Source organism: Yoonia sp. JB2-21 (assembly GCF_055693545.1).
In genome coordinates, this window is the sequence record NZ_JBVFUC010000001.1 from 2,916,114 (window position 1) to 2,972,134 (window position 56,021).

Below are 56,021 nucleotides of genomic sequence, written 5' to 3' on the forward strand. Positions count from 1 at the left end.
CAAGATCGAAGCAATGTCCAAAGCAAAATCAGAGCCTGCTGACTATGCAAAAGCAATGACAGATTTCGCATCTGCCTCTGCTGAAAGCGCTGCAGAGCATATGTCTGCTTTCGCTGAAATCGCGAAAAAAGTTCAGACACAGACTATGGAACTTGTTCTGGCCGCTGGCAAAGACATGTCCGAGGACATGACTGCTGCTGCCAAGAAAGCACAGACAGAGCTGACAGCTGCTGCGAAAAAAGCAACTGCTGCAAAGTAAATGAAATCACCCTTGCCTCTCCCTGAGGGCATGATTTTTGAAAGACGGTGCGCGAAAGCGGGCCGTCTTTTGTTTTTGCGGCATTTGGATGCATGATGGCGCATGATCGACTTGCACTATACAGACCCAGATCTTGTTGCGCTTTATGATGTCTTCAATGGCTGGAGCCGCGACCGGGAGTTTTATGCGTCCTTAGCCGGCTTGGAACCAATCCGTGTCCTGGACGTAGGATGTGGAACCGGGATGATTGCACGCAAGATTGCGGGTCAGGGGCACGATGTTATCGGGCTGGATCCTGCACCGCAGATGCTGGACTTTGCTGCAAGCGCCCCAGGTGGCGATAAGGTACGATGGGACTGTGGTCGTCTGGCGGACCATCAGACCGACCCTTTTGACTTGATTTACATGATCGGTCACGCGTTTCAGTGCATGTTGAGCGATGCTGAGATCAGTGCGTTTTTCTCGGCGGTACGTCAGCGCCTAAGCCCCGGTGGCCGGTTGGTCTTTGAGACACGGAACCCGACGGTGCGGGCTTGGGAAAACTGGATGCAGGACCATACGACGGTAACCCGTCAACTCCCCGATGGGCGGCAGGTAACAGAATGGCACGAGCTGGATACCGTAAATGACGAAACCGTTGCGTTCCGATCCATCTACGTCTTCCCGGATAAGCGTTTGGTTTCACATAGTCTGCTGCGGTTTGCGAATGCGGATGACCTTAGGCGGTTGTCGGTTGGCGCGGGGCTGCAGGTGCACGCGATCTACGGCGACTGGGACCAAAGCCCCTTGGCCAGCGACAGTCCTGAAATCATTATGACCTTAGGTATCGCGTAAATATCTTTCTTTTTGCGCAGACGCGGCATAGGCTTCTCTGCACCGCAACATGCCTGTGGAGGGACGCCCGTGGCCACAACTGACAAACCACTGCTCATCAAGCGGTACGCGAGCCGTCGCCTGTATAACACCGAGACCAGCGATTACGTTACTCTCGAAGATATCGCCGTCTTTATCCGTGAAGGCCGTGAGGTGCAGATTGTTGACCTCAAATCCGGCGATGACCTGACCCGCCAATACCTGTTGCAAATTATCGCAGAACACGAAAGCCGTGGCGAAAGTGTGTTGCCTGTTGATGTGCTGACAGATCTGGTGCGCAGCTATACAAGCCAAGCCGCGTCCGTTGTGCCCCAGTTCTTGCAGGCGAGTTTCGACATGCTGCGCGAGGGGCAATCCAAGGCGATGGAGAATATGGGTAAGGCGAACCCGATGGCGAATATGCCGGGCTTTGAAGCAATGCGCGCGCAGCAAGAAGCGTTCTTCAAGGCCATGACGGGCGGCATGATACCTGGCACGGGCACGTCTGATTCCGACGCGGAAAAGGACGAGGGCGATCTGGGTGAGATCAAAAGCCAGTTGGCTGCATTGCAAGAAAAACTCTCGAAGATGAGTAAGTAACAACATATTTCCAGTAAGGTGTTGTTTTACCAAATTTCCAGAAATTTGGTTACTCAACAGATAATCTCGGTTGGCCCATCGTGACAGATGACGACGAAGTGGTGATCGGTCCGCACCAACCGAAATCGCCTGCGTCTGACCTCGGCTACGAACGCGCTGATACCAACCGCGTGGTCAACATCGGTGACTTGTTTTCGGATCACACCGCCATTGCGTGCCGCCTGACACTGGAAAACTTGCGCTAACTAATCGAAACCGACTGGTCTGAATGAATGTATGTTTTGCATAGACAAGACAGTCGACGAATAAGGTTAACGCAGACCTAACCTGAGGTGACAATCCGTTCCTTGAAAAACTGGGCGATTTGACCAGCGACGCGAGCGTTGTCGATTGGGCGCGACAGATTCTCACGCACCTCGGCCAACTGCGTGTCTGGCACCAGGCCGGGGCCTCGATGGGTGGCGAGCCCTTCGACAAATGTCGCGTCAAACTCTGGATGTGGCTGCACGGTGAACGCGCGCCTGCCGTAGATCAGCGCTGCGTTTTCGCAAAAGTCATTGCCGGCAATCACGGTCGCATCGGCTGGGCGTTGCGTCACCTGATCCTGATGCCACGCATTGAGTGCGACGGATGCGCCTTGCCAGTCATATTCGCGGCGGCCCACAGCCCAACCTTTCGCGAATTTCTCGACCTTGCCACCCAGCGCCTGCGCGATGATCTGGTGCCCAAAACAGATCCCAACCATCGGTATATCAGCGGCATAGACCCCCCGGATCAGCGCCTCTAGCGGCGGAATGAAAGGGTGGTCCTCATAGGCCCCATGCTTGGACCCGGTCACAAGCCAGCCATCGCAATCGGTGATCGCATCAGGAAACTGCATATCAACCACATTGTAAGTGACGAACTGAAAGCCGTGGCCGTCCAGCAAGCGCTGGAAATGGGCGTCAAAGTCGCCGCGGTCCGCAATGATTTCATCGGGCGCGTGGCCGGTCTGCAGGATGCCGATTTTCATGTAAGTCTCATTTTGGATATTATGATCAACTTACACCAGATCGAGATAGTGGTCGATCTGTTCTTCTGGCGTCATTTCCGCGAAATGCGCCATCTCTTGTCGTTTCGTGCGGATCAGATTGTCGACGAGTTGTGGATCGAAGATCCGTTTTGCCAACGCGCTGGTCTCAAACGCGTTGATTGCATCCTCCCACGTGCCGGGCACTTGCGGCAGCTTTTGGTCATAGGCGTTGCCGGTAATGGGGGCGGGGGGTGTCATGGCATCTTCAATCCCGACCAGAGCGGATCCGAGTACAGCGGCAAGAAACAGGTATGGGTTCACGTCACCACCGGCCAGCCGATGTTCAATGCGGCGCGCGGCATAACTCCCACCGGGAACGCGCACCGAAGCCGTTCGGTTGTCATAGGCCCAGCAGATGCTGGTGGGCGCATGGGCCCCCGGCACCAGCCGTTCATAGCTGTTGCCGTGGGGAGCAAAGATCAGAGCAAGCTCGGGGATACCTGCAAGACATCCGGCAATCGCGTTTTGTAGCAGCGGCGTGCCTTCGTGCGTGCCATTGGCAAATGCGTTGTTGCCGTCCTTGTCGATCACCGAAAAATGCGTGTGCAGCCCGTTGCCAGCATAGTCTTCATAAGGTTTGGCCATAAAGCTTGCCGCCATGCCGTGGTTGCGCGCCAGACCCCGCACCAGCATCTTGAAAAGCCAGGCGTCATCTGCGGCTTTCAGCGCATCGGGAACATGCTCTAGGTTAACCTCAAACTGACCAACACCCCCTCTGAGATCGCGGCCTCAGCGGGGATATTCATCGCATCACACGCCTCATAAAGTTCATTGAAAAACCCATCAAACGCATCAAGCGCCCGCAGTGACAGGATTTCGGCGCCTGCCCGGCGTTTGCCTGACCGCGGGGATTTAGGTTGCCGGATTTCTTTCCCGCTGTCGTCGACCAGATAGAACTCCATCTCGGTCGCGGCCACCGGGGTCAGACCACGGTCGTAATACCGGTCAAGAACGCGCGCCAACGCGTGGCGTGGGTCGCCGGTGAACGGTGTGCCATCGTCGTAGAAAGCCCAAAGCGGCAAAATGGCAGAGGGTGCTGCCAGCCATGGCATCGGCACATAGCCACGCTCGGTCGGTAGCAACAAACCATCTGCGTCGCCGGTCTCAAACACCAGGGGGCTATCGTCGATATCTTCGCCCCAGATATCAAGGTTCAGAACGGAAAGTGGAAACCGTGTGCCATCCTTCTCGAGCTTCTCTGCGAACCGGCGCGGCACGCGTTTACCGCGCGCTTGTCCGTTCAAATCGGCAGCACCGCAACGTAAATTTCGGATTTCGGGATGATCGTCGAGCCAACTCATCTGATAATCTGTGGTTTGAGTTTCATGGGTTTGCGCCGCTCCTGCGGAAGATGACGGTTCAGACGGTTGTTCACCAGCCCAAAGATACCAATTACGATCAATGTTAGGATGATGAAATATCCTGCGAGGATCGGATAGGGCACGAAAGGGTTAAACGTCTTATCTGCAAAGTAGTTTGCATAATAAAGCGCATCGCCCCGTTGTTGCGTGGCGGGGAAGCCGGAAAAGAACACCAAGGTCGTTGCGTGAAACAGAAAGATCGCCTCATTCGTATAGGCGGGCCATGCCAACCGCAGCATTGTAGGCCATATTACCCGTCGAAAGCGCGACCATCCCGACAGACCGTAAGCGTCTGCCGCCTCTGTATCGCCCTTGGGGATAGATTGCAGCGCGCCGTAGAAAATCTCGCCCGAATAGGCGGCGGTGTTCAGGAACAGGACAACCAAGGCGCCGAGCCATGCCGATGTCAGCGGGCTGAAGAACGGGTAGACGCCTTTGAGGCTGAGGAACAGGAAATAGGCAAAGAAGAACTGAATAAACAGTGGTGAGCCGCGGAAGACGAAGATAAACCATTCAGCAGGCTTGCGAAACAGCGGGTTCTGCGCGGCCTTGCCCATCGCAACAGCTGTGGCGAGAAAGAAACCAGAACAAAGTGCGACAACGCCAAAGTAGATATTCCAGATCATGCCAGAGCCGATCAGGACGAACTGCTGGCACAGCGTAAAATCAGTACGCGGTAACAGGCGCTCACCAATACCTTGGCTGCGCAACGCATAGTCTGCGATGGTTTCCCAGCAACTCATGCTGCCGCCTTTCGCTGCCGCTCGCCTGCGGCAGTCGCTTGGCCATGGGTCAGTTTGGCCATGATCCGGTCCAAGACGACCTCTGATACTTTGGTGAAACACAGATAAAACACCAGCAAGGCTGCGAAATACCACATCCGCCAATCAGGGTGCGGGTAGTCGGTGAATTGCGGCTGCTTCGCGCCGCCCAATTCGCGGGCCCAATAGACGATATCCTCGACCCCCAGAAGAAACAGCAATGGTGTGGCCTTGATTAGTACCATCCAAAGGTTCGAAAGGCCGGGCAAGGCGTAGACCCACATTTGCGGGACCAGCACGCGCCAGAATGTCTGGCGGCGGCTCATCCCATAGGCCTCTGCTGTTTCTAATTGGCCTCTTGGTACAGCGCGCATCGCACCAAAAAGGACATTGGCCGCAAATGCGCCAAAGACGATCGCAAAGGTCAGGACAGCAAGCATGAAGCCGTAGGTTTCATGGACCCATTGTGGGGCGTTCCCCAAAGGCAGTTTTGCCGCCGCGCAGACGATAAAGTCATTGCCTTGGCGGACAGGCTCTTCCCAGTCCGGGCATTTGACCCGGTGGCGCAGATACTCAAACGCTTGATCAAGCGCGATGACGAAGAACAAAAAGAAAGCGATGTCAGGGATCCCGCGGACCACTGCAATGTAGGTTTTCCCGATCCAGCGCAGCGGTGCGAACGCGCTGCGCGCAGCCGAAGCACCCGCAAAACCAAAGGCAAGTGATGTCGGGGCGGTGATCGCCAACAGCAACAAGACCGTGCCGACGGCATAGTACATCGACATATGTTTGATGGTGGTCAGATAGCAGCTAAGCCATGTAAGGCCTTCAAGGCTAGCCGGGTCTGTGCAGTAACTGAACATCAATCGCCTTCAACGCTTCGCCATTTATCCGTCCATGAATCTCCCTTGTCTGTCAACGCATTGTCGCCAATATTGCATAGTCGTTTTCAACTGAGGACCTTTTACGCATGCCGCAATCTATTGTGATCGTCGGTGCCGGGATGATCGGGGCGGCGACAGCGCTGCAACTGGCCAAAACCGGACAGGATGTGCGTGTCGTCTGCGCAGGCGGCGGCGATGCGACAGCGGCATCATTTGGTTGGATCAATGCCAGCTTTTTCATCGATGCCGATCACCATCGGTTGCGGGCCGAAGGGATCGCCGCATGGCGCAGACTGTTGCAGAACGAACCCCTAAGCGTGACTTGGCAGGGGTGTCTGTGCTGGGACATGGATGGGCCTGACATGGACCGGACGTCGGCCGAGTTGCAGGGCTTTGGATATCCCGTCGAAACACTCAACCAAGTGCAGATCGCGGCACGCGAACCCAGCCTGAAAGCCGTTCCAGACAAAGCGTTGTTCTTTCCAAGCGAGGGGGCGGCGCACTCTGCCGATATTGCCGGGCAACTGCTTTGGGCGGCGCAAAAATACGGGGCCCGTGTGATCCGCAACGTCAGTGTGACGGGCATTGCGATGCAGGGCGACCGCACCATTGGCGTTCAAACAACGCAAGGGTTGATCGCCACTGATCAAGTGATTGTTGCTGCGGGGATCGGCACACAGGCCTTGGCGCAAACCGCAGGGCATCACGTCCGGTTGGTGCCGCGCCCCGCCTACGTTATGCGCACAACACCGCAGCCGCCCATGCTTGCCCATATTCTGGCCACGCCAATTGGCGAAATCAGGCAAGAGCCCAACGGGCAAATATTGATGCCGATCGTTGCGGGGCATCAGGGCGATCAAACGACACGTCTGACACAAACGCCCGATGCTGCGGCAGAGGACGCTATGGCGCGCTTGCGTGGGCTATGCAGTGGGTTGGACGACGCACAATGGAGCGACATCGTGCGGGCCGAAAGGCCGATGCCCGCTGATAATCTGCCTATCGTCGGCGCGCTGAACGATGGGCTCTACGTGGCGGTGATGCATTCCGGGATCACGCTGGGTCCGGTGATGGCAGAACTGATCGCGAAGGACCTTGATGCTGCGATAGACAATGCAAGTACCGCGATGTTGGCCCCTTACCGCCCACAACGCTTTGCCAAAACGTAAAAGGGCCGCCAAAAAAAGCGACCCTTTCATCGGTTCCGAAGGCAGGCTTTAGAATGGTGCGCCAACGCCCCATTTTTCGATCAACGCATTCAGCGAACCGTCTTCCTTCATGGATACGATCGCAGCAGACAGCTTGTCGCGCAGTTCACCGTCGCTTTCGCGCACACCAAGACCAACACCGCCGCCGATCAGTTCTTCCTGCTCCAGCAGCATGACGTCGCCATCAGCATCTGCGATGGGCTGAAGGAATGATTTGTCAGCAAGAACCGCATCAGCTTCGCCTGACTTTACAGCTGCAACCGTTTCGTCAGGCGTTGCGAATTCCAGCAATGTGGCACCCGTGTTGGCCACGAAAGCAGCCTGAATTGTGCCGGTTTGCGCAGCAATGACGCCACCTTCCAGATCAACGTCGGCAGACATTGCAAGATATGCGGACGGATCAGGCTGTGTGTACGCCTCTGAGAAGTCGATGACTTCGTCACGCTCATCCGTGATGGACATGCCGGCGATGATCACATCGTAGTTGCCAGACACGAGGTTGGGGATAATGCTGTCCCACTCGTTGGTGACCCACTCGCAGGTCAGTTCAGCGCGGGCGCAAAGCTCATCACCCACTTCACGTTCAAAGCCGTCGACTTCGCCGTCGTCATTAAGAAAGTTGTACGGAGGATAGGCGCCTTCGGTGCCAAGACGGACGACAGCGTGGCCATCGGCGAATGTCATGGAACCTGCGACGGCTAGTGCAGCCGTTGAAAGGATAAGGTTTTTCATCAGTTTTCTCCCGATTGATGAGTATTATGAGACAGTTGCAGAGAGGAATCCCCGCAACCGTTCGGTTTTTGGTTGACCAAAGAGCGTGGCCGGTGGGCCCTCTTCTTCGATCTTTCCTTGGTGCAGGAAGACAACGTGATCGCTGACATCGGCGGCCAGACGCATATCGTGCGTGACGATAATCATCGTGCGTCCCTCGGCCGCGAGGTCTTTGATCACCTTCACAACTTCCTGTTCCAGTTCTGGGTCCAAGGCGCTGGTTGGTTCATCAAACAGCAGCGCTTTGGGCTCCATGCACAGGGCACGCGCAATGGCAGCCCGTTGTTGTTGCCCGCCCGAGAGCTGGGCGGGATAAGCATCGCATTTGTCGCCGATTCCGACTTTGGCAAGATATTTACGGGCCGCGGCCTCAACCTCTGTCTGATCGCGTCTCAAGACAGTTACGGGCGCTTCCATCACGTTTTGCAGAATGGTCATATGCGCCCAAAGGTTGAACTGCTGAAAGACCATCGACAGGTTGGTACGGATACGGATCATCTGATCATGATCCCCCGGATGGCGGGTCCCTCCGGCACCTTTCCAGGTGACAGGTTCACCACAGAATACCACATCGCCCTGCTGGCTGTCTTCAAGCAGGTTCGCGCAGCGTAGCAGCGTGGATTTGCCAGATCCGGACGACCCGATCAGGGACACCACATGGCCCGCAGGGGCGACAACATCGACACCTTTGAGGACCTCAAGATCGCCATAGGCTTTGTGAAGATTGCGAATTTCGATGACGGGGGCAGCGTTTGTCACGTTGGTGCAGCTTTTCGTAATTTCAGCGGGCAGTAGTGCCGATTTTGCAGGCTTTTGCAACGGTCTGCAGCAGGTTGACCCAGCGTCAGACGGGAATTGCCGCGTGCGTTGGCGGAAATGGCAGATCATAGGCACATGGCGGAAGTGCAATGATACCCTTGAGCCCGAGAGTCGCAGAATCGTGCGGCGACAGCCGTGTGATCGCATCCGCGATAGCCGCAAAATACAGTACCGGGTTCTGCCCTTTGCGCGTGACAAAGCTCTGCCCCGGGGATTGATCCGTTTGCCCAATGATCTTGAGTTGATCCGCGAGCGGATGTTCCGCCGCTTCAATCCACCAGGTCTGTGCGTCAATGGCCGCAATGTCGGCGGCTCCCTCTGCGATTGCGGCAATGCTGGCGTGGTGACTGCCGGTTTCGGCAAGCGTCTTGAACTGGAATCCGCGTGCCGCCGCCCAAAGTTGGGGCGCGCCGTAGCCTGATTGGGATAGCAGATCGTTACAGACAAACCTTGCTTGTGCCAGATCTTCGGGTGCCTGCGCTGCACTGTCGGCGCATGCAACAAACAGACTGCGATAATATCCGGGCTGGCACTCTGCCAACCCATAGTCGGCAGCACCGATCAGCGTCACATGATCCTTGAATTTTGCGCGGTATGGCAGATTGCAAATCTGGCTCAGGACAAGGTCCTTGCGCGCCCAGCCCTCCATATGATCGGTTTCATGATCCAGCGCATCGGGCGCGTTGAGTCCACGATCGCGCAAACTATCCCTGATCAACGCCCACAGCGCATCGTGCGCCGCCCGGTTGGACGCGCGCGCATACATCGGCAGGCTGGCAATCATCCAGCGCTGACTTTGAGACGGGCCCGGTGACTGTCCTGATCGGATACGCCCAATAAAGACGCGGTCATCCGCATCATGCTGTCTTCTTCGTCGTCACGAACGCCATCGGCCATCACAACCGACCAGAGCGCTTCGATCACACCGACGCGGTTCTCATAAGACACGGTGTCCTTGATCGCGCGGGTAAAGCGCACCGTATCTGGTGCTTCTGCTTCCAACGCTTCACATTCCGCGCGCAGTGCAGCCGCCTCCGGCTGCGACAGGTCGTAGCGTTTCATCAGCGTCTGATCGATTTGTACGATCTCGGACGCGGCATAGTCGCCATCTGTCCGGGCGATGCGCACGAGTAAGGCACCAAGGGCCAAACGACAGTCAACATCAGGCAAGGCTTTTGGGTCGGGGGCGGTCAGACGCCGAAGAAGATCAGTGAACATACCGTCTACATAAGGCGACCAAGCCGATCTTGAAAGAGGGCAGTCAGACACGCGGCCTCTTGCGCCAACCCGTAAGGGGGGTTCACGACAAATAATCCTGATCCCACCATACGGTGACCGGGCCGGGCTGGCGGAAACCTGACCTCATGGGTCAACGCCTCTGGCAGAGTGTTTTTCAAAGCTTTGATCATGGGTTGATGGGGGCCGTCGGTCAAAAGCGGATACCAGAGGATGATGACCCCAACGCCCCATTTGCGATGCAGCTTCGCAATTGTCTGGGGGATTGTCTGATAATCCGTTTTAACCTCAAAAGAAGGGTCAATCAGCAACAAACCGCGACGCGGGTCTGGTGGACACAAAGACATGGCCATATCCCACCCGTCCTTCTGCCGGAAAATGCCGCCATAGGGGGCCATATTGTCTTTGAGGGCGGCAAATTCCTGCGGGTGCAGCTCTGACAGGTGGATCGTATCAATCTGGCGCAGGCTTTCAGCCGCAATCAGCGGAGAACCGGGGTAGGCGTCCGGTCCGTGTTTGGCCCGAATACGCGCCAAAACCTTGGCATAGGGATGATCGGCAGCGAACCAGCCCTGCGCCACCGCAATCCCCTTCGCCGCTTCACCGGTCTTGCGCGCCGCCGCGTCCTGCAAATCGTAAAGCCCACGCCCGGCATGAGTTTCAAGGTAGGACAGCGGTTTGTCCTTGCGGGTCATATACGACAAAACCCATGCCAGCATGCTGTGCTTGTGCACGTCGGCAAGATTACCGGCGTGATAGATGTGTTGATATGAAAGCATAAGGCCGCCCCTGATGTCGCTGTTGGCTTAACGCAGTGAAGAAAGAGTGTCTATGTGCCGAAAATCGCCCAACTTTCCCCTGTTGCTTGCGTGATGATGGGCGCTACTTGTAGGATGAAGACGGAAGGCACTCATATGCACGAAAAATTTATTCTGGCCGTTATGCTGATCAGCGCACCGCTCGCCGCGGTTTCGCTAGAGCAGGCCAATGGGATTGAGTTCCGGTTTGGACTGGGGCCATCGCTCAGTCCCGGCTATTTTGGGGATGACGATCTCGATCCCGGCGTGAGCCCCAAGTTCCAGCTTGAGCGCCTGAGATTTGGCAGTCGCAGCTTTGGCGAAGAAGAGAATTATGGCCTTGGATTTGGTGGATCGTTCCGCTTTGTCGGTGCGCGGACGGCCGATGAATTCGAAGAACTGGAAGGTTTGGACGATATCGATCCTACGCTCGAGCTTGGTGGCGGGCTGGAATTTACAGCACCTGACTATGAAGTCTTTGCCAAATTGCGGTACGGGTTCATAGGCCATGAGTCGGTCGTCGCTGAATTAGGTAGTGATCTCTACTATCGCCCTACCGATCAGCTGACGTTCAAGGCTGGACCGCGCATTCTTTTGGGCGACGATGACTATGCGCAAACCTATTTTGGGGTCAGTGCGGCCGAAAGTGCGGTCAGCAGCTTTGATGCCTTTGACGCGCGCGGCGGTGTCATCAGTGCCGGTGCGCGGGCTGAGGCCACTTATGCGCTGAACGATGATTGGGAAGTGGTGGGTACGCTGAAGTACGAACAACTACGCGATGATGCGGCCGACAGTCCGATCACGCAATCAGAGGATCAGCTAAGCGGCAGTCTTGTTTTGACACGCCGTATTACGTTCGGATTCTAAAGGCTGGCTCTTACCCGCGGGCGGGCAAGACTTGTTTCTGACATTGTCCGTCTAGACCAGCCGTGACGTCTCAACCGCTGCCCGCACAAAATCGGCAAACAGCGGATGTGGTGCAAATGGTTTCGACTTTAGTTCCGGGTGAAACTGCACACCGATAAACCAAGGGTGATCTTTCCATTCCACGATCTCGGGTAGTTTGCCGTCGGGTGACATGCCAGAGAATTGCAGCCCAGCTTTTTCAAGTGTTTCGCGGTACTTCACATCCACCTCATAGCGGTGTCGGTGCCGTTCTTCGATGGCGGTGCCGCCATAAACCTCGGCCACTTTCGACCCTTCGGTGAGGGTGGCATTATAGGCGCCCAGACGCATGGTGCCGCCTTTATCGTCGTCGGCTTTGCGGGCCACCTTATGATTACCCTGCACCCATTCCTTCAGGTGATAGACAACCGGTTCAAAGCGCTTCTTACCGGCTTCATGGTCAAACTCTTCTGATCCGGCTTTGGCCATGCCAGCCACGTTGCGGGCGGCCTCGATCACGGCCATTTGCATGCCAAGACAGATGCCCAGATAGGGGATCTTTTTTTCACGGGCGAATTGTGCGGCCTTGATTTTGCCTTCGGTGCCGCGTTCGCCAAACCCGCCGGGAACAAGGATCGCATGGAACCCCTCCAAGAAAGGGGTCGCATCCTCATTATCGAATAATTCTGCGTCAACCCATTCGATCTTAACCTTGACGCGGTTGTGCATGCCGCCATGCGTCAGAGCCTCCGCGATGGATTTATAGGCGTCCTCAAGCTGGGTGTATTTGCCGACAATAGCGATTTTCACTTTGCCTTCGGGGTTGTGAATGCGGTCATAGACATCGTGCCAGACGTCCAGTTTCGGCTGTGGTGCAGGAGAGATATCAAACGCATCCAGCACCGCCTGATCCAGCCCCTGTTTGTGATAAGCCAGCGGTGCCTCATAAATGGATTTCAGGTCATAAGCGGCAACGACACATTGTTTGCGTACATTGCAGAACAGCGCGATTTTCTCGCGCTCTTTTTCCGGGATCGGGTGCTCTGAGCGGCATACCAGAATATCGGGGGCGATCCCGATGGATTGCAATTCTTTGACCGAGTGCTGGGTCGGCTTTGTCTTCAATTCCCCGGATGCTGCCAGATAGGGCAGCAAGGTCAGGTGCATGAAAATGCACTGACCGCGCGGCTTGTCGTGGGCAAATTGGCGGATGGCCTCAAAAAAGGGCAGCCCTTCGATGTCACCTACCGTGCCGCCGATTTCGCAGAGCATGAAATCAACTTCATCTTCGCCAATCGACAGGAAATCTTTGATCTCGTTCGTGACATGCGGGACCACCTGAATGGTCTTGCCCAGATAATCGCCCCGGCGTTCCTTTTCCAAAACGGTCGAATAGATGCGTCCGGAACTGACCGAGTCGGTGTTGCGTGCGGGGACCCCAGTGAACCGCTCGTAATGACCAAGATCAAGGTCGGTTTCCGCACCATCATCGGTGACAAAAACCTCGCCATGTTCAAATGGCGACATCGTACCCGGGTCAACATTCAGATAGGGATCAAGCTTGCGCAACCGCACAGAATAGCCGCGGGCCTGCAAAAGTGCGCCAAGAGCCGCAGAGGCGAGCCCTTTTCCAAGAGAAGACACCACACCGCCGGTAATAAAAATAAAGCGCGCCATCGGCAGGGGACCCCCGTGAAAAATTCCAAAAACTGTGGGAAAGCGCACCCGAAAATACGCATCATCACGGGGTTTGAGATGTAGCGGATTCGGTCACGATTGGCAACCACTGACGCAACATCATGTTGCCCCGCGCAGTGGCAGGGCAACTGCTAGTGGTTATTCGCCGGCTGGCACCAGAGGGTCATCATCGCCCAATGACGGTGGCAAAAGGCTGTCGCCAAGATCGGGCACTTCCACGCCATTTGCATTTGGATCAATGCCCAGGCGGTCGGTCACGGACGAACCTGCTGTATTGCTTGCCGAAATCAGCGTCAGCGCAATTGAGGTGCAGATAAATGCCACGGCAAGTGCCCATGTGAATTTGCTCATCGCTGTTGGGGCAGGGCGGGAACCGGTCGCACCGCCGCCGCCGCCCATGCCAAGACCACCACCCTCAGAGCGCTGCAAAAGCACAGTACCGATCAGACTGAGCGCAAGGATCAGGTGAATGATGAGGACGACGTTTTCCATGTCTTGCCTTTCAGGGCGTTCGCGAACACGCGGTATCTAAAAGCTGTAAGGCTTTCCCGCAACCCCTGAACAGCGCTTATTCGTCGACATCATCCATGTCCGCCTGTCCGGTCAGGCGACGGCGTACGATGGACCATGACAGTCCGATGGCCAAAACGATGGAAAGCGCAAATATCCCGATCCATGCATTCAGCGATGGATTGTCCAGACTGATCACCCCTTGGTCGAACAGAACCCAAAGCAAGGTACCCACCACTGCCAGGATCAAGATCATCCCGAAAATGCCGATAGAGCGGAGCGTGGCACGCAGATAGATGATGTAACCCACAAACAGCACGAGCCCAAAAAGCACAGTCATTGGAAGATTCTGTATCCACATTTTCCATAGCCCAGCGGACATAGTTCCACTGAGTGGGATTATATGTCGCCGCCAGCAACACAAATGCAAAGATCCAGCGGATGATGAAACCCATGTTATGCCTCACTTCTTTCGTCTTTGCGCAAACATGCCGTTTGGGTCGTGATGTGTCCAGCCACTACCATTGCGCGGCATATCTTATCGCTGCGGTTCAAAGTCCTTTGTGGCCAAAAGGGCCGCTGCCGCGATCATCAGGCTGCCACAGATTTTGTTGATCCGCCCAAATGAGCGATCTTTCAGTGCTGATGCGGCGCGCACGCTGACCCAGCCCCATAGCAATAGCGTCGCGCCATCCACCACCAGATAAGTAGCGCCCAAGATCAGTAACTGCGGGAGAATTGGCAGCGCCGGATCAATGAACTGCGGAAACAGCGCGCCGAAGAATACCACTGCAAACGGGTTTGCCATCGACGTCACAAACCCTTGGCGAAACAGACGCAAGGATTGATTGGGTGCAGGCGCGCGGATGTCTTTTTTCGGCTCTTTGGTCCGGATAAGCTGGACACCGATCCAAACCAGATAGGCCACACCCAGCCATTTGATCCAGACAAATGCGCTCGCAGATGTCGCGATGATTGCCGCCAGTCCAAAGGCCGCTGCCGTCATTTGGATGCAATTGGCCGAGAGATCATCCGCAATCGTATATGCGCTACGGCGCAGGCCATGCCGCATACTGTTGGAAATGATCAAAAGCTGGCTGGTGTCAGGTGGTGTTGCAAAGAAGACCGCCACGGCCGCAAGATAAAGAAGATAGGTTTCAATGGCCATTGGCGTGCTCTCTTTTGGTTTCTGCCTGTAAGGTAGTTTGCAACAGGGCAGCCGGTCAAACGCGGCTTCTGGATAGGGTTGCCGGGGCCGGAGTGAATTTCCGCCTTTCCCAACACACTGCACGCCGATATAGGGGGCGTCGGTTCAGCAAAGGAAGACAAACCTATGGCAAATGTTGTGGTCGTCGGTGCCCAATGGGGCGATGAAGGCAAAGGCAAGATCGTTGACTGGCTCTCGGAACGGGCTGATGTGATCGCGCGCTTTCAGGGCGGGCACAATGCAGGCCACACGCTGGTTATTGACGGTGAGGTCTTTAAGCTGCATGCGCTGCCATCCGGTGTTGTGCGTGGCGGAAAGCTGTCTGTCATTGGCAATGGCGTGGTGCTTGATCCGTGGCATCTGCTGGGCGAGATTGAAACCCTGCGTACCCAAGGTGTGTCAATCACGCCCGAGACATTGATGATCGCCGAAAACACGCCGCTGATCCTGCCCTTCCACGGTGAACTGGACCGCGCCCGCGAGAACCAGAATTCTGTTGCCAAAATCGGCACCACCGGGCGCGGCATCGGGCCATGCTACGAAGACAAGGTCGGGCGCCGTGTAATCCGCGTGGCTGATCTGGCTGATGATGCCACGCTGGAACTGCGCCTTGATCGCGCTTTGGTCCACCATGATGCCTTGCGCCGCGGTCTCGGCCTTGACCCGATTGATCGCGATGCGGTGCTGGCGAAGCTGCGCGAGGTCGCACCCGGTATTTTGGAATATGCCGCCCCGGTCTGGAAAGTGCTGAATGAAAAGCGCAAGGCGGGCAAACGTATCTTGTTCGAAGGGGCGCAAGGGGCGCTGTTGGATATCGACTTTGGCACCTATCCTTTCGTGACGTCCTCAAACGTGATTGCCGGGCAGGCTGCCACCGGTGTGGGTGTGGGCCCCGGCGCGATTGATTTCGTGCTGGGTATCGTCAAAGCCTACACAACCCGCGTGGGCGAAGGTCCGTTCCCGACCGAGTTGGAGGACCAAGACGGCCAGCGTTTGGGCGAACGCGGCCATGAATTTGGCACGACCACCGGGCGCAAGCGTCGCTGTGGTTGGTTCGACGCGTGCCTCGTGCGCCAAACCTGTGCGACATCAGGTGTGTCCGGTATCTCGCTGACAAAGCTTGATGTTTTGGATGGTTTTGAAACGCTCAAGATTTGCGTGGGCTACGAATTGGATGGTAAGGCATTGGATTATCTGCCAACAGCAGCCGACCAGCAGGCCCGATGCACACCAGTCTATGAAGAAATCGCGGGCTGGTCTGAATCCACCGAAGGTGCGCGCTCTTGGGCCGACCTACCTGCACAAGCCATCAAATATGTGCGTCGCATCGAAGAGTTGATCGACTGCCCCGTCGCCCTAGTTTCCACCTCACCAGAAAGAGATGACACCATTCTGGTGACAGACCCTTTCGCGGATTGAGGTGAGATGACGTACAAAGGACGCAAGCGGCTATCGATTTTTGTACTGGTGGTGGGGCTGCCGGTCTACATCATCCTTGCGGTGACCATCATGAGCGGGATGATGACGCAAGAGGTGCGGTTCCCCTGGGTGGTCGAGTTATTGGTCTACGTTGCACTCGGGATCGGCTGGGCGTTTCCGCTGAAATGGGTCTTCAAAGGGATCGGGCAGCCTGACCCGGACCAGAACCAAAACTAGCGACCAAAAAAGGCGGGGACATGCCCCGCCTTTCGCAGAATATCACATTAACCCTCAGCCCTGCGCGGCTTGGTCCCCGTCAGGGCGATATTGCGTGTTGTCCGCAACCTGAAAACGACCGTTGGCCAGCTTGACCAGACGTGATTGGCGCAGCAAGCGGCCAAAGCAGCGCAGGCCGTCTTCGCGTGTGATCTCTTCGCTGGAAGCAGATTGCACAACTTTCATGACCTGCGGGCGTGAAAAGTCGGGCGCGCCTTCAACAAAACAGATATAGGCACCAGCCGCTTCCAGTTGATCGACAAGTTCTGTGGCCCCATGTGCTGCGGCAAATTCTGCAAAACCGGCGGATTCCGTCGCGGTGTCAGCTTCTTTCAGGGCTGCGATCTGGCGCAGACGTTCTGAATTGGCGTCAAGTGGCTTGGATGCGTCGCTTGTTTCTTCGGCCTCAGGTGTCGGATCCGTGACGGGTTCAATAAACCGTGTTTTTGCGGGCTCTGGCTTTTGGGCGGCTTCCGCATCGGCATCATCTTCTGGTTCAACCTTCTGAGACGGCACCAGTTGCAGCGGTGCAGATGCAATCGCCTGGCTTTTGATCTTTTCCTCGGCGTCGTGGGCACCAAGATCATCTTTGAACGCCTCATCCGGATCAGGCTTGTTCGCGCCCGCATCGCCAAGCTGGCGTGCTGCTTCAGTTGCGGCAACGGCGGCCTTGAGCTGTGCAAAGGCGTCGCGATGGCGGCGGCTTTCGGGCTGGTTTAGGTGTTGATCGGTCTGCGACATGATGCGGCTCATCGCATCTTCGACACTGCGGGGCAGACCATGACGGGCAACGCCGCCTTCCTGACGCGCGGCGATTTCTGCTTCGACCTTTGCGACTTCCTTTTCCAAATCAAAGTCATCGTCGTCGTCAGATGCGCTTGCGGCATCGGCATCTTCGTCGGACAGTGGTGCAACGTCGTCGGCCGTCAGCACAAGCGGCTCTGTCTTTTGCCTGCCACTCTTGGCCTCTGCCGGCTCAGCTTCATCTGCGGTGACGGCATCGTCTGTTTCATCTTCCGCGGCTTCATCGTTGCCTGCGTCGACATCCTGATCTGCATCAGTTGCAGCAAGGTCATCCTCAGCCTCCGCGTCGGGCAGGCTGTCGTCCTCGTGGTCGTCTGCGGCAACGTCGTCGGTATGGTCGGATGTATCTGCTTCGGCGGCTTCTGCGTCATCGTCACTATCCGGCGCGTCGAATTCATCATCGTCGAACGCGTTGACGTCGTCGTCCAGCGCCTCTTCTTCGTTGGCGGTTTCATCGAACACGTCACGCAGATTGTCTGCCGCGTCACCGTCCTCTTGCGCAATTTCGGCGCTGTGTTGCGCCAAATCAGCCAGGCGCTGACTCAATGGGTTGGTTGATGTCGCAGCTTCTGCAGCATCGTCGCTCAGGTCCTCGGCAAACTCTTCGGTCTCGGTCTCCGGGCTGCCGTCCACTACCTCGCGAATGCGCTGCAGCTTGTCTGCGACACTGGCCTCGATATCAAAGTGATCAACTGCCGCGTCTACGTCAGCTTCGTCCGCCATCGCATCGCCTGCGTCATCTGTCTCGGGCACCTCGTCCAGTTCATCTTCAAGTGCGGCGACCTCATCCATCAGATCGCTGTCGTCATCATCTTTCAGGGCGCGCAAGCTGACGCTGTTGGCCTCGCCTTGGATCTCAACAGACTGGCCAGATTGTTCTTCTGTCAGGCGGGCCAGCGTATCCATGTCCGGGGCCAGCGGTGGCACATCCATAAACCGTTCATGACCCGCAAGATCGTGAAAGAACGCCACAACGGTTTTCATTGTCTCGACCGAATCTTCGAACCCTTCAAGACGGCAGGAAAAATTGCCGTAGGTCACATCAAGAATTTGGTTGTTCTCGTCCATGAGTTCACGCTTTCTTTTGGTTTTCAGCGGCGGCCCGCTGGACAGATACTGGTTCTTACTCGACAACAGACACACCTGACATTCGGGCTCATTTTGTGGCCCTTTTGGGGAATGTTTGTGAATAGAGGTGCAATCTTTGCCGTTAGAAACAATTGTTTCAAGTTCTAAACTAGTCTGTCTGGTAGGGGGAGCCCCAATCGCACGTGACGCAATTTCGGCGGTTTTTAAGGATGTTTCGACCTTTATTGGCGTTGATGGCGGCGCAAATCATCTTTTGGATGCGGCGGTAACGCCAGCTGCTGTCATTGGTGACCTGGATAGTCTGTCAGCGCGGGCACGTGCCACATTTGCGGATCAATTGTGTCATGTGCCAGAGCAGTCCTCGACCGACTTTGAAAAGGCGCTGGCGCGGGTCGCGGCACCGATCATTCTGGGGTTGGGGTTCACGGGTGGTCGCATAGACCACACGCTTTCGGTCTTGAATGTCATGGCACGCTTTGCGGATCGGGCTGTTGTTCTGGCGGACGCAGATGACATTTGTTTTGTCGCAAGACAGGGCGTGACCTCATTTGACGCGCCTGCGGGGACCCGCGTGTCAATCATGGCATTGGGCGATGCGACCGTGACGGTCGCCGGTGTGGTCTGGCCTTTTGCCGATCAACGCATGACCCCTGCGGGGTTTGCCAGCCCATCAAACGAAGCCACCGGTGGCCCGGTGACGCTGCAGGTCGATGGTCCTGCGCTGGTCACACTGCCCCGGGCGCTTTTGCAGACTGCCTTGCAAGCCGCCGTTCGCGCAGGATGATATAAAGTCCGGCACCCACGGTGATGCAAATTCCCACCGCTGCAAGACCATTGGGCAAGTCGGAAAAGATCAACCATCCAACGGCTGTGCCAAAGGGGATTTCAAGATATTGCATCGGTGCCAGCGTCGATGCGGGGGCAAAGCGTAAACTCCATGTCATGAACAGGTGGGCGAAAGTGCCGATCAGCCCCAATGCGCCCAACAGTACCCACGTTCGCATGTCGAATTGAAGGCTGACCTCGCCAAAAGTGGTGGGCAGAAACGTCAACACAATCAAAAGGATAAAGGTCGCCTGCATGCCGCTGATCGCCTGCAGTTTGATCGGGTCCATTGCCCGTGCGATCCGTCGGGTGACCATCATAAAAAGGGCAAAGACAACTGCAACGCCCAAAGGCAGCAGGGCAGGATAGCCGACTTCGACAAAGTTGGGCTGGATAACCAAAAGGGTGCCGACAAAACCGATGGCGCATGCGACCATCCGTTGTAGGCCGACATGTTCGCCCATGGCAAAATGGCCCAATAGCAGCATAATAAATGGCATGACAAAAGCGATGGCCAGCGCGTCCGCTAACGGCAGATACTGCAAGGCACGAAACATCAGTCCGATGCCAAGAATGTGCAAAACGGTGCGGATCAATGTCCAAACAAGAATGCCCGGCGGCATCCGAAACCCTTGTCCATTGAGTGCAACAAGTGGGACCAGAATGATCGCCTGAATGCTGAACCGCACAAAAACCAAAACGCTCAGGGCGACAAGCCCACCCAACAGCTTGGCAATGCTGTCGCCCAAGGGGGCCAGCACACAAAAGGCCAGCATCAGCATCACACCAAGAAAGGGGCGGTCATTCGTCATTGTGCTACCCTAGGCACAGATGAGACAGGCGGCAATCATCGCCCAAATTGCTTATCAATTTGCCCTGAAAACTCCCGCCGGAGGCATCAGCGCCCGCGACCGGAACGGACCCTAGCAATTGGGCACATTCACCGCCAAACCACCCAAGGCGGTTTCCTTGTATTTCTCGCTCATATCCGCGCCTGTCTGGCGCATCGTTTCAATCGCAACATCCAGCGACACCAGATGCACCCCGTCGCCGCGCATGGCCAAAGATGCCGCCGATACCGCCTTGATCGCCCCCAGCCCATTGCGCTCGATGCAGGGGACCTGCACCAGCCCTTTGACCGGATCGCAGGTCATGCCTAGATGATGTTCCAGCGCAATTTCTGCCGCATTTTCAATCTGTTCCGGGGTTCCGCCAAGAACGGCCGCAAGGCCGGCCGCGGCCATCGCGGCGGCACTGCCAACTTCCGCCTGACAGCCACACTCAGCCCCGGAAATTGACGCATTATATTTGATCAGCCCGCCAACTGCCGCCGCCGTCAGCAAAAACTCCGGCACGCGGGCCGCCGTGGCCCCCGGGACATGGTCCAGCCAATAACGAATGGTCGCTGGGATCACACCTGCGGCACCATTTGTCGGCGCGGTGACGACTTGGCCGCCCGCCGCATTTTCCTCATTCACGGCCATTGCGTAAGTCGACATAAAATCATTGATCGTATGGGGCGCCGTCAGGTTCATTCCACGCTCAGCCAGCAGCGCATCATAGATGCCTTTGGCACGGCGCCGCACTTGCAGGCCGCCGGGCAGGATGCCGTCGGTTTCCAAACCGCGTCTGATGCAATCGTTCATCACCTCCCAGATCCGCGCAAGGCCATTGTCCAGATCGGCCCCGGGCATGCGCGACAATTCATTGGTACGTTTCATCTGAGCAATCGATTTGCCCGCCATATCCGCCATATCCAGCATCTCTTTCGCGGTTTGAAACGGAAAGGGGACGGGCGGGCCGGTGTCGCTGTCTTTGCCTGCGGCAAGCTCTGCGTCGGTCAGGACAAATCCACCACCAATTGAATAGTATGTCACTTGAATAATCACATCGCCCTGCGCGTCAGTGCCGCGCAAAATCAGGCCATTGGCATGTCCGGGCAAGGCAGGCCCATAGTCAAAGATCAGATCGTCTTTGGGACGAAACTTTAATGTGCCAAGCCCTTCAGGCGTCACAGTGTGATCTGTCGCAATTCGCGCAAGTTCGGCCTCGGCCCTTGCCGCGTCGTAGGTTTCGGCCTGAAATCCCGCCAGCCCAAGGATCACCGCGCGGTCGGTTGCGTGTCCCACCCCGGTAAATGCCAGACTTCCGTGAAGCGAGGCTTGCAAACCCGCAACCCCGAAGGGCTGTGCGCGCAGGTGATCGAGAAAACGTCCGGCTGCGACCATCGGGCCGATGGTGTGTGATGATGATGGGCCGACACCCACCTTGAACATATCAAAAACAGACAAAAACATGTTAGAGTGCGGATCCTTCCGGTGGGTCGCAAGGTGATGGTTCAGAGAACGGTGTCGGACCCAGCCCTTCGGCCACGCTGGCACGCATAACAGCATCGCGTGCTTCTGTCCGTTTGGCAAATGCCAACAGGCGCGGCCAACGGGTCAGATCAAACCGACCCTGCTGGCCACCATAAAGCGCACTCCAGCGCAACATTGGTCCAAGATAACAGCCTTGCACTGTGGCTTCCTGGCAGTCCAACCAGTCGGCGTTTGGAGCCGCGTCCAAAAGATCCAAGTGCGCTGTCAGCCGCGCGCGGCTTTTGCGGCGCAAGGCCTCGATGCCTGCGTCAATGTAGTGTGACGGATAGAATAGGGTCCGCAATGTCGGATGCAGTGTGTTTGATAACCAAAACAGCCATTGTGTCGCGTGGGCGCGCGCCGGGTCTTGCGGCGCCGACATCAAACGGCCCTGTTTGTCGGCCAGCCACAACAGGATCGCAGCTGTCTCAAACATTGGTCCGTGCACGGTTTCCAGAACCGGTATGACCCCATTGGGATTAAGCGCCAGAAAATCCGCGGACTTGTGGGCCTGCCTGCGACGATCAACAAGGCAGGTGTCATAGTCCAGTTGCAGCTCTTCCAGCGCGAGGCGCACGCAGAGAGATGCGTTGTCCGGGGCATAGTGAAGACGCAATACGGTGCTCATAGTGCGTGGCTAACGGATCGTTAGCCGTCCTGAGATGTCAAATACGACGTTTCGCCGAAGAAAAAGCGCGCGACGACCGGCCGTCGGACATATGGTCAATTGGGGCCTCGCACCCCGCTGCAATCTTGCCTATAACCACGGTGAACGCGTTTTGGAGTGTGCATCATGGGTGGTCAGTTGTCCCCGATCGACAAGGTGAAATTTGTCGCCAGTAAACAGGCGACGGAATATGTCGAGTCCGGCATGAAGGTTGGTCTTGGAACGGGATCAACTGCGGCATGGATGGTGCAGTGCTTGGGCGAAATGGTCCGCGAAGAGGGGCTAAAGATCAAAGGCGTGCCGACGTCGAACCGGACGGCAAAACTAGCCCGCGAAGTTGGCATCGATGTGATCACTCTGGAAGAGGCCAAGTGGCTGGACATCACCATCGACGGCACGGATGAGTATGACGACGAACTGACACTGATCAAAGGCGGCGGCGGCGCACATTTACGCGAAAAGATCGTTGCGACCGCAAGCGATCGCATGATCGTGATTGCGGATGCCAGCAAGAAGGTCGACACGCTGGGCGCATTTCCCTTGCCACTGGAGGTCGTGCCGTTTGGTCTGCCGGTGACGCAGAACCTGATCGAAGAAACGCTGACCGGCATGGATGTGCTTGGCAACGAAGTCGTGCAACGCATGGCCGGTGGACAGCCATTTGTGACAGATGAGGGGAACTTCATCCTTGATCTGCACCTCAAGCGGATTGGCAATCCACGACAGCTCAGCCTTGTCATCAATCAGATCCCCGGCGTCGTTGAAAACGGATTGTTCATTGATATCTGTGACGTGGTCATTGTGGGCCACGGTGACGGCACTGTGACCACCCGTGACATCACAAACGACACATCTGACGTTGTACGTTTTGATGTGCTGGACGATGATAACATCTTTTCTGATATGGCCGACTGAACGGTCTGGCCAAAACCCATCAATATCGGAGCCCTTACAATGACATTTGACTATGACCTTTTCGTCATCGGGGGCGGTTCCGGCGGTGTGCGCGCCGCACGTGTTGCTTCTGCGACGGGGGCGAAAGTTGCGCTCGCGGAAGAATACCGCATGGGCGGTACCTGCGTCATTCGCGGCTGTGTGCCCAAAAAGCTGATGGTCTTTGCCTCGGGCTTTTCGGAAATGTTCGATGACGCGCGTGCTTACGGCTGGGACGTGACGGATGGCCCGTTTGACTGGACGCGCTTCAGCGCCAAGCTAAACACCGAACTTGATCGTCTTGAGGGTATTTATCGCAAGCTTTTGAACGGTTCGGATGTCGAGATTTTCGACGCGCGCGCATCACTGAAAGATCCGCACACTGTCACGCTCTCGACGGGGAAAGAGGTGACGGCCAAACATATCCTTGTTGCCACCGGTGGTCGCCCGGTCGTGCCCGACATGCCGGGGTCGGAATTGGGGATTACCTCAAATGAGATTTTCCTTCTCAAAGAGATGCCCAAGTCGATCCTGATCATTGGCGGCGGCTATATTGCGTCTGAATTCGCGGGCATCCTGAATGGCCTCGGTGTAAAAGTGACGCAGTTCTATCGGGGCGCGCAAATCCTTCGCGGGTTTGACGATGAAGCACGTGGCTTGGTTGCTGAAGGTATGCGCGCAAAGGGCGTGGACCTGCATCTTGGCACAAACGTCGTCGAGATGCGCGCCGCCACTGCTGATGATCTTGCCGGTGTGCAAGAAGGTGTGCCAATGGAAGATGGCAAGCCTGCGGCCTTGCCGCAAGGCGGCACTGGTCACGGGATTTGGGTCAAGGCGACCAACGGGACCGAAAAGGTCTATGATCAGGTGATGTTTGCAACTGGCCGGTCCCCGAACACAGACGGTATGGGACTTGAAGAGGCCGGCGTAAAAGTCGGGCGGCGGGGCGAGATCGTCGTGGACGACTATAGCCAGACTGCTGTGCCATCCATCTACGCAATTGGCGACGTCACCAACCGCGTGCAACTGACACCTGTGGCAATCCGCGAAGGCATGGCCTTTGTTGAAACGGTCTTTAAGGGCAACCCAACGCCAGTGGACCACGAATTGATTCCCTCGGCTGTGTTTACACAACCGGAACTGGGCACTGTGGGCCTGACAGAAGAAGAAGCGCGCGACATCGAACCGGTCGAGATTTATTGCACCTCATTCAAACCGATGAACCATGCCTTTGCGGGCCGCGATGACCGGGTGTTAATGAAGCTTGTGGTCAGTGTCGCAACGCGCAAGGTTTTGGGTTGTCATATCGTCGCAGATCATGCGGGCGAAATGATCCAACTTGCTGGGATCGCTGTAAAGATGGGTGCGACCAAAGAAGACTTTGACAGAACCGTTGCCGTTCACCCGACGATGGCCGAGGAACTTGTGACAATGAAGGAACCCATGCGCACCGCTTGATTTCACAAGATCAAGCCACACATGGCATGGAGAAGGCCCGCGACGGTGGGGCATCGCTGAAAGGAAGCATAGGAAACAATGGCAGGAAATAACGGTGGCCCGTGGGGCGGCGGTGGAAACAACGGCTCTGGCGGCAGAAAAGACGATGACCGCGACAGCGGTGGTCGCAAGCCAGGCAATGAAGGCCCGAACATTCCCGAGATTGATGAACTGGTGAACAAGGGCCGCGAACAACTGCGCGTGCTGATGGGCGGCGGTGGCAACAATGGCGGCGGCGGATCCGTCGGCGGCGGTGGTGGTCCTCAGATCACACGCGGCATGGTTGGCCTTGGTTTTATCATTGCTATCATTGCTTGGCTCGGTGCCTCATTTTATACGGTCCGTCCTGAAGAAAAATCGGTCGAATTGTTCTTGGGTGAATTTCGCGCTGTTGGTGAACCTGGTTTGAACTTTGCGCCTTGGCCCATTGTCAGCCGCGAGGTCATCGCGGTGACCTCCGAACGCAACATCGACATCGGCACCAGTCGGTCCGGTATGGACGCCGGTCTGATGCTGACAGGTGACGAAAACATTGTGGACATTGATTTCCAGGTGGTCTGGAACATCACGGATCCACAACTCTACCTGTTCAGCCTCGCCAATCCGCCACAAACAATTGAAGCGGTCGCTGAATCGGCCATGCGCGAGATTATTGCACAGTCGGACCTGGCCCCGATCCTGAACCGGGACCGTGGCGCAATTGCAGACCGTTTGCGTGATCTAATCCAAAGCACGCTGGATGACTACGATTCCGGTGTGAACATCATCCGTGTCAACTTTGACAAGGCTGACCCACCAGAGCCTGTTATCGCCTCGTTCCGCGCCGTTCAGGATGCGGAACAGGAACGTGACCGGGTGCAAAACGTGGCCGATGCCTATGCAAACCAAGTGGTTGCAGAAGCCCGTGGTCAAGCGGCGCAAATCCTCGAACAAGCCGAAGGGTACCGCGCCCGCGTGGTGAACGAAGCGACCGGTGAAGCCAGCCGCTTCTCGGCCGTTTTGACAGAATATTTGCTAGCACCGGAAGTCACACGCAAGCGCCTCTATCTGGAAACCATGGAAAGCGTTCTTGGTGGCGTCGACATCATCTTGCTTGATGAAGGCGACGGCGGGGGGCAGGGCGTTGTGCCATATCTGCCGCTGAACGATCTGCGTCGCAACACAACTGAGGGGTCAAACTAATGCGTAAGTCAGCATTCCTTCTGCCCGCCGTCGCGGTCATCGTCATTGGCATTATGTCATCACTCTTCATCGTGGACGAACGCCAAAAGGCGCTGGTCCTGCAATTTGGTCAAATCGTGAAGGTGCAGGAAGAGCCGGGACTGGGCTTCAAAATCCCACTGATCCAAGAGGTCGTGCGCTATGACGACCGTATCCTCAGCCGTGATCTCGAACCACTGGAGGTCACACCATCTGATGACCGTCGTTTGGTCGTCGATGCCTTCGCGCGCTACCGGATTTCGGACGTCGAACAGTTCCGTCGCGCCGTTGGTGCCGGCGGGGAAGAGGCTGCGGCCCGTCGGTTGGACAGCATCTTGCGCGCTGAAACGCGTGAGGTTCTGGGTTCGGTATCTTCCAACGATATTTTGTCGGTCGATCGCGCGGCGCTGATGTTGCGTATTCGCGCATCTGCAATAACCGAAGCGCGCGCGCTGGGGCTAGAGGTGATTGACGTGCGTCTTAAGCGCACTGACCTGCCGCCAGAAAACCTCAACGCGACCTATGAGCGTATGAAAGCCGAACGTGACCGGGAAGCCGCAGACGAACGTGCGCGCGGTAACGAAGCCGCCCAGCGTATTCGCGCGGGTGCGGACCGGACTGTGATTGAACTTGTGTCAGAAGCACAACGTGAAGGTCAGATCATTCAGGGTGAGGCAGACGCGCAGCGTAACGCCATCTTCGCCGAAGCCTTTGGTGCTGATCCGGAATTCTTTGAATTCTACCGCTCCATGACCGCCTACCAGCGGTCACTGCGTCCGGGGAATTCGACCATGGTCCTGTCACCTGACAATGAGTTCTTTAACTATCTGAAATCAGACGACGGCAACTTTGGCGAGTAAGCTGATCGGGCGATGAACACGGAAGGGCCAGCCACTGCGCTGGCCCTTTTTATTTGCGACTAACCATGTTTTGCGTCGGGCGAGATGGCCAATGACACTTTATTTGCCAAATCCCGCGAGATCAGCGCATCCAACGCTAGTTTCAGGCGGGGTGCGGCGCGCATATGTTTGGTTAAATCGGCGCGGGACCACACTACGATCTCTGTGTCCGCAGGCAGCGTTGTTGTCGCAGCACTTGGTGTGTCCCGCAGATAAGCGACCTCTCCGACGAAAGTGGGACCGGGGACATCAAAATGGACATTGCCCTTTTGGACAAAGAAAGTGCCTTTGACCACGAAGATCAGGTCGTCGGGCGCCTTTCCTTCCTGAGTGACGATCATGGGCTCGGTCAGTGTTTTGCGGGTGGCGACACGCATCACCTTGCGGAAGTCACCCGGGATCAATTCATCAAAGAGCGGATAGATATCTTTGTGTTCTTCGGGAACCGACCAGCTGGCGTTGCGCGCATAAAGTGCGGCCAGCCCGATCAGAATAGCGACCAACGTCATAACGGACACGCCAATTGCGCCCCAAAGAGGCGTGTCAGCTGCTTGGAAATAATAAAGAATATAAAGCGAGGTGCTGCACAGCATCGTCAGCCGCAAATAGGTCTGATTGATCAGAAGGTAGCCAAAGATCTGAACACCTCCCGCAAGCATGATCAAAACGGACGGGGACAAGAACTGCGGCAACATAGGCGATACTCGGGAACTCAGACATGATTTGCGATCAACAGATGCCCAAACCTATCACATTGCAAGCAACACACGAAAAATCACGTCCTATTGAGCGTTGAGTAGCGAAGTTTGCGTTGCACAATTGTCGCCCTACATAGAACATCATGTTCAGAAAAACGGGGCCTGCGTTTTGCGCCCCATGTCCAAGACAAAGGAGATTTGCCCAGTGAAGTCCAAGGCAATCGCAATTCAACAAGACCAACAGCGCGCCCGCCGGCTGCTGATGGCGTTCGTGACGACATTGGCCGTCGCCTTCGCATTGGTACTGGCGCAAGTGACGCTTGCACATGCGCAAAATCGGCCCGCAACATTTGCTGATCTTGCCGAACAAGTCAGCCCGTCGGTGGTGAATATCACCACCAGCACAACAATCGCCGGGCGCACAGGTCCACAAGGGCTGGTGCCAGAAGGATCACCGTTTGAGGATTTCTTCAACGACCTTGATCGCGGTCCCGGTGACGGGCAGCGTCGCTCTTCTGCGCTCGGATCAGGGTTTGTGATTTCCGAAGATGGCTACATCGTCACCAACAACCACGTGATCGAAGGCGCCGACGAAATCCTGATCGAATTCTACCCCGGCGGTGAACCCGGTGTCCCAGCCGAGCTTGTCGGGACAGACCCCAACACCGATATTGCCGTCCTCAAGGTTGACCTTGATGGTTTGCCGTTCGTTCCCTTTGGTGACAGCACAGCCGAAGGTTCACGGGTCGGCGATTGGGTGATGGCGATGGGTAATCCACTTGGTCAGGGCTTCTCGGTCTCTGCTGGTATCGTATCAGCGCGTGATCGTGCGCTTTCCGGCACCTATGACGACTACATCCAGACAGATGCCGCGATTAACCGTGGCAATTCCGGCGGTCCGCTGTTCAACATGAACGGCGAGGTGATCGGCGTGAACACGGCGATCCTTTCGCCAAATGGCGGCTCTATCGGGATCGGTTTTGCGATGTCCTCGGCTGTTGTGACCAATGTGGTCGATCAACTGATCGAATTTGGTGAAACACGCCGTGGCTGGTTGGGTGTGCGTATTCAGGATGTCACACCTGACATGGTTGACGCCATTGAAGGGCTCGACCTTGCCCGCGGCGCTTTGGTGACAGACGTACCTGCCGGTCCTGCTGAAAATGCTGGAATGCTGGCCGGTGACGTGATCATCAATTTCGACGAAATCGAGATCGAAGATACGCGCGAACTGGTCCGCATCGTGGGGAACTCCCCTGTCGGTAAAGAGGTTCCAGTCGTTGTCCTGCGTGACGGCGATACCGAGGATCTAGTTGTCGTTCTGGGCCGTCGTGAAACCTCTGAGGCGGTTGCGTTCCCTGCATCTACCGACGAAGAGGCAACGCCAGAACAGTCCGAAATTTTGGGATTGACCCTGTCACCAATCACACCAGAATTGACCGATCAGTTCTCACTGACGGTCGACACAGGTCTGGTGATCACAGGGATCAACCCGGATTCAGAAGCTGCATCAAAGGGCCTGTTGGAAGGTGACGTGATCACCGAGGCTGGGCAAGAAGCGATCACCGATCCTGCCGAACTGGAAGAGCAGATCACCGCCGCCACCGAAGCAGGTCGCAAGTCTATCCTGTTGCTGGTGCGCCGTGGCGGTGATCCACGCTTTGTCGCGCTGTCCTTGGAAGAATAAGGTCACACACCAAACAAGTCGAAAGGCGGTCCCCCGGGGCCGCCTTTTTCGTTAGGTGGCATTCTGTGGCAGGCCATCGGCAATGTCGTAATAGTCACCCTTTTCACTGACAAATATATGCCGGGCCAGCTTGGTATGGGTGGGCGTATCAAATGCGCCCATTGCGACGGCTGTCCAATCTTGGAATATCGGGTCCCAAAAGAGCGTGGACCCACAGGTCGTGCAAAAGCCGCGTCGCACTTTTTCTGATGATTGATACCAGCCGACTTGGTCTTCACCCGTCACCGTCAGGGCTGCGCGGGGTACATCCACCGAGGCCTCATAATGCCCCGAGTGTTTCCGGCACGCGACGCAGTGACAGGCATTGATGTCTGGCAAATCGCCTTCGACGGTGAAACGTACCGCGCCACACAGACAACTTCCCTGATGCATTGTCATCCTCCCTAGGCGGGGACCGGTCTTTGCAATTGGCGGGAGTTGATGATCAAAAGTGTGATCACGACAGCTGCACCACCAATATGCACCCCGATGGGTGCAGGCCAAATGCAGGCTGCACCGGCCAGCCCCACAATAACCCGCGTGATCGGGTTCAGCGGGGCCTCCATGCAGCCTTGCAACGCGCCCGCAAGGCCATAGATGCCCACAACGCCAAACGCGAAGATGACCAGCATCACCCCCCAGTCGCCTGACAGAAAAGGTGTGTAGGCCATCATCAGCGGCACGATATAAAGACCCTTGGCAAGCTTCCAACTGGCAAATCCGGTCGCCATTGCGGGGGCCTTGGCGATGGCCGCGGCTGTAAAGGCCGCAAGCGCCACGGGTGGGGTCACGTTGCTGTCCTGGCTTAGCCAAAAGATGATCATATGCGCAGACAGAATGGCCGCAACGGTCACATCTTGCGGCACGACCAAATCGCGCAAGGGTGCGGCGACCTCAAGCGGCAAGGCACGGATGATTGCTGTGGCCTCTTCCACCGACAACGCACCGGTCAGCACCGCAGGATTAGGCACCCCAAACATCAGCACTGCATTGCCCGCGTCGCCCAAGGTGCCAGCGGCCAGCGCGTCGATCACAAAGCGATCTGCGATCATGCCCGCAAGGGCAGGGGCCGAGAGCGTGGCCAGCACGATATAGGCCGCCGTCACTGGCAGGCCCATGCCCAAAACGAGGCTCGCAATCGCGACCATGATAATGGCGATCAGCAGGTTCCCACCCGCCCAATCCGCAATCATCAGGCTAAACGTATTCCCGATGCCTGCCGTCGCGATCACGTTGACCACAAGGCCCACAGCACAAAGCAGCACCGCCGTCATAATCATGCCCTTGGTGCCCATCACCATCGCCTCAAACACCGCGCGCGGACCCATCGGGTTCTGCGTCAGCCAACTTGATCCGATCACGGCCAAAATGCCAAAGACGGCAGCATAGGCAGGGGTAAACCCGGATACCAGCATGCCAATCAACCCACTAATCGGGATAACAAAACTCGCGCCGCCTTTCTTGAAGGCAGAGCCAACCGTTTCGCCATCGCTTTCCATCGGTTGCAGGCCCAAACGGCGGGCCTCGATCCTGACAAAGAAAACGACGGATAGGAAATAGAGCAGGGCGGGCAAAGCCGCGACCGCGACAATGGTCTCATACGGAATCTGGGTAAAGCTCGCCATCACAAACGCACCGGCGCCCATGATCGGGGGCATCAACTGGCCCCCGGTTGAAGACGCGGCCTCAACCCCGCCTGCAAACTTGGGCGGGAACCCCGCCTTTTTCATCAACGGGATGGTGATGACCCCGGTCGAGGCGGTGTTGGCTACGGCCGACCCCGAAATCGTGCCGGTCAAACCGGATGCAATGACAGCCACAATCCCCGGACCACCAACCAGACGCCCCGCAATTGCGCGAGCAATGTTGATGACAAAGTCCCCGGCGCCGGATCGTAAAAGGAACGCCCCGAAGATGATAAACAAAAACACGAAAGTTGAAGAAATCCGCGCAATTGTGCCAAACATCGCATCATCGCCAAAGATCGACCGAAAGGCGATGGACTCCCAACTTAGCCCCGGAAAGGAAAACACGCCACCAATGGTCTGGCCCCACCAGCCGACATAGGTAATCGCAATGATGATTAAGCTGGGGATCACCCAGCCGGTCAAACGGCGGGTCAACTCAATCGCGCCAACGATACAGATCGCGGCAGCAATCCAATCAAGGGTCGAGAATTTGACGCCGCGGTCATAAATGCCCTGCTCGGCAAAGGGCATGTAAATCGCAGCAGCCGCCACCAGCACACCCAAGATCAGATCAAAGGCCAGCATTGGCTTGCTGCGGGTCTTGCCGCTGATCAGTGGGTTCAGGACGGCCGCCAAAAAGGCAAAGCCAGCAAAGTGATAGGCGTTGCGTTGGAATTCGGAAATGATCGGATCAAAGGCGACATAGATGTGCCCAACCGCGATCAAAAAGCAAAGAATAGAGAGGGCCGTATTGGTCAGGCCAGCAAACTCGCGTTGGGCTGCGGGTTCGACGGGGGTTTCATCAGACATATGCGTCCCCTTATGTGCAAAACGGCCCGCACCTGTGTTGGCGCGGGCCGCGGTATTGTTAGTTTGCGATCAGACGCTCTGGGATTTCAATCCCTTGTTCCTGATAGAACCGCGCCGCGCCGGGGTGCAGTGGCACAGGCAAACCCGCAATCGCAGCTTCCAGTGCCATTGCCTTGGTGGCGGGGTGGATCGCCTGCAGGAACGGCAGGTTTTCATAGATCGTCTTGGTGATCTGATAGACATTTTCCTCTGGCAGATCAGCATGTGTCGCAAGGAAATTGGGCTGTGCGATGGTGTTGATATCCTCAGCCTGACCCGGATAGGTGCCAGCTTCGATCACGTAACGCGTCCAAAGACCACGCCCGCCATCGGCCATTTCCAACTGCTCATCGGTGAAGTTGAGCATTGTCACACCATCACCGGCCGCCGCCATCAATTGACTGACCGCACCGGTTGGAACACCCGCAGGCGTACCGATGCCCTTGACCTGACCGTTTTGCAGGGCTTCGGCCGATGGGCCATAACCTGCAAAGACCAGCTCATAGTCGTTTTCAATGTCGACGCCAAAGCCTGCCATGATCGTCGCGTTCGATCCGATGGTGCCAGAGTTCTGACGCCCCAAGGCCATGCCTTCGCCCTTGAGTGCGACCATGTCTTCAATTGTACCGGTTGTCGCGACATCAGAGGACACAACAAACTGCTCCACGTTTTGCCACAGCATGGTGACGGAACGCAGGTGGTCTTGCGGTTCATCAACGGGGCCCGTGCCGGTCGCTGCGTAGTAGCCAAACAGACCCTGCAAAATACCGAACTGCGCCTCGCCTTCACGGATCAGGCGGACGTTTTCGCCAGACCCGGCAGAGCTGATCGCGGACATGCCGATCTTTTGGCTTGGCTCCAGCTTGACCTTCACAAGCGTCGAAAGTGCAACGCCCACTGGATAATATGTGCCACCGGTCGATGCCGTGGCAAGGATATAGCTGGCCTCTTCGGCGTCTTGCGCCTGCGCCATAGGTGCTGAAACAGCAATACTCGCCGCCAAAACGGCCTTTGATAGATACTTCATATGATTCTCCCTATCTTTGGGCCTCACGCCCCAACGTATCGCGAAGGTACGTATTCGCAGGCCAGAGTCCACAGTACACATTCGTGTTAGCACCCGACTTGGCAACATTTAGGGTGGCGAGCCCGATAAACGTGCACTACTTAAGTTGCTGAACTGACCGATTTCAAAGGGACTGATGAGAATGGCCAAGATTACGTATGTTGAACATGGCGGCAAAGAACACGTCGTGGACGTCGCCAACGGGCTGACCGTGATGGAAGGCGCGCGCGACAACGGCATTCCGGGGATCGAGGCCGATTGCGGCGGTGCCTGCGCCTGTTCGACCTGCCACGTTTATGTCGATGACGCTTGGGTTGAAAAGCTGCCTGCAAAGGACGCAATGGAAGAAGATATGCTCGACTTCGCATATGAGCCAAACCCAACCAAATCGCGCTTGACTTGCCAGCTGAAAGTTACCGACGACTTGGACGGTCTGCGCGTCCAGATGCCGGAAAAACAGATTTGATCCGCACCTTTGCATTGGTGGCCATCATGGCCACCTCTGCCTGCGCCGAGACGATTGTTTCGGCGGAATATGCAGCACCTACAGATCGGTACGCGCATGGCATTTTGGGCGATGCGATTGAGTGGGGGACGCTTGAGATTGGCACGGGCAACACCGGAGGGTCTTTGCTGCAACAACCTGTTGTGCGCAAGACTACCTATGAATTCCGCCTGCCGCTTGATCGCGTATTCGAAGACGTCGCCCCGCGACTTGCTGATGTTGACAACGATGGCACACCCGAAGTCATTGTGGTTGAGACACACTTCCCCCAAGGCGCGCAACTCGCGATCTATGATGAAACCGGTAAGATCGCCGCAACCCCACATATCGGACGCACGAACCGCTGGCTTGCTCCCATTGGTGTGGCGGACCTTGATGGCGACGGACTGATTGAAATCGCCTATATCGACCGGCCGCATTTGGCGAAAACCCTGCGCGTCTGGCGCTTTGTCGATGGCGCGCTGGAGCCTGTCGCGGACCTGCCCGGTCTGACCAATCACCGCATTGGTGAACGCGACATCGGCGGTGGTATCCGCGATTGCGGGGACGGGCCCGAGATGATCACGGCAAGCGCTGATTGGACCCAAGTCATGGCCACAACCTTAACGAACGGTAAATTAGAGAGCCGCGCGATTGGGGCGCATGTTGATCGGGGGTCCTTTACCACGGCACTGGCGTGCCGTGTTTTGCGCTAGGTTATCATCACCACAATCGCGATTAACGCTGTGATTTCCGTGACTTGCTGGGTCGCGCCTAGGATATCACCCGTCTGCCCACCGATCTTGGCGCGGGCAATCAGCCCACAGCCCACAGTCGTTAAAATTGTAACTAAGGTAACCCATGGGTAACCACACAGCAGGGCAAAGCCGAACGCAATGCCCAGTGCCAACGACACGGTTTGCGTGGCGGGGCGACCCACAGACGTGCTCAAACCACCCTCTCGCGCGTTGGGCAGTATCGCCATCAGTGCTACCATACTGGCGCGGCTGACGGCCCCCACGGTGATGAAGGCCACCCAATAGGCACCCACCGAAATGATCACGACCAAAGCCAGCCAGCGCAGCAACAGCGACAGCGCAATCGCGCAGACGCCGTACACGCCAATGTGGCTGTCCTTCATAATGGCAAGTCTGCGCGCTTTGTCCCAGCCGCCCCAAAGACCGTCCGCACTATCGGCCAACCCGTCTTCATGCATAGCACCTGTCAGGATGACTGATCCTGCAAGGATCAACCCCGCAACGATTCCTGCAGGCAAGCCGATCCATTTCATCAACGCGGTAGCGGCAGCAAGGATCACTCCCAAAACAACACCAACCAACGGATAAGCCCAAGCCGAAGCGGCACCGCGTTCCATCGCGCGTGTGCCATCGACGATCACTGGTAACCGCGTCAGCAAACCCAAGGCGGCAGGCAGATCAACCCGGTCGATCAAAGCAGTGTCGTGTTTGTACAAAATGCGTCCTTCCGGGGTCTTTTCATCGGGGCGGTGTGCGTTAAACAAGAGCAAGAATTGACCGGAGCAAGATCGCGATGCAAGCACCATTTACCAGTATCTCAACCTTTCGCGATGCATTGGCGCAAGGACCCGGACCAGATGCGGCGGCACTTCAGAGCGCACAAGACCGCAACGGCCAACTGACCAAGCCGCCCGGCGCGCTGGGCCGATTGGAAGACCTCGCGATTTGGTACGCAAGCTGGCGCGGCGATGCGCAACCGCAGATCAACGCGCCGCAGGTGATTATCTTTGCTGGCAATCACGGTGTTTGTGCGCAAGGCGTCTCGGCTTTCCCGCCGGAGGTGACCGGGCAGATGGTCGCGAACTTTGAACATGGCGGCGCGGCGATCAATCAATTGTCCAAAGCGTTCGGGGCGAAGATGGATGTCTACCCATTGGCGCTGGACACACCGACAGCCGACTTCACAACGGCGCCTGCGATGACCGAAGACGCATTTGTCGATGCGTTACGAACCGGTTGGAACGCCGTAGATCCCGATGCAGACCTGTTGGTCACCGGCGAAATGGGGATCGGCAATACGACCTCCGCCGCAGCCGTTGCTGCCGCCGTTCTTGGCGGTGATGCCGCCGATTGGACGGGCCGAGGCACGGGTGTTGACGATGACGGTCTGGCCCGCAAAACAGACATCGTTGGGCGGGGTCTGGCACGACACGCCACGTCTGACCCGCTTGAGGTATTGCGCTGTCTGGGCGGGCGCGAACTGGCCGCGATGGCGGGTGCTATTGCTGCGGCACGCCACCATAAGATCCCCGTAATCCTTGACGGGTTCATCTGTTGTGCGGCCGCTGCCGCGCTACACAAGGCAGTGGATGGCGCGTTGGATCACACCGTTGCCGGGCACCTTAGTGCCGAAGGCGCGCATCAGCGTCTTCTGGATGCGCTGGGCAAAGAACCATTGTTGCGGCTGGGCCTGCGGTTGGGCGAAGGATCAGGTGCCGCTCTCGCAATTGGCGTGCTAAAGGGTGCTGTGGCCTGCCACTCCGGGATGGCAACCTTTGCCGAAGCCGGGGTCAGCGACGGCTAGTCCGACCTTTGTTCGTTGGCCTGCTGGCGCGCGGTCAGTTCCAATTCAAGCGCGCTGTTCAACGCGCGGGCGCGGGCCACATAGTCGGGCAGCTCTGTGATCGGAACACCGGGACGCCAAAGCTCGGCCAATTCGCGCAGGGCGTTGCGGTCGTGCTGAAAGAACGCCTGTTCAAGTTCGGCGGCTTCGAAATCTGACAATCCCAGATTTTCCAGCGCATAACGCCCGGCGCGCAAAGAGCTGTCAAACATCTCGCGGACAATATCATTCGCGCCGGCATCATAAAGTTCATGCACGTGCACCCTGTCGCGCGCGCGTGCGATGATGTGCAGGTCCGGACGGGCCTTGCGGGCATAGCGCACCAGTTTGTTGCCCGCTTCACGGTCATCGACGGCGACAACCAGCACTTTGGCATCCTCCAAACCGGCTGCGTTCAACAGGTCAGGCCGGGTCGGGTCCCCAAAAAAGCCGCGATATCCGAATTTGCGCATCATCTGCACTGTGCTGAGGTCGTTATCGACCACAACCGTTTGGAACCCTGCACTTTGGACCAGCCGGTTCACGATCTGACCGAACCGCCCGATGCCAGCGATGATGACGGTGCCTTGTTCGTCAACTTCGTCATGCGCCGCTTCTTCGGTGTCATCCATCCGGCGGATGATCATTTCATAAATAATGAACAGTAGCGGTGTGATCAGCATCGACAGTGCGGTCACCAGCAGCAATTGCCCCGCCAGCGCCCCCGTCAACACACCTTGCTGAAGTGAAAATGAAATCAGGACAAAACCAAACTCGCCCGCCTGCGCAAGCCCGAGGGTGAACAGCCAAATATCCTTCTTGTGCAGCTTGAACAGGACGGCGAGCCCGAAAAGGATCAGCCCCTTGATCAGCATCACGGCGACAGCGACGCCTATGATGCTGGTTGGCTCAGCAAACAAAAGTTCAAAATCGATCCCAGCCCCCACCGTGATAAAGAAAAGGCCGAGCAAAAGCCCCTTGAACGGTGCCAGATCGCTTTCAAGTTCGTGCCGGAATTCTGAGTTGGCCAGAACAACACCGGCCAAAAAAGTACCCAAAGCGGGCGACAGGCCAACCAATGTCATCAGCACGGCGGTCGCAACAACCATCAGCAGGGCAAGTGCTGTATACATCTCGCGCAGGCGCGCCTGATGGATGTAGCGAAACACGGGGCGGGTCAGAAAAACACCGGCGAGAATGACAGCAATAACAGCGCCCAGCGTCACAAGCGTCACGCCCCAGCCCGGCAAACCTTCGACAAGGCTTAGCGTCGCTGCGTGACCATCACCGTGTTCGACGGCTGTGCGGGTGAGCGATCCATCGGCCGCGGCTTGCAACACCGCTGGAACGGCGAGCAGGGGGAGTAAGGCCAACATTGGAATGACAGCGATATCCTGCGCGAGCAGAACGGAAAAGGTGGCCCGCCCACCGCTGGTCTGCATCAGCCCTTTTTCTGTCAGCGTCTGCAAAACAATCGCGGTCGAGGACAGGGCAAAGATCATGCCGATCGCGACGGCCGTTGACAGATCGTACCCCAGGACAAGACTACAGCCGCTGATTGCCACCATCGTCAGCGATATTTGTAACCCACCCAAACCCAAAAGCCGCAGGCGCATGTTCCAAAGTGCGCGCGGGTCCAGTTCCAGACCAATCAGAAACAGCATCATCACAACGCCAAATTCAGCGAAATGCTGCAAATCCTTGGTTTCGCTGCCGACCAGACCGGTGAGTGGGCCAATCAGAATACCGGCCAGCAGGTACCCAAGAACTGACCCCAAGCCCATTCGCGCCGCCAGTGGTACCGCAATAACTGCGGCACCCAGATAGATTGTCGCCTGAAATAAGAAGCTGTCCATTTTGCCGATCTGCCCCATGCCGCGAGGTCCTGTTCCGAACAGCGGTCACGTTTGACGTTCATCTTGTGATTGTTACATACCAGTGTAACGGTCAAAATTTCTTTGAGAAGTGACCAGTTTGTGAATTGTCATCCCTGTCTGGTGATATCAAAACTGATGAGACGACGGTGACGCGTTCTGAAGAGTATGAAAGTTCATTGATGACGCGGCCCGAAACAAAGCGTTCTTTACGCACATTGCTGATCGCCCAAGTCCCGGCTGACTTCGCCGATTGGTTGGACTTTGTCGCGATCGGTGCCTTGTTGGCCTACGTATGGCAGGCTGATCCTATCGTTTTTGCGCTGCTCGCCGTCAGTTTTGGTGCGCCCTATCTTTTGGTCGGCGTCTTTGCTGGTGTCGCCGTTGATCGGGCGGATATCAGACAGGTGCTGATCCTGAGCAACTTGGGCCGTGCCGCGATGACGGCGGCGCTGGTTTTTGCGCCCAACTGGCCCGTTTTGTTGTTTTTTGTTCTCTTGCGGGGCGTCGTTGACAGTTTTTTCACGCCTGCCAAACAGGCCGCCATCCAAGCGCTTTGTGACGACGACAACCGCATGCGCGTGAATGGACAGAGCCATGCCATTAATCAGACGGCCAAGATTGTCGCCCCTGCGCTGGGGGGTGCGTTACTGATCTGGATGGCCCCTCAGTCAATTTTTCTGGTCAATGTGGGGGTCTCACTTTTGGCGGTCGCCCTTTTCTTGCGAATGCCTGCCATCCCACGGCCTGATGCGGCGATAGGTGTCAAAGTGTCGATGTGGGACGAGGTTAAATTGGGCTTGATGATTGTCAACGGATCGGTGGTTTTGCGGCCGGCGCTGATGTTGATGGGCGCGGGGTATTTTGCGATGTTTTTCTACGACACGCTGATCGCTCCGCTGACCCGGAACCTTGGATTTTCGCAGACAGTGCTGGGGCTTACACTTGCCGCCGTGGGGGCAGGCGGTGTGTTGGGCGCGCTGGTTCTGGGGACGGCAAGAACACACAATAAGCCCTTCGTGCTTGTCACTTTGGGCGCTGGGGTCGGGGCATTGATGGTTATTGCACTTGGACTTTTTGATTTGCTTCATCAGTTTGGGGTACCGATCAGTATTTGGGTCTTTACGGGTATTTTTGCGGTGTTGGGGTTCTGTTCGGCGCTGACAATCGTGCCGTACCGCACCGTGATCCAGAACCATGTCGCGCCCGGCCAGATCGGGCGGATCACGGCCTTGAGTGAAGCGTTGAACACCTTTGCGCTTTTGACCGCCCCATTTATCGGGGCCGCGATCGCATCCATGTTTTCATACGGTGCCGCTTTCGTTGCGGGTGGGGTTGTCATGTTTTTCGTGGCCCGACGCAGTTTTCAGCTGCGCCGGGTCTATTGATCAAAGCGGAAGCGGGGCGTCCGGTTTGACGCGTTCCATGACAATCTGGCTTTGTACCCGGCTGACAGCAGGGTGGGGCAGCAAGACCTGTTGGACCAGCAAGTTGAGCGCGGCAAGGTCTGTGCAATAGACCCGCAGGAGGTAGTCGGCCTCACCGGTTAATGTCCATGCACCGACAATTTCGGGCCTGCTTTTGGTCAGCTGCACAAAGTCGCGTGCGTTCTGTTCGGTGTGCGTGGCCATCACAATCTGAACAAACCCCTGCACGCTGAGCCCCACCTTTTCAGGCGCCAGATGGGCCCGATAGCCGGCGATATAGCCCTCTGCCTCAAGGCGTTGTTTGCGACGCCCCGCTTGCGAGGGGGACATGTGCAACGCCTCTCCCAACTCTTGTGCGGTTAGCGTGGAATCGCGTTGCAAAGCTGCAAGAATTTTGCGGTCAGCGGGATCCAATATCATGCGGGAAATCCTCAAAAATTCGAAATAACGTGCGCGTAACGCGCATACATTCTAGTGAAACGATATCATGTCGCGCAAATTTTGCGAGTATATTGGGTTATCGTCTCCAAGATATGTAGGAGATCACCCATGGGCCCTTTCCCACACGACGCACCAAAATCCGAAATTACTGCACAAAACCCGACCGGGACTGACGGGTTCGAGTTTGTCGAATTCGCCCATCCAGAACCCGAAACACTGCGAGAGTTGTTCTCGAAGATGGGCTATACCCACACCGCGACGCATAAGACCAAGGATATCCAGCTTTGGCAGCAAGGCGATATCACTTACATTATCAATAACGCGCCGGGCAGCCACGCGCGCGAATTCGTCGCAGCGCATGGTCCCTGTGCGCCATCAATGGGGTGGCGGGTCGTTGATGCGCAGCATGCCTTTGACCATGCCGTCAGCAAAGGGGCGATCCCGTATGACGGTGCAGGCAAGACGATGAACGCGCCGTCCATTGTGGGAATTGGCGGTAGCCTGATTTACTTCATTGATCAGTATTATGAAGCGAACCCCTATAACGAAGAGTTCGATTGGATCTCTGACGCGCATCCCACTGGTGTTGGTTTCCACTACCTCGATCACCTGACGCACAACGTGCACAAGGGGAATATGGACGTCTGGTTCAAGTTCTATGGCGACCTGTTCGGTTTTAAGGAAATCCGCTTTTTTGACATCGAAGGGAAGTTCACGGGACTTCTATCGCGGGCTTTGACATCGCCTTGTGGTCGGATCCGCATTCCGATCAACGAAGATCGCGGTGAAACCGGCCAAATCGTCGAATACCTCAAGCGTTATAATGGCGAGGGGATCCAGCATATCGCTGTCGGCGCGCATGACCTTTACGATGCGACGGATGAGATCGCACGACGCGGCATCACGTTCATGCCCAAGCCACCCGAGGCCTACTATGACCTCAGCACATCGCGCGTGGTTGGCCATGAAGAACCCAAAGACCGGATGATGAAACATGGCATCCTGATTGACGGCGAAGGTGTCGTTGACGGTGGTGAAACGCGGATTTTGCTGCAGATTTTCAGCAAGACGGTGATTGGGCCGATTTTCTTTGAGTTTATTCAACGCAAGGGTGACGATGGTTTTGGCGAAGGCAATTTCAAAGCATTGTTTGAAAGCATCGAAGCCGATCAGATTGATCGCGGCGTGCTGAAGGCCGGCTAGCCCTTAGCCCGACGGTAGCTCAATGGCGAAGGTGCGCCCGCGCTTGACATAGTTCAGAGCATCATCGCCAATCGCTGTGACCTGTCCGCCATCAAGCGCGCTGCCGACCTCAACCCGCACATAGCGCCCATTGCTCAGACGCACGAGGGCGCGGCGGGCGTTGGGGCGACCATAGACACCGATCAGGTTGATGTCCCTCAGGCTGATGGCGTCCTCCTGAGTTGCTGCCCGCGCGACACCACCCGGGACCGGGGCAAAGTTCTGCGGTGCAACTGGTGCTGCTGCGACAACCGGGGCAGGGGTTGCGGCAGGGGCGGGTGCTGCCTGCGGGGCCTGTTGGCGGGCCTGCGCCGCAGCGACGACGTTGCTGAAGTTCGAAGGTCGCCGGTCCGGGCGCGGCGACAGGACAACGGCCAGCGCTGTGCTGTTGTCAAAGCGGAGTGTGGCATCGTCAACCTCAATCCCGGCAAGGATATCTGTGATATCAGGTGTGCCGGGGTCGACGGCGGGTGCCAACCCTTGCGGACGGAGCTGCGGGCGTAAATCAATGATCGCATTGGACTCCACGACTTCAGGATCCAAAGCGACCGCACCGCTGTCCTGCAATTCCAGATTGGCGATGCCAACGCTGCCGGGGGGGATGGTGTCATCGTCCGATGCAACCTCGTTCAGCACATCTGCTACAGCATCGTCGGCAATGTCTGCGATATCAGGCAGTTGGGCGTTCGCTGGACGCAATGGCGGCAAAGGATCAGGGCGACCGGCAATGATGATCACACCCTCTGGTGCGGGGGCCAGCAGCGCCATACGGTCAAGATCGCTTTGGGTCAGCGTGGGGCGTGGTGTGATCGTCAAATCAGGCAAGCCTGCAATCACAAGGGCACCCTCAGGCGTCAGTGTCCCTTCCGGTGTGGCCAGGATAAATCCGTTTGTGTCGCGCGGGAAAGCGACTTCGGGTGCCGGCGGGTTGGCCGGTGAAATAAAGCTGAGGTCTGTTTCCAGCCCGTCCAACAGGGGCATGTCAGGTTGCGCAATACGGTCTGGGGGCGTGTCACCTTGGGGCCGTAGAAAATCCAGCAGCAAGATGCCATTGGGGACATCAAAGAAGCGCGGTGCGCGTTGATAAACACCGGTGGCCTGATAGATGCGTTCGGCTTCATCCGGGCTCAGAACCTGACCGCGCAGCACAGGCGCACCGACTTCGGCCTGCGCTGTTTCTTGTATCGGCGGGGCAGGTGGTGCCTGAATTTCCGAAATTGCAGTATCCGCAGGCGCGGCAGCGATGATGTCAGGCGCTGTGACACCCCCAATCGTGCTTTCCGCCGTCAAAGATGGCAGCGGACGCTCATTCGCATCTGCCTGACCAAAGTCTGTGATCGTGATATCGGGGATGGTTGGCCCGGGGCCTAGTGCGGCTTGGGGTGTTGGTTCAACAACAACGGGTTCTTGCGCCTCGGCGGTCGTTGCGACGGGGTGCGCTTCGGGTACAACAGCGGCATCTGTGGTGTCTTGCTGGGACCAGATCAGCCCTCCGATCAATACGGCTGCTGCCGCGATACCGGCTGCGATCAATGCGGGCTTGGTGGTGCGTTGGCGGGCATCCTGTTGCGATGCGCGTTTTTTGGTCGGGGCCATCGCACCGAGCTTTGGCGCTTTCTTTGATCCAACCCCGGAAAATGCCACCAACTTTGGCTTTTTCTTCTTGCGCGGGCTTGGGTGGTATTCGGGGATTATGCTGTCAAGCAGCGGCAAGGCGGCAAATATCGGGTTTTCCGGGATCAGCGGCCTTTGCGGTGACTGAGCGACGGCAGGTTCGACAACAGGGGGATGATATTCCGACGGAATGGCATCTACCCAGATCTCTTGCGCCTCAGGGGCAGGCGTTTCTGCGACGGCTGCTGGTTCTTCTGCGGATACCGGCGCTGTGTCTTCAGTTTCTTCGATTTCAGGCGCAGCTTCTGCTGCCTCGTGCTCAAACGAAAATTCGGGGAGCGGTTCGTCATCGGGCTCAAAGGTAGCTTCGGCGACCTCATCACTAACCTCGGCCACTGGTTCTTTGGTTGCGTCCTGCGCGACCTCGGTGCTGTCTTCGGCAAATGCCGCTTCTGGCAGGTCATCTTGGGCGAGGTCTTCTGCGCCCTCTTCGACCTGTTCAACTTCATCCTCGACGTCTGGTTCTTCGGTGCTGTCAGACGCGCCTTTCCCAATCTCCTCTCGGACGAGTGACGCCATCGTATCTTTCGGGGCAAGCAGTTCGGCAAGATCGTCTTTATAGACGTCTTCCTCTATCTCTTGGGGAAGATCAAACACCAGAAGCCGCGATTTGATGCGTGTACCGACAACCATGACAGGCAGCGGATCGCGTTCAATAACGGCATCCTTGCCGACCAGACTACGGGCCATGTCTGTCGGCCCAAAGAACACTTCTTTTTGGAAGGTAAAGGGTTCTGGAACCGCAACAAAGGCAACGGGGCGGAACCTGTGTGCGGCGGCAAAGGCCTCTGCCTCTTGCAGCGTTTCGCGTGCGACGGCAGCGATATGTGTGCGCCCGCCAAAGCGCTCATAGTCAACGACCAATTCATCCAGCGCATAAGGCGTCGCGCCTTCAAGCACTGCATTGATATCGTCTTGCGTGGTTTGCGTGCTGTCGATGGCAGTGTATTTGATCTGATCTAGCGGGATGATCAGTTTTGTGCGCAGTCCATCAGGCGCAATTGCTTCTGCTTTTTCACGCAATTCACGCAGATCGGCGTCCAGCGTTTCGCTTTCGACATCGACACGACCAACCCGGCGCCACCCGCGTGGCACCCGGTGCAGCATTTCAATTCCATCGAACGAAAGCGATAGCGCAAAATTCGTGATCATCGGCACGCTCTAGCATGTTGGTTACATGGGCAAAACGCGTTTTGCCCCCACGCGCAAACCCTATAGCAGAAACCCGCCCACGCCAAGGGCGTGCGCGGGTATCCTTTGGTTAGGCAGTCGCCTTGGCCAGTGCCTGATCCAGATCGGCGATAATGTCATCGACATCCTCGGTCCCGATGGACAAACGCACGATGCCCGGACCTGCGCCTGCGGCCTCTTGCTGTTCCGCCGTTAGCTGGCGGTGCGTGGTGGACGCGGAGTGGATGATCAAGCTGCGCGCATCCCCCAAGTTGGCGACATGGCTGAAGATTTCCAGGTTATCGACCAGCTTAAGGCACGCATCATACCCGCCTTTGACGGCAACCGTGAACAAGGCACCAGCACCCTTGGGGCAAATCTTGGGCACAAGATGCGCATAGGGCGAGCTTTCAAGGCCGGCGTAGGTCACGTAATCCGTGCGGGGATCATCCTCGAGCCATTTGGCGACTTTCATCGCGTTCTCCACGTGCCGTTCCATCCGCAGTGACAGTGTCTCAATCCCCATCAGCGTATAGTGGGCCGCTTGTGGGTTCATCGTCATGCCCAGATCGCGCAGACCAATGGCAATGCCGTGGAAGGTGAATGCGAGAGGGCCGAAGGTCTCGGCGAACTTCATGCCGTGATAGGCGGGCTCTGGTTCGCTTAAGCTTGGGAACTTGTCATTGGCAGCCCAGTCGAATTTGCCGCTGTCCACAACGCAACCGCCAGTGACGGTGCCGTTCCCGGTCAGGTATTTAGTGGTTGAATGCACAACCAGCGTCGCCCCATGTTCAATCGGACGGCAAAGGTATGGCGTGGCAGATGTATTGTCCACGATCAGCGGAACACCCGCCTCATCCGAGATGGCCGAGATCGCATCAAGGTCGGTGATATGTCCGCCGGGGTTGGCGATGGCCTCACAGAACACCGCGCGGGTGTCATCGTCGATCGCGGCTTTCACTGCAGCGTGGTCGTCGAAATCCACAAACGTCGCGGACCAGCCGAAGCGTTTAATGGTCTGGCTGAACTGCGTGACCGTGCCGCCGTAGAGACGGCTGGAGGCGACGATGTTGCGCCCCGGCTGCATCAGCGGGAAGAGCGCCATGATCTGGGCCGCGTGGCCGGAAGAACAGCACACACCGCCAACACCGCCCTCAAGAGTTGCGATGCGTTCTTGCAACGCGGCCACCGTTGGGTTGGTCAGGCGTGAATAGATATAACCGACTTCTTGCAGGTTAAACAAAGCGGCGGCGTGGTCTGCATCGCGGAACACGTAAGCGGTTGTCTGATAAATCGGTACCTGGCGTGCACCTGTTGCCGGATCAGGGCGCGCGCCTGCGTGAATTTGCAGCGTATCAAAGCCATAGCTTGGGCCATCGGTCATGTCGGGTCTCCCTTTGAAATTATTTGACGCAACGTGTAGGCGGAAAGGCAGGCGTACTCAACGGGGCCTAGCAAAATTGACGACTTCGGATGGTCTTTAATGATGTTACGCATGACGCTTGCGGCTGGTGTATCAGCCCAGAGCGCCATGCGTTTGCAAACCGGACGCTAGGGTTTGACGATCTCAAGGTAGTGGGACGTAAACCCCTTTGCCATCCCCAAGGACTTACCGTCTGACGGGGCGCTTTTGATCGTCATGTCGGTATATTGCAGATTGGTGATCATAATACGATCGCCGTAGTAGATATCGGTGCTCGCGTCTTTGTCTCTCTTGCCAATGATGCGCCATGTGCGGTCTTTGCCTTTTCCCGTGGACATCCTGAGCCATTCATCGCGGCCCGGCGCACTCACTGTCTTCTTGCCTTTCATGCTGGGAAGGGCGAGCCGGAAAGTATTGCCAACCCGTATCGGAAGGCCGTCGGTGTGAAACCGGACTTTAGTCGCCTTGCTTTTGTTCGCACTCATGATCACCTGACCATGTTTGACGGTGCTGATGAAATGGTTGTTTTCGCCGGTTGTCTTGAGAAAGAAGCTATCGCCATTGCCAACAACCTCGCGCTTGTCCGCTTCGGACCGCAGCTTGTCCAAATCGGTCTGCATATCGGCGGGCAACTCGTGACCATCAAGCACGGTTCGCGTTGGTTCACGATTAAGAGCGTTTGGTACCGTCTTGATATAGTTATCCAAAAGCTTAACCGCATCCCCCGACTTGCCAGCCAGCGTTGCGCAGCGCTTGCGGAAATCGGCATTCTGACGCAAATCCTTGCTCAGAATTTCCGCCTCTTGGTTGATTGAGCTGCAAGCGATCTTTGCCTCTGTCAATTCTGTCATATTCTGCGTTGGCCCCTGCAAGAAATCAGCGTAGTCAAGGCTGACACCGGGAAGTTGCCAAAGATTATCAAATGCCATGCCGGTAATCGCTGCGTTCTCGGGCGTGAGGTCAACCCACCAATGGTTTGCGACCCAATCGACCAACTTGTCGGCTGTGAACTCTGTGGGCGGTAAGGGTGAGTGCCCGTCGCCATGCAGCTTGAACGTAAATCCCGAGCTTTCCATTTTGCTTGCGAACTTGCTTGTGGCGGTCACACTTCCGCCCGCCGTGGCACTTTCAGCTTTGAGAGAAGCGCTCATTTTTGTCTTCTCTTCTACCGAACTGCATTCTTTCATAAGCAGGACAGTGACCCAGCCACCGCGAGAGTATGAAACGCAGAAATAGCCTCCATAGGTTCCATAGAATTCGCGAAAATTGTCGTTGTCGCTGATCAGCTGCTGGGCATGCTCGGTGAACACCAGCTTTCCGCTATCCAGCCAACGCTGCCCCAGATCACGGTGTGCGGTGATCGATACCGCCAACGTTTCCGCAGTCATGTTGATATCTTGGAGAAAGCTTGCGCTGCCCGAAAACTTGAACCCCCAGGCCTTTGCATGCGCATCAGCCTTCAAATCGAGACTTTTGATCAGTTCAGATTTTGTTTCGGAGACACTGATGTCGAAGCCGAAACTTCCCTCATTCAGTGCCGGTGTGCGATCTTGGTCTGCGGCCGTGATTGACTCGGGCGTAAAGGGGGACACTGCGCAGAACTGGCTGTCGAGATGTTGAAAGCCTTTGCCGTAGTATTTCTCAGCGCCGCCGGCAACGTTGACTTCATTGTTCAGTGTTTCGATTTCCATAATAAACCTCTGATATGTACTTGTTAAAAAAAGGATCACCCACGTATGGCGTGTGGGCACCCCAGATTTAGCAGATTTTACGCGATTTACCTAGTCGCACTCCCACGCTAGCATTTCGGCGAACAGCGACAGCCCACAAAGGACAAAGCATGCCGCATCCGTTTCACCTGGCGTTTCATGTGTTGGACTTGGACGATGCGCGGGACTTCTATTCCGGCGCATTGGGCGCAACGGAAGGACGATCAACGGACACTTGGGTCGATTTTGATTTCTTTGGGCATCAACTCAGTCTGCATCTGGGCACCCCGTTCACGACAACAGCCACAGGCAAGGTTGGTGATCACATGGTGCCCATGCCGCATTTCGGCATTGTGTTGCCTTTGGACGACTGGACTGCGCTGGCCGGTCGTTTGGAAGAGCGGCAGACAGATTTCATCATCGCGCCGTCGGTCCGTTTCAAAGGGGAACCGGGTGAACAATGGACAATGTTTTTCCGCGACCCATCGGGTAATCCGATTGAGGTAAAGGGGTACGCTGATATGGCGGGGGTATTTGCGGCCGGGTAGCTGCGGTACGCATGAAAGCCAGGAAAGTGGGGATGTCTAGCGTGAGCCCGAAGTTTCGGATGCTGCGCTGCGCGTCAATGATCCGTCTTGGAAAGTAGACCAAAACCGCCGTAGAAAATATTCCCAAAGCTGCTGTTGGTCTGGTCCGCTGGCTTTGCGATGTATCTTGTCAAAGACCGGCCTAATTGATGGGGTCGCAATTTTTACTTATTGGATAGTAGCAACGCAGGAAGTTGCGTCGTTTGTATTTCTTGCGCCAATCTCTCCCTTTTTCCCGTCTTTGCTAAAGAGCGACTTTGTTGCGCTATGGTGGAAACTGCTATCTAAACTAAAGGCAAGGGGAGATTGATGGCAGATACACTTCTTGGCGGCATAGTAATCAATGAAATACTTGCGGACCCCAATACATCTGCAACGTCGGGCTTTGATACAAATGGCGACGGCTCTTTTGATGATGAAGACGAATTTGTCGAACTCCTGAATACCTCCTCGGTGGCCATTGATATCGGCGGGCTGGAGCTTTGGGACGCGGGTAACGGAAATTGGTTTACCTTTCCAACGGGAACAATCCTGCAACCCGGCGGGCATGCGATGGTAATGACCGGATCAGAGGCCGTGCCGTTGACGGGCAATGCAGGTGATCTGTTCTTTTATGCTGATCGGGGTAGTCCCGTGATCAATAATGGCGGCGACAATGTTGTCGTGTTTGATCCGGCCAATGATCAATACATCTCGGCGAGGTATAACGGTGACGCGCTGGATGACCCAACAACCTATGCTGGCTTCTCGGCGACGGCGACACGGTCGGGAAGCGGGGAAAACTTCGGCTCAGACGTTGATGGCAGTTCAATACAGCGGGCGCCAGATGGAGCAGATGTATTTGTAAACAATGAAACTCCCACTCCGGGTACCACGAATATTTGCTTTACCAATGGTACCCTGTTTGAGACGGCAGGGGCCCCTGTGCTGATTGATCATCTAAAACCAGGTGATCTATTAAAGACGTATGACGGGCGACTGGTCGAGATCAAATGGATTTGGGCGCAACCGTGGTCGGCGGATGAGCTGCGCCAAAATCCAAAACTCTGGCCTGTCGTCGTCAAACAAGACGCGCTTGGGCGGGGACTGCCCAAGCGCGATCTACGCGTTTCACAACAGCACCGTCTGTTGGTAAGTTCGCGAATTGCAAAGCGCATGTTTGGGCAGTCCGATGTTCTGGTTCCGGCAAAAGACCTTTTGGAAATTGATGGGGTCACACTCGTCCCCGATTGTGTTGGGGTGACCTACTTTCACATTCTGTTTAATACGCATGAAGTGATATTGGCAGAAGGTGTTCCCGCCGAAAGCCTATTTCTGGGGCCGGAGACTTTGAAAATTCTAAGCCCTGAGGCAATTGCAGAGATTTGCGCAATCTATCGGACCAAGTCGGAAACGCTGGGAAACAGTGATTTTAGTTCAGCATGTCTACTCGTCTCGGGCAAGCGAGCGCGCAAATTGGCCTTTCGGCACATAAAGAACGTGCAACCTTTATGTGCTGAGGCACAAACGCGACAGGCAGACGCAAATTGATCAACAGCTATTGGTCAACTGCGCCTCGATTGGTGAATGGCTGTTCCTGCCGGCCCAAAACCAGAACAATTAATCGCTGTGATTGTCCGCAAACCACATAGTGTTGTTTTTTCTGCAATCGCAGGACAATCAAAGCCGCCATCGGCTTCGCGAAGGTTAACGGCTTCCTCGTTCGCGGAGCGACTTCTCACCCTACCGCATCCACAGTCCGGCCGATTTGATTTGGTTTCGGATTGCTTTTTCGTGTCGCGGCAAGTTGTTGCGGTCAAAAAGTGCGCGCACTTTATGGCCGCGCTTTTGATAAACCATGCGCTTGAACGGCTCGTGCAGTTTGAGCAGTTTCTTGATCTTATTGGGGGCTGTCACCTCTTCAAGCATCGCCACTTGCTGATCATTTGCCGTCGCATAAAATAGCGGCAATACCCGATAATGATAGGTCACATTACCGTCCAAACCGTGCAGTTCCGGCCCCGGGCGGCCGCCTGCGAGCCGGTGAATGACAAGTGGCAACACGACCTGATCAAGCCAAGGATCAAGGGGTTGTATTACCAGTTCAGGCGGCGGGTCGTCACGCACGCTGATCGCATATTCGGTGAATCGCGCAGCAAATTCGGCGGGATCATTGCCAAAAAACCATCCCGCGTTGAAGTAAAGGTAACGCTCCCAATATTCGTCGGGCTGTGTCAGATCGAGTGAGCTTTCAAACTCCAGTTCAAACCGGTCATAGAGCGACTTCCAGATCGCGGTATAGCCCGGCCAGTACAGCTCTTCCACGGGCCATGTGGGACCGCGCCGCATTGAAGCAGCAGGCCGGCGAAAGTCAAAGGCGACGTCAGCCAATTCACCGGTGATGAACGTGTCGGTGTCGAAGAAAACAAACGGCTGATTGGCGGGCAGGACGCGAAGCCCTTCGATCTTGTTGCCTTGGGGATAGGACTGCCCGAAATGTTCGGACTGAAATGGCACAACCTGCGCCCCCATTCCGGCAAGTTGCGCCTTGATCGCGTCCGACATGCGCGGGTCGCGATCCCACAACGGGCCGGGCTGCGGCTCTGCCACAAACAGTTGTCCGGTGAATTTGGGTGAATAAGCGCGCAATGAGGCCGCGAACAAGAGCGCCTCATACTCCAACCGTCCGCCTTGCCCGACGATCATGATGTTAAAGCTGGCGTCAGGCTTTTGGGGTTTAGCCATGTCGGGTCCGATCGGGTTGGGCGCTTATCTATCTATCTGCTAGCGCACCTTAGGCGCAACTGTCACGCTCCGTGAAATGCGACGGGGCCCTCATACGTGAAATCTGGTCCAAGCCGGATCGCATTTGCGGGCTGTCCAGCCACGAAGGTGCCCGCACTGCCGGATTGCCTCAGACATTGCGCCGGGATTGATGTCGCCATAGCCAAGGCCTGTTCAGGCGCAACGCCGACTTCGTTGACAAGCACACCAATGGCCTTTGGAAAATCCAGGTCGGCCCCCGCCAACGTGCCGTCTTCCAAGGTCAATCGACCGTCGTGACGCATGATTTTGCGGCCATTCAGGGTAAAGACATCAATGTCTGACCCGGCAGTTGCCATTGCATCGGTCACAAGAAAAATTGCGCCCGGCGATTGTTTGGCCGCCAGCGCAACTGCTATCGCGCTGGCGTGCACATGGATATTGTCGGCAATCAACCCCGCAAATATTCCCGGGGTGTTCAAGGCGGCTCCGACAAGACCGGGGGCGCGGCTTTGCATCTGGCTCATGGCGTTGAACAGATGCGTCACGCAGCACGCGCCTGCGGCGAAAGCGTCCCGCGCCGCCGCGAAGCTGCAATCAGTGTGACCCAGCGATACGATGACGCCTGCTTGGGTCAGGCGCGCAATCTGTTCTTGGGTGACGCTTTCCGGGGCAAGGGTGACCATCAGGTTTGGCAGGCGTCGGGCTGCGTCGACCAGTAGTGCCTCATCAGCCTCTTCCATCGGTCGGATTAGGGACGCCTCGTGCGCACCTTTGCGCGCGACGGCCAGATGGGGCCCCTCAAGATGCAACCCCAGCACCCCTGAAACGCCTGCCGCAATGGCCTGTTCCACGGCGATCACCGCGGCCTGAGTGCGGTTGGCAGTGTCAGTGATCAGGGTCGGCATGAAGGCCCGGGTTCCGGTTGTCGCAAGTGCGTGCGCGATGGTGGTCAATCCGGCAACGCTTGTTGCGTCGTTGAACATGAGCCCGCCACCGCCATTGACCTGTAGATCAACAAACCCCGGCCCAATCATGCCACCTTCGCAGTGGTCCACGTGAAATTCGGCTGGAATTTGGTCCACTGGGGCAATGCTATGAAATGCAGGGCCATCACACAGCAATGCCGCGTTGTGGTGCAGGCGCTGCCCGTCAAAGACCGTGGCCCCAGTGAACGCGATTTTTGTCATATCAGCCGCCATGTTGGACGCCTTGCTTGGCCAAATGTACCTTTGCAAGTTGCAAGGCACCATCCAATGCATCACCCGCAAGAGGCTTGATGCGTGACTGGATATCTCCCGGCAGGTAAGGTGCGTAAGACAGACCCAGGCCGCCCGCCAAACACAGGACCGATCCCGTTTCGCATGCAGCCGTTCTGACGCATGACATCAGGTAGTCGGCGCCTTCCCGCATCAATGCGGTAGCGTGGGGATCCTCCTTTTCAGCAGCCTCAACAATAGCCGGCGCAAAGGCCGCCATATCGCCGGGGCGCGCTGTTTTTGCAAAGCGGACCATTTCCACAAGGCTGGTGTTGAAGTGTTCAGACAGATGCTGGGTCATGCCGGAATGCGCGACCACACCGTCACAGGCAAGCACGGTGCGCTCCAAGGCAGCCCGTCCCAGCCAGCTGCCGGACGCCTGATCGGACAGGTGATAGCCCCACCCGCCAAAATATCGCAGGCGTCCGCCTGACTGTGCCGCCACAAAGGACCCGGTGCCAACAGAGATCAAGAGGCCATTCGCAGTGCCGAGTGCGCCCCGCGCCAGCGTCGCCCGATCATCCGTTACCGAGATATGGGCAAATGGCATCGCGGCCTGCACCAGTGTTATGTCAGATCGGCTGATGACGCCCGCCAGTCCGACATGTGCTGCGCATTTTGCGATGTCTTGCGCTGTCAGGCCCGCTTGGACTGCTGTTTCGTTGATGGCGGCCAGCACATTCGCCAACGCGGCCTCGGCGTCCGAAAACACATTTGCCGGCCCGCCCTGCGCCTGTGCGACACGGTGACCTCGATCAAAAAGGGCGACCCGGCACCCGGTTCCACCGCCATCAACGGTAAAGATGTAGTGTGAAGGCAAGTCCCGCATAGGCAACGGTTAGCACAACTGCGACCTGATACAATTTTGAAATCTAAGGAATGATTGCGCCAGACGGCAATTTTGCCGCTGACAACGCAAACAATGCACGTATGCATATGGTCATGAAATGGTGGGCGACCCTGGAATCAAATTCAGCACCTTAGTTGTGAGGGAAAAACGTTTTTAAATTCATTGATTTATATATCAGTCTTCACTGAGTGGGTGGGAATTTGTATCGAATTTTTACCCTAATGTATCGAAATTATACGATTGTTAATGGTCGCCACGACAGTGTTGGTGATCGGCCAACGATGCCAGAACATAGCACTCTTCCGAATTTCCTTCCCCATCGCATCCGTCTGCGATGCGAACCAGTTCGGTTTCCAGTGCCTTGAGCCTTAGCAGCTTCTCACGGACATCGGCTAGTTGGTCCTGTGCTATCTCAGTGGCCTCTTGGCAGGAGCGGTCAGGATGCTGCTGTAAATCAATCAACGCGCTGATGGCTTCGATGGAGAATCCGAGGTCACGGGCATGTCTGATGAAGCCCAGCCGTTCCAGACCCTCTTTGTCATACCGTCGTTGATTTCCTTCGGTGCGACCTGCGGACACCAGCAATCCAACCTGTTCGTAGTATCGAATGGTAGGAACTTTCACACCTGTTTGCTTTGACAGCTGCCCGATAGAAAACATGCGGTTTACCTCTTGAAGCTCTAGTCACTAGAGGTTGTAGATACGGTGGGACACAAAGAAAAGGCGATTCGTATGTCCTCTGATCCAACGACCCAAGAGACCCTACTCCTTGATTATTCGACAGGCCCGATCCAGTCACTGATTGCAGATCGTGGGTGGTCCAAACTTGAACCCACTGAACGGGCAGAAGCCGCATATGAGTTTGTCAGGAATGAAATCGCATTTGGCTATAACAGTGATGACACGGTGACAGCCTCTGACGTGCTGCGAGACGGTTACGGTCAGTGCAATACAAAGACCACGCTACTAATGGCATTGCTGCGGGCCATGGATTTGCCGTGCCGCTTCCATGGCTTCACGATCCACAAGTCTCTGCAACGTGGTATCGTTCCCGAAATCGTCTACCCCCTTGCACCTACCAACATCCTGCACTCTTGGGTGGAAGTTCTGTTGGACGGGAGTTGGGTCACCCTTGAGGGCTTCATCCTTGATGATGCCGTTCTGGCTGCCCTGCAAACAGCTTTCCCTGATCAGGATAGCATCTGTGCCTATGGTGCTGGCACGGACAACCTCCATGCCCCTGATGTCGGATGGTCTGGGCAGGACACGTATATCCAGAGAAGGGGGATCAACGCCGACTTTGGAATATTCGCATCACCAGATGCTTTTTACGCGGAACATCGGCAACTGCGTGGCATCAAAGGATTGCTGTATAGACTCGTGATCCGCCACTGGATGAACGCACGTGTGGAACGCCTTCGTCGTGGCCTTGTGCCGACCATCCCTAACGGTCCTGCAACTGCATTGCCCCCTCAACAGCCTAATGTGAAGGAGGCTATGTGATGTCGGGTTTCTGTGGACACGAAGCCAAGTTCGAAGGTGTATCTGCTGACTACAAACGCCGCCTATGGATCGTCATCGCCCTGAACGCCACGATGTTTGTGGTCGAGATGTCGGCGGGTCACTATGCCAAATCTCAGGCCCTTCAGGCCGATGCTTTGGACTTCTTAGGCGATGCCCTGACCTACGGCATTTCATTAGCAGTCATCGGTGCGTCAATACAGGTGCGCACGAATGCTGCATTGGCAAAAGGGTTGAGCCTCCTCTTGATGGGCCTCTGGGTCTTCGGCTCGACCCTTTACCGCGTTTTCTACGTTGGAGTGCCTGAAGCGGGTATCATGGGGGTCGTCGGTGTTATGGCACTGGCAACAAACCTGGCCAGCGTTCTCCTGCTGGTTCGATACAAGGACGGAGATGCCAACGTCAGATCGGTCTGGCTGTGTTCACGCAACGATGCCATCGGCAATGTGGCTGTTGTCCTTGCCGCCTTCGGCGTCTGGGGGACCGCGACAGGTTGGCCCGACCTGATCGTTGCAGGGATCATGGCTACGTTGTTCCTGTCGTCGGCGTTCCAGATCGTGCGTCAGGCGTTGCAGGAACGACGAGATGCCATGAAGCACATCCATGGGGCAACATGATGGTCGTTCTGTTTACCACCATGGGGATCGTTATTGCGTTCGGGACCTTGGCAGCGATTGTCTGGTCCATCGCTTATCCCGAACACCGACTGTGGCCTCCGAAGCAATATACAACACTGACACCGATTTTGGTTTGGGTGCCAACGTTCACCCTGTTCGGCACCATGATTGGCGTTGGTGTAATGGAGTGGGGTTCTTGGACCATTCCCGCTGCGATCAGATACGGTTTAGGAGGGGCGTTGATCGCCCTTGGCAATCTGGGTGTGTGGTCGGAAGTGCTGAAGTTTGGCGTCGGTCAAACTGGTGGTGCTTCTGGGGTGCTACGGACAGGAGGGCTGTATCGGTATTCCCGTAACCCGCAATATGTATCCGATATCATGATCGTTTTGGGGTGGGTCATGTTGTCAGCATCGCCTTCGGCATTCGTGATCGGGTTGGTGTCAGTATCGGTTCTCATCGTAGCCCCATTTGCGGAAGAGCCTTGGTTGAGACGGACCTACGGTGAGCAATATGCCGATTACGCTACCAAGGTCAGGAGGTTCCTATGAAGCGTAAGGGACTCGTTGACCATTGTGCGCTCATCCAAGACCCAAAGGCTTTGGCTGAGATCAACGGTTAACCGAGATAATCGATGATCGGACAATCGGGGCGATGATCACCACGGCAAGATGTCACCAGGTGAGCTAACTCATCATGAAGCGATTGAAGTTCACGTTGCTTCTCTTCGATCTCTTCCAAACGCTTGGATGCGATGCGTTTCACTTCTGCGCTGGTGCGGTCCTGATCCTGGTATAGTCCGAGTAGTTCACGGCACTCTTCGATGGTGAAGCCAAACTCGCGTGATCTTCGGATGAACAAGAGCTTTCGCACAGAAGCATCGTCATAGGTGCGATACCCTGCTTCAGAACGCGACGGAGCCTCAACGAGGCCAATGTCAGCGTAGTAACGCACTGTTTTGACGGGGAGACCCGCAGCCTTTGATGCAGCCGAAATATTCACCGAACTCACCTCTTGACCTTCCAGTTACTGGAGAGATTAGGTTGATGATGAATGAATTTCAAGGGTGCCGTTCGAAAGGATGGCCGCACCTGTGTAAGGAAAGTATGACCATGCCCAAAGATACCGCCACCAAAACTGCGACCCTCTATCGGATGGTGATGACCGATCACATGTGTCCGTACGGATTGAAGTCGAAAGACTTGCTGGAACGTCAGGGCTTTCAAGTTGATGATCGCCACCTCACCAGCCGTGACGAGGTTGATACGTTCAAAGCCAAGCATGATGTAAAGACGACGCCACAGACATTCATAGGCGAAACCCGCATTGGTGGCTTCGATGATCTGAATGCATACTTTGGGAAAACCACCAAGGCTGAAGATGCCACGACCTATAAGCCCGTGGTTGCCTTGTTCATGGTTGCTGCTTTGATGGCTGTTGCAGTCACCTGGCTCATCCTTGGCACCATGTTCACAGGGCGGACGGTTGAGTTGTTTATTTCGATTTCAATG

55 protein-coding genes and 2 pseudogenes (2 of these 57 cut by a window edge) are annotated in these 56,021 nt (G+C 56.4%); 25 read left to right on the plus strand and 32 right to left on the minus strand.

The window, feature by feature from the left end; translation table 11 throughout:
• The 4 genes from ACZ1G5_RS14775 to ACZ1G5_RS14790 all read left to right on the plus strand — a co-directional run.
• Window positions 1-259 carry the 3' portion of a phasin family protein gene (locus ACZ1G5_RS14775; RefSeq protein WP_472733564.1) on the plus strand. The gene continues 191 nt to the left of window position 1, outside the view, so only the last 259 of its 450 coding nucleotides appear in the window; the start codon falls outside the window, past its left edge; it ends in the stop codon at window positions 257-259.
• 102 nt (window positions 260-361) lie between these two features.
• The gene (locus tag ACZ1G5_RS14780) at window positions 362-1,093 is read left to right on the plus strand and encodes a class I SAM-dependent methyltransferase (RefSeq protein WP_472733565.1); all 732 of its coding nucleotides are present in this window, start codon (window positions 362-364) and stop codon (window positions 1,091-1,093) included.
• Window positions 1,094-1,162: 69 nt separating this feature from the next.
• The gene (phaR, locus tag ACZ1G5_RS14785) at window positions 1,163-1,711 is read left to right on the plus strand and encodes a polyhydroxyalkanoate synthesis repressor PhaR (RefSeq protein ID WP_472733566.1); all 549 of its coding nucleotides are present in this window, start codon (window positions 1,163-1,165) and stop codon (window positions 1,709-1,711) included.
• Window positions 1,712-1,791: 80 nt separating this feature from the next.
• A complete protein-coding gene (locus ACZ1G5_RS14790) occupies window positions 1,792-1,956 on the plus strand; it encodes a hypothetical protein (protein ID WP_472733567.1) in 165 nt (54 codons plus the stop codon).
• 77 nt (window positions 1,957-2,033) lie between these two features.
• Here the strand turns inward: ACZ1G5_RS14790 and ACZ1G5_RS14795 are convergent, their stop codons facing one another.
• The 4 genes and pseudogenes from ACZ1G5_RS14795 to ACZ1G5_RS14810 form a co-directional block, all read right to left on the minus strand.
• Window positions 2,034-2,723 (minus strand): type 1 glutamine amidotransferase, encoded by a 690-nt coding sequence (locus ACZ1G5_RS14795; protein ID WP_472733568.1) that lies wholly within the window; start codon window positions 2,721-2,723, stop codon window positions 2,034-2,036.
• Window positions 2,724-2,753: 30 nt separating this feature from the next.
• A pseudogene (locus ACZ1G5_RS14800) lies at window positions 2,754-4,084 on the minus strand (glutamine synthetase family protein).
• Entirely contained in the window at window positions 4,081-4,887 is an 807-nt protein-coding gene (locus ACZ1G5_RS14805) for an ABC transporter permease (protein WP_472733569.1), read from the minus strand. Before ACZ1G5_RS14805 ends, ACZ1G5_RS14800 begins: the two are co-directional and overlap by 4 nt.
• A complete protein-coding gene (locus ACZ1G5_RS14810) occupies window positions 4,884-5,768 on the minus strand; it encodes an ABC transporter permease (protein ID WP_472733570.1) in 885 nt (294 codons plus the stop codon). Before ACZ1G5_RS14810 ends, ACZ1G5_RS14805 begins: the two co-directional genes overlap by 4 nt.
• Window positions 5,769-5,875: 107 nt before the next feature.
• Here ACZ1G5_RS14810 and ACZ1G5_RS14815 point away from each other — a divergent pair, with 107 nt between their 5' ends.
• Window positions 5,876-6,958 carry an NAD(P)/FAD-dependent oxidoreductase gene (locus tag ACZ1G5_RS14815; RefSeq protein ID WP_472733571.1) on the plus strand — a complete coding sequence of 361 codons (1,083 nt, stop codon included), beginning with the start codon at window positions 5,876-5,878 and terminating at the stop codon, window positions 6,956-6,958.
• A gap of 48 nt (window positions 6,959-7,006) precedes the next feature.
• On the opposite strand, the gene ACZ1G5_RS14820 is transcribed toward ACZ1G5_RS14815, so the two are convergent.
• From ACZ1G5_RS14820 to ACZ1G5_RS14840, 5 genes are all read right to left on the minus strand, one after another.
• Window positions 7,007-7,729 carry a transporter substrate-binding domain-containing protein gene (locus tag ACZ1G5_RS14820; RefSeq protein WP_472733572.1) on the minus strand — a complete coding sequence of 241 codons (723 nt, stop codon included), beginning with the start codon at window positions 7,727-7,729 and terminating at the stop codon, window positions 7,007-7,009.
• 24 nt (window positions 7,730-7,753) lie between these two features.
• Window positions 7,754-8,527 carry an ABC transporter ATP-binding protein gene (locus ACZ1G5_RS14825; protein WP_472733573.1) on the minus strand — a complete coding sequence of 258 codons (774 nt, stop codon included), beginning with the start codon at window positions 8,525-8,527 and terminating at the stop codon, window positions 7,754-7,756.
• A gap of 85 nt (window positions 8,528-8,612) precedes the next feature.
• A complete protein-coding gene (locus ACZ1G5_RS14830; RefSeq protein ID WP_472733574.1) occupies window positions 8,613-9,371 on the minus strand; it encodes a phosphate/phosphite/phosphonate ABC transporter substrate-binding protein in 759 nt (252 codons plus the stop codon).
• Complete coding sequence (locus ACZ1G5_RS14835) at window positions 9,368-9,805, minus strand: tellurite resistance TerB family protein (protein WP_472733575.1); 438 nt, start codon at window positions 9,803-9,805, stop codon at window positions 9,368-9,370. The genes ACZ1G5_RS14830 and ACZ1G5_RS14835 overlap by 4 nt, the downstream gene beginning before the upstream one ends.
• 5 nt (window positions 9,806-9,810) lie before the next feature.
• On the minus strand, window positions 9,811-10,602 hold the full coding sequence (locus ACZ1G5_RS14840) for a 23S rRNA (adenine(2030)-N(6))-methyltransferase RlmJ (protein ID WP_472733576.1): 792 nt from the start codon (window positions 10,600-10,602) through the stop codon (window positions 9,811-9,813).
• Between the two features lie 135 nt (window positions 10,603-10,737).
• Between ACZ1G5_RS14840 and ACZ1G5_RS14845 the strand changes: the two genes are divergently transcribed.
• Window positions 10,738-11,487: a MipA/OmpV family protein gene (locus tag ACZ1G5_RS14845; protein ID WP_472733577.1), complete on the plus strand. Its 750-nt coding sequence runs from the start codon at window positions 10,738-10,740 to the stop codon at window positions 11,485-11,487.
• A gap of 51 nt (window positions 11,488-11,538) precedes the next feature.
• Here ACZ1G5_RS14845 and ACZ1G5_RS14850 read toward each other — a convergent pair whose 3' ends face one another.
• The 4 genes and pseudogenes from ACZ1G5_RS14850 to ACZ1G5_RS14865 all read right to left on the minus strand — a co-directional run bounded on the left by ACZ1G5_RS14850 (window position 11,539) and on the right by ACZ1G5_RS14865 (window position 14,881).
• Window positions 11,539-13,182 carry a CTP synthase gene (locus tag ACZ1G5_RS14850; RefSeq protein WP_472733578.1) on the minus strand — a complete coding sequence of 548 codons (1,644 nt, stop codon included), beginning with the start codon at window positions 13,180-13,182 and terminating at the stop codon, window positions 11,539-11,541.
• Window positions 13,183-13,341: 159 nt separating this feature from the next.
• On the minus strand, window positions 13,342-13,695 hold the full coding sequence (gene secG / locus ACZ1G5_RS14855; protein ID WP_472733579.1) for a preprotein translocase subunit SecG: 354 nt from the start codon (window positions 13,693-13,695) through the stop codon (window positions 13,342-13,344).
• A 76-nt stretch (window positions 13,696-13,771) separates the two neighbouring features.
• A pseudogene (locus ACZ1G5_RS14860) lies at window positions 13,772-14,168 on the minus strand (DUF6524 family protein).
• 83 nt (window positions 14,169-14,251) lie between these two features.
• Window positions 14,252-14,881, minus strand: a complete 630-nt coding sequence (locus ACZ1G5_RS14865; protein ID WP_472733580.1) for a LysE family translocator — start codon at window positions 14,879-14,881, stop codon at window positions 14,252-14,254.
• Window positions 14,882-15,046: 165 nt separating this feature from the next.
• Between ACZ1G5_RS14865 and ACZ1G5_RS14870 the strand changes: the two genes are divergently transcribed.
• Both ACZ1G5_RS14870 and ACZ1G5_RS14875 read left to right on the plus strand, forming a co-directional pair.
• Window positions 15,047-16,339: an adenylosuccinate synthase gene (locus tag ACZ1G5_RS14870; protein ID WP_472733581.1), complete on the plus strand. Its 1,293-nt coding sequence runs from the start codon at window positions 15,047-15,049 to the stop codon at window positions 16,337-16,339.
• A 6-nt stretch (window positions 16,340-16,345) separates the two neighbouring features.
• Complete coding sequence (locus ACZ1G5_RS14875; protein ID WP_472733582.1) at window positions 16,346-16,576, plus strand: DUF2842 domain-containing protein; 231 nt, start codon at window positions 16,346-16,348, stop codon at window positions 16,574-16,576.
• Between the two features lie 54 nt (window positions 16,577-16,630).
• Here ACZ1G5_RS14875 and ACZ1G5_RS14880 read toward each other — a convergent pair whose 3' ends face one another.
• Window positions 16,631-18,553 carry a hypothetical protein gene (locus tag ACZ1G5_RS14880; protein WP_472733583.1) on the minus strand — a complete coding sequence of 641 codons (1,923 nt, stop codon included), beginning with the start codon at window positions 18,551-18,553 and terminating at the stop codon, window positions 16,631-16,633.
• Between the two features lie 70 nt (window positions 18,554-18,623).
• On the opposite strand from ACZ1G5_RS14880, the gene ACZ1G5_RS14885 reads away from it, so the two are divergent.
• The gene (locus ACZ1G5_RS14885; protein WP_472733584.1) at window positions 18,624-19,292 is read left to right on the plus strand and encodes a thiamine diphosphokinase; all 669 of its coding nucleotides are present in this window, start codon (window positions 18,624-18,626) and stop codon (window positions 19,290-19,292) included.
• On the opposite strand, the gene ACZ1G5_RS14890 is transcribed toward ACZ1G5_RS14885, so the two are convergent.
• The 3 genes from ACZ1G5_RS14890 to ACZ1G5_RS14900 form a co-directional block, all read right to left on the minus strand.
• On the minus strand, window positions 19,234-20,145 hold the full coding sequence (locus ACZ1G5_RS14890; protein ID WP_472733585.1) for a DMT family transporter: 912 nt from the start codon (window positions 20,143-20,145) through the stop codon (window positions 19,234-19,236). The two genes, ACZ1G5_RS14885 and ACZ1G5_RS14890, sit on opposite strands and share 59 nt — an antisense overlap.
• A 111-nt stretch (window positions 20,146-20,256) precedes the next feature.
• On the minus strand, window positions 20,257-21,630 hold the full coding sequence (locus tag ACZ1G5_RS14895) for an L-serine ammonia-lyase (RefSeq protein WP_472733586.1): 1,374 nt from the start codon (window positions 21,628-21,630) through the stop codon (window positions 20,257-20,259).
• A 1-nt stretch (window position 21,631) separates the two neighbouring features.
• On the minus strand, window positions 21,632-22,318 hold the full coding sequence (locus ACZ1G5_RS14900) for a glutathione S-transferase family protein (RefSeq protein ID WP_472733587.1): 687 nt from the start codon (window positions 22,316-22,318) through the stop codon (window positions 21,632-21,634).
• A 165-nt stretch (window positions 22,319-22,483) separates the two neighbouring features.
• On the opposite strand from ACZ1G5_RS14900, the gene rpiA reads away from it, so the two are divergent.
• The 4 genes from rpiA to hflC all read left to right on the plus strand — a co-directional run bounded on the left by rpiA (window position 22,484) and on the right by hflC (window position 26,847).
• Window positions 22,484-23,272 (plus strand): ribose-5-phosphate isomerase RpiA, encoded by a 789-nt coding sequence (gene rpiA, locus ACZ1G5_RS14905; RefSeq protein ID WP_472733588.1) that lies wholly within the window; start codon window positions 22,484-22,486, stop codon window positions 23,270-23,272.
• Between the two features lie 39 nt (window positions 23,273-23,311).
• The gene (locus ACZ1G5_RS14910) at window positions 23,312-24,748 is read left to right on the plus strand and encodes an FAD-dependent oxidoreductase (protein ID WP_472733589.1); all 1,437 of its coding nucleotides are present in this window, start codon (window positions 23,312-23,314) and stop codon (window positions 24,746-24,748) included.
• 78 nt (window positions 24,749-24,826) lie between these two features.
• A complete protein-coding gene (gene hflK, locus ACZ1G5_RS14915; protein ID WP_472733590.1) occupies window positions 24,827-25,969 on the plus strand; it encodes an FtsH protease activity modulator HflK in 1,143 nt (380 codons plus the stop codon).
• Window positions 25,969-26,847, plus strand: a complete 879-nt coding sequence (gene hflC, locus ACZ1G5_RS14920) for a protease modulator HflC (RefSeq protein WP_472733591.1) — start codon at window positions 25,969-25,971, stop codon at window positions 26,845-26,847. Before hflK ends, hflC begins: the two co-directional genes overlap by 1 nt.
• 59 nt (window positions 26,848-26,906) lie before the next feature.
• Here the strand turns inward: hflC and ACZ1G5_RS14925 are convergent, their stop codons facing one another.
• On the minus strand, window positions 26,907-27,581 hold the full coding sequence (locus tag ACZ1G5_RS14925; protein ID WP_472733592.1) for a Crp/Fnr family transcriptional regulator: 675 nt from the start codon (window positions 27,579-27,581) through the stop codon (window positions 26,907-26,909).
• Between the two features lie 265 nt (window positions 27,582-27,846).
• On the opposite strand from ACZ1G5_RS14925, the gene ACZ1G5_RS14930 reads away from it, so the two are divergent.
• The gene (locus ACZ1G5_RS14930) at window positions 27,847-29,271 is read left to right on the plus strand and encodes a Do family serine endopeptidase (protein ID WP_472734352.1); all 1,425 of its coding nucleotides are present in this window, start codon (window positions 27,847-27,849) and stop codon (window positions 29,269-29,271) included.
• A 51-nt stretch (window positions 29,272-29,322) separates the two neighbouring features.
• Here the strand turns inward: ACZ1G5_RS14930 and ACZ1G5_RS14935 are convergent, their stop codons facing one another.
• Genes ACZ1G5_RS14935 through ACZ1G5_RS14945 form a run of 3 tightly spaced genes read right to left on the minus strand, consistent with a single transcriptional unit; the run spans window position 29,323 to window position 32,874 of the window.
• Entirely contained in the window at window positions 29,323-29,703 is a 381-nt protein-coding gene (locus ACZ1G5_RS14935; RefSeq protein WP_472733593.1) for a GFA family protein, read from the minus strand.
• 11 nt (window positions 29,704-29,714) lie between these two features.
• Window positions 29,715-31,808 carry a TRAP transporter permease gene (locus ACZ1G5_RS14940; protein WP_472733594.1) on the minus strand — a complete coding sequence of 698 codons (2,094 nt, stop codon included), beginning with the start codon at window positions 31,806-31,808 and terminating at the stop codon, window positions 29,715-29,717.
• A gap of 58 nt (window positions 31,809-31,866) precedes the next feature.
• Window positions 31,867-32,874: a TAXI family TRAP transporter solute-binding subunit gene (locus tag ACZ1G5_RS14945; RefSeq protein WP_472733595.1), complete on the minus strand. Its 1,008-nt coding sequence runs from the start codon at window positions 32,872-32,874 to the stop codon at window positions 31,867-31,869.
• 181 nt (window positions 32,875-33,055) lie between these two features.
• On the opposite strand from ACZ1G5_RS14945, the gene ACZ1G5_RS14950 reads away from it, so the two are divergent.
• Window positions 33,056-33,379 (plus strand): 2Fe-2S iron-sulfur cluster-binding protein, encoded by a 324-nt coding sequence (locus ACZ1G5_RS14950; protein WP_472733596.1) that lies wholly within the window; start codon window positions 33,056-33,058, stop codon window positions 33,377-33,379.
• The gene (locus ACZ1G5_RS14955) at window positions 33,376-34,113 is read left to right on the plus strand and encodes an FG-GAP repeat domain-containing protein (RefSeq protein ID WP_472733597.1); all 738 of its coding nucleotides are present in this window, start codon (window positions 33,376-33,378) and stop codon (window positions 34,111-34,113) included. Before ACZ1G5_RS14950 ends, ACZ1G5_RS14955 begins: the two co-directional genes overlap by 4 nt.
• Here ACZ1G5_RS14955 and cobS read toward each other — a convergent pair.
• On the minus strand, window positions 34,110-34,919 hold the full coding sequence (gene cobS, locus ACZ1G5_RS14960) for an adenosylcobinamide-GDP ribazoletransferase (protein ID WP_472733598.1): 810 nt from the start codon (window positions 34,917-34,919) through the stop codon (window positions 34,110-34,112). The two genes, ACZ1G5_RS14955 and cobS, sit on opposite strands and share 4 nt — an antisense overlap.
• Before the next feature lie 29 nt (window positions 34,920-34,948).
• On the opposite strand from cobS, the gene cobT reads away from it, so the two are divergent.
• Window positions 34,949-35,959: a nicotinate-nucleotide--dimethylbenzimidazole phosphoribosyltransferase gene (cobT, locus tag ACZ1G5_RS14965; RefSeq protein WP_472733599.1), complete on the plus strand. Its 1,011-nt coding sequence runs from the start codon at window positions 34,949-34,951 to the stop codon at window positions 35,957-35,959.
• On the opposite strand, the gene ACZ1G5_RS14970 is transcribed toward cobT, so the two are convergent.
• On the minus strand, window positions 35,956-37,833 hold the full coding sequence (locus tag ACZ1G5_RS14970) for a cation:proton antiporter domain-containing protein (RefSeq protein ID WP_472734353.1): 1,878 nt from the start codon (window positions 37,831-37,833) through the stop codon (window positions 35,956-35,958). The genes cobT and ACZ1G5_RS14970 overlap by 4 nt on opposite strands.
• Window positions 37,834-38,000: 167 nt before the next feature.
• On the opposite strand from ACZ1G5_RS14970, the gene ACZ1G5_RS14975 reads away from it, so the two are divergent.
• Entirely contained in the window at window positions 38,001-39,239 is a 1,239-nt protein-coding gene (locus tag ACZ1G5_RS14975; protein ID WP_472733600.1) for an MFS transporter, read from the plus strand.
• Here the strand turns inward: ACZ1G5_RS14975 and ACZ1G5_RS14980 are convergent, their stop codons facing one another.
• Window positions 39,240-39,695: an Lrp/AsnC family transcriptional regulator gene (locus tag ACZ1G5_RS14980; protein ID WP_472734354.1), complete on the minus strand. Its 456-nt coding sequence runs from the start codon at window positions 39,693-39,695 to the stop codon at window positions 39,240-39,242.
• Window positions 39,696-39,827: 132 nt separating this feature from the next.
• Between ACZ1G5_RS14980 and hppD the strand changes: the two genes are divergently transcribed.
• Window positions 39,828-40,922, plus strand: coding sequence for a 4-hydroxyphenylpyruvate dioxygenase (gene hppD, locus ACZ1G5_RS14985; protein ID WP_472733601.1), 1,095 nt, complete (start codon window positions 39,828-39,830; stop codon window positions 40,920-40,922).
• Between the two features lie 3 nt (window positions 40,923-40,925).
• Here the strand turns inward: hppD and ACZ1G5_RS14990 are convergent, their stop codons facing one another.
• From ACZ1G5_RS14990 to ACZ1G5_RS15000, 3 genes are all read right to left on the minus strand, one after another.
• Entirely contained in the window at window positions 40,926-43,787 is a 2,862-nt protein-coding gene (locus tag ACZ1G5_RS14990) for a hypothetical protein (RefSeq protein ID WP_472733602.1), read from the minus strand.
• A 109-nt stretch (window positions 43,788-43,896) separates the two neighbouring features.
• Entirely contained in the window at window positions 43,897-45,189 is a 1,293-nt protein-coding gene (locus ACZ1G5_RS14995) for an O-acetylhomoserine aminocarboxypropyltransferase/cysteine synthase family protein (RefSeq protein WP_472733603.1), read from the minus strand.
• Between the two features lie 167 nt (window positions 45,190-45,356).
• Complete coding sequence (locus ACZ1G5_RS15000) at window positions 45,357-46,919, minus strand: hypothetical protein (RefSeq protein WP_472733604.1); 1,563 nt, start codon at window positions 46,917-46,919, stop codon at window positions 45,357-45,359.
• A 149-nt stretch (window positions 46,920-47,068) separates the two neighbouring features.
• On the opposite strand from ACZ1G5_RS15000, the gene ACZ1G5_RS15005 reads away from it, so the two are divergent.
• Both ACZ1G5_RS15005 and ACZ1G5_RS15010 read left to right on the plus strand, forming a co-directional pair.
• Entirely contained in the window at window positions 47,069-47,485 is a 417-nt protein-coding gene (locus ACZ1G5_RS15005) for a VOC family protein (RefSeq protein ID WP_472733605.1), read from the plus strand.
• A 348-nt stretch (window positions 47,486-47,833) separates the two neighbouring features.
• A complete protein-coding gene (locus tag ACZ1G5_RS15010) occupies window positions 47,834-49,054 on the plus strand; it encodes a Hint domain-containing protein (RefSeq protein WP_472733606.1) in 1,221 nt (406 codons plus the stop codon).
• A gap of 192 nt (window positions 49,055-49,246) precedes the next feature.
• Here the strand turns inward: ACZ1G5_RS15010 and ACZ1G5_RS15015 are convergent, their stop codons facing one another.
• The 4 genes from ACZ1G5_RS15015 to ACZ1G5_RS15030 form a co-directional block, all read right to left on the minus strand.
• Window positions 49,247-50,248, minus strand: coding sequence for a hypothetical protein (locus tag ACZ1G5_RS15015; RefSeq protein ID WP_472733607.1), 1,002 nt, complete (start codon window positions 50,246-50,248; stop codon window positions 49,247-49,249).
• 62 nt (window positions 50,249-50,310) lie between these two features.
• Complete coding sequence (gene nagA / locus ACZ1G5_RS15020) at window positions 50,311-51,468, minus strand: N-acetylglucosamine-6-phosphate deacetylase (protein ID WP_472733608.1); 1,158 nt, start codon at window positions 51,466-51,468, stop codon at window positions 50,311-50,313.
• Window positions 51,458-52,354, minus strand: a complete 897-nt coding sequence (locus tag ACZ1G5_RS15025; protein ID WP_472733609.1) for a glucosamine kinase nucleotide-binding domain-containing protein — start codon at window positions 52,352-52,354, stop codon at window positions 51,458-51,460. The genes nagA and ACZ1G5_RS15025 overlap by 11 nt, the downstream gene beginning before the upstream one ends.
• 264 nt (window positions 52,355-52,618) lie before the next feature.
• Window positions 52,619-53,035, minus strand: a complete 417-nt coding sequence (locus ACZ1G5_RS15030; RefSeq protein ID WP_472733610.1) for a MerR family transcriptional regulator — start codon at window positions 53,033-53,035, stop codon at window positions 52,619-52,621.
• 72 nt (window positions 53,036-53,107) lie between these two features.
• On the opposite strand from ACZ1G5_RS15030, the gene ACZ1G5_RS15035 reads away from it, so the two are divergent.
• The 3 genes from ACZ1G5_RS15035 to ACZ1G5_RS15045 are packed head-to-tail and all read left to right on the plus strand — an operon-like array spanning window position 53,108 to window position 55,061.
• Window positions 53,108-53,878 (plus strand): transglutaminase-like domain-containing protein, encoded by a 771-nt coding sequence (locus tag ACZ1G5_RS15035; RefSeq protein WP_472733611.1) that lies wholly within the window; start codon window positions 53,108-53,110, stop codon window positions 53,876-53,878.
• Window positions 53,878-54,513 carry a cation efflux transmembrane domain-containing protein gene (locus ACZ1G5_RS15040; protein WP_472733612.1) on the plus strand — a complete coding sequence of 212 codons (636 nt, stop codon included), beginning with the start codon at window positions 53,878-53,880 and terminating at the stop codon, window positions 54,511-54,513. The genes ACZ1G5_RS15035 and ACZ1G5_RS15040 overlap by 1 nt, the downstream gene beginning before the upstream one ends.
• Window positions 54,510-55,061 (plus strand): methyltransferase family protein, encoded by a 552-nt coding sequence (locus ACZ1G5_RS15045; protein WP_472733613.1) that lies wholly within the window; start codon window positions 54,510-54,512, stop codon window positions 55,059-55,061. Before ACZ1G5_RS15040 ends, ACZ1G5_RS15045 begins: the two co-directional genes overlap by 4 nt.
• 67 nt (window positions 55,062-55,128) lie before the next feature.
• On the opposite strand, the gene cueR is transcribed toward ACZ1G5_RS15045, so the two are convergent.
• Window positions 55,129-55,512, minus strand: coding sequence for a Cu(I)-responsive transcriptional regulator (gene cueR, locus ACZ1G5_RS15050; RefSeq protein ID WP_472733614.1), 384 nt, complete (start codon window positions 55,510-55,512; stop codon window positions 55,129-55,131).
• A gap of 110 nt (window positions 55,513-55,622) precedes the next feature.
• Between cueR and ACZ1G5_RS15055 the strand changes: the two genes are divergently transcribed.
• Window positions 55,623-56,021, plus strand: the 5' portion of a protein-coding gene (locus ACZ1G5_RS15055) for a MauE/DoxX family redox-associated membrane protein (protein ID WP_472733615.1). It continues 351 nt past the right edge of the window; 399 of the gene's 750 nt are visible here — the first part of the coding sequence; the start codon lies at window positions 55,623-55,625; the stop codon falls past the right edge of the window.

Coding starts and splice junctions, on each gene's coding strand:
- hflC (WP_472733591.1), top strand. CDS start 25,969: ATGCGTAAGTCAGCATTCCTTCTGCCCGCCGTCGCGGTCATCGTCATT.
- ACZ1G5_RS14810 (WP_472733570.1), bottom strand. CDS start 5,768: ATGTTCAGTTACTGCACAGACCCGGCTAGCCTTGAAGGCCTTACATGG.
- ACZ1G5_RS15000 (WP_472733604.1), bottom strand. CDS start 46,919: ATGGAAATCGAAACACTGAACAATGAAGTCAACGTTGCCGGCGGCGCT.
- hflK (WP_472733590.1), top strand. CDS start 24,827: ATGGCAGGAAATAACGGTGGCCCGTGGGGCGGCGGTGGAAACAACGGC.
- ACZ1G5_RS15035 (WP_472733611.1), top strand. CDS start 53,108: ATGTCCTCTGATCCAACGACCCAAGAGACCCTACTCCTTGATTATTCG.
- ACZ1G5_RS14780 (WP_472733565.1), top strand. CDS start 362: ATGATCGACTTGCACTATACAGACCCAGATCTTGTTGCGCTTTATGAT.
- ACZ1G5_RS14870 (WP_472733581.1), top strand. CDS start 15,047: ATGGCAAATGTTGTGGTCGTCGGTGCCCAATGGGGCGATGAAGGCAAA.
- ACZ1G5_RS14890 (WP_472733585.1), bottom strand. CDS start 20,145: ATGACGAATGACCGCCCCTTTCTTGGTGTGATGCTGATGCTGGCCTTT.
- ACZ1G5_RS14845 (WP_472733577.1), top strand. CDS start 10,738: ATGCACGAAAAATTTATTCTGGCCGTTATGCTGATCAGCGCACCGCTC.
- hppD (WP_472733601.1), top strand. CDS start 39,828: ATGGGCCCTTTCCCACACGACGCACCAAAATCCGAAATTACTGCACAA.
- ACZ1G5_RS15025 (WP_472733609.1), bottom strand. CDS start 52,354: ATGCGGGACTTGCCTTCACACTACATCTTTACCGTTGATGGCGGTGGA.
- ACZ1G5_RS14805 (WP_472733569.1), bottom strand. CDS start 4,887: ATGAGTTGCTGGGAAACCATCGCAGACTATGCGTTGCGCAGCCAAGGT.
- ACZ1G5_RS14930 (WP_472734352.1), top strand. CDS start 27,847: ATGGCGTTCGTGACGACATTGGCCGTCGCCTTCGCATTGGTACTGGCG.
- ACZ1G5_RS14895 (WP_472733586.1), bottom strand. CDS start 21,630: ATGTTTTTGTCTGTTTTTGATATGTTCAAGGTGGGTGTCGGCCCATCA.
- ACZ1G5_RS14850 (WP_472733578.1), bottom strand. CDS start 13,182: ATGGCGCGCTTTATTTTTATTACCGGCGGTGTGGTGTCTTCTCTTGGA.
- ACZ1G5_RS14950 (WP_472733596.1), top strand. CDS start 33,056: ATGGCCAAGATTACGTATGTTGAACATGGCGGCAAAGAACACGTCGTG.
- ACZ1G5_RS15005 (WP_472733605.1), top strand. CDS start 47,069: ATGCCGCATCCGTTTCACCTGGCGTTTCATGTGTTGGACTTGGACGAT.
- ACZ1G5_RS15010 (WP_472733606.1), top strand. CDS start 47,834: ATGGCAGATACACTTCTTGGCGGCATAGTAATCAATGAAATACTTGCG.
- ACZ1G5_RS14820 (WP_472733572.1), bottom strand. CDS start 7,729: ATGAAAAACCTTATCCTTTCAACGGCTGCACTAGCCGTCGCAGGTTCC.
- ACZ1G5_RS14865 (WP_472733580.1), bottom strand. CDS start 14,881: ATGGCCATTGAAACCTATCTTCTTTATCTTGCGGCCGTGGCGGTCTTC.
- ACZ1G5_RS14830 (WP_472733574.1), bottom strand. CDS start 9,371: ATGATTGCCAGCCTGCCGATGTATGCGCGCGCGTCCAACCGGGCGGCG.
- ACZ1G5_RS15045 (WP_472733613.1), top strand. CDS start 54,510: ATGATGGTCGTTCTGTTTACCACCATGGGGATCGTTATTGCGTTCGGG.
- secG (WP_472733579.1), bottom strand. CDS start 13,695: ATGGAAAACGTCGTCCTCATCATTCACCTGATCCTTGCGCTCAGTCTG.
- ACZ1G5_RS15030 (WP_472733610.1), bottom strand. CDS start 53,035: ATGTTTTCTATCGGGCAGCTGTCAAAGCAAACAGGTGTGAAAGTTCCT.
- ACZ1G5_RS14910 (WP_472733589.1), top strand. CDS start 23,312: ATGACATTTGACTATGACCTTTTCGTCATCGGGGGCGGTTCCGGCGGT.
- ACZ1G5_RS14970 (WP_472734353.1), bottom strand. CDS start 37,833: ATGGACAGCTTCTTATTTCAGGCGACAATCTATCTGGGTGCCGCAGTT.
- ACZ1G5_RS14925 (WP_472733592.1), bottom strand. CDS start 27,581: ATGTTGCCGCAGTTCTTGTCCCCGTCCGTTTTGATCATGCTTGCGGGA.
- ACZ1G5_RS14945 (WP_472733595.1), bottom strand. CDS start 32,874: ATGAAGTATCTATCAAAGGCCGTTTTGGCGGCGAGTATTGCTGTTTCA.
- ACZ1G5_RS14900 (WP_472733587.1), bottom strand. CDS start 22,318: ATGAGCACCGTATTGCGTCTTCACTATGCCCCGGACAACGCATCTCTC.
- ACZ1G5_RS14990 (WP_472733602.1), bottom strand. CDS start 43,787: ATGATCACGAATTTTGCGCTATCGCTTTCGTTCGATGGAATTGAAATG.
- rpiA (WP_472733588.1), top strand. CDS start 22,484: ATGGGTGGTCAGTTGTCCCCGATCGACAAGGTGAAATTTGTCGCCAGT.
- cobT (WP_472733599.1), top strand. CDS start 34,949: ATGCAAGCACCATTTACCAGTATCTCAACCTTTCGCGATGCATTGGCG.
- ACZ1G5_RS15040 (WP_472733612.1), top strand. CDS start 53,878: ATGTCGGGTTTCTGTGGACACGAAGCCAAGTTCGAAGGTGTATCTGCT.
- nagA (WP_472733608.1), bottom strand. CDS start 51,468: ATGGCGGCTGATATGACAAAAATCGCGTTCACTGGGGCCACGGTCTTT.
- ACZ1G5_RS14940 (WP_472733594.1), bottom strand. CDS start 31,808: ATGTCTGATGAAACCCCCGTCGAACCCGCAGCCCAACGCGAGTTTGCT.
- ACZ1G5_RS15015 (WP_472733607.1), bottom strand. CDS start 50,248: ATGGCTAAACCCCAAAAGCCTGACGCCAGCTTTAACATCATGATCGTC.
- ACZ1G5_RS14840 (WP_472733576.1), bottom strand. CDS start 10,602: ATGCTTTCATATCAACACATCTATCACGCCGGTAATCTTGCCGACGTG.
- ACZ1G5_RS14935 (WP_472733593.1), bottom strand. CDS start 29,703: ATGCATCAGGGAAGTTGTCTGTGTGGCGCGGTACGTTTCACCGTCGAA.
- ACZ1G5_RS14835 (WP_472733575.1), bottom strand. CDS start 9,805: ATGTTCACTGATCTTCTTCGGCGTCTGACCGCCCCCGACCCAAAAGCC.
- ACZ1G5_RS14795 (WP_472733568.1), bottom strand. CDS start 2,723: ATGAAAATCGGCATCCTGCAGACCGGCCACGCGCCCGATGAAATCATT.
- ACZ1G5_RS14995 (WP_472733603.1), bottom strand. CDS start 45,189: ATGACCGATGGCCCAAGCTATGGCTTTGATACGCTGCAAATTCACGCA.
- ACZ1G5_RS14815 (WP_472733571.1), top strand. CDS start 5,876: ATGCCGCAATCTATTGTGATCGTCGGTGCCGGGATGATCGGGGCGGCG.
- ACZ1G5_RS14875 (WP_472733582.1), top strand. CDS start 16,346: ATGACGTACAAAGGACGCAAGCGGCTATCGATTTTTGTACTGGTGGTG.